The sequence below is a fragment of the Stenotrophomonas sp. TWI273 genome, assembly GCF_039674765.1.
Taxonomy (GTDB): domain Bacteria; phylum Pseudomonadota; class Gammaproteobacteria; order Xanthomonadales; family Xanthomonadaceae; genus Stenotrophomonas.
The window spans coordinates 171,415-229,085 of the sequence record NZ_JBDJOA010000001.1 but is presented as its reverse complement, the minus strand read 5'-3'; the positions used below and the strand labels follow the sequence as shown (position 1 = coordinate 229,085).

The window sequence follows — 57,671 nt, the reverse complement described above, 5'->3', positions numbered from 1 at the left end:
CCTGGTAGACATCCGAGACCATGCGCGAGTACGGATCGATGCCGGGCTCGCTGCCGAACATCCGCGCAAACCGCGAGGTGCGGCGCGTGCCCAGACTGGTGCCGACGCTGGGCTGCAGGATGCCGTAGCCCTCCACCACGCGTTGCAGCGCCGGATCGAAGCGCGGGCGGTTGAGCGGGTGCGCCAACGTGGCGACGAAGGCGCGTGCGGCATCCCGCGGAAGCTGCGTGTCCGAATCCAGGGTGATGACGTAGCGGACGCCGACCAAGGCGGCCGTGTCACCGACGGTGCGCATGAATGCGGCTGCATCGCCCTGGCGGAGCAGGGCGTTGAGCGCTGCCAGCTTGCCGCGCTTGCGCTCGTGCCCCATCCACACCCCTTCGCCCGGGTTCCATTGCCTGGGGCGGTGCAGCAGGTAGAAGCGATCGCCGCGCTCGGCCGCGTAGCGACTGTTCAGTTCCTCGATGCGCTCCACGGCGTGCGCAAGCAGGGTGTCGTCCGTCGGCGTCTCGGCGGCCGCGGCGTCGAGGAAGTCCGTCAGCAGCACGAAGCGCAGCTGGGGATCGCGGTTGGCCAGGAAGCGGACCTCCAGCGCCTCGGTCAGCACATCGATGCCTTCGATACTGGACAGCATCGAGGGGACCGCGACCACGGTGGAGCAGGCGGCGGGGATACCTTCGCTGAAATCGAGCTTGGGCAGCGGCCTGGGCGTGACCAGTACCGTCGCCGTCCAGTTCACCAGGACGATGCCCAGCTCGCTGAACACCAGAAGCCCGAGCAGCGCGGCCAGCCAGATGGGCACCGCGCCACTGCCCGATGCCAGCAGGCCGCCGGTAGCCACCACCGCCAGCAGGGCAATCGGCAGCAGGTACAGGGCAAGGGGCACGCGGTGCGCCAGTCGCCGGGCCTTGCGGTGCCGTGGCGCTGCCTCGGCCACTGCGTCGACGGTGGCCGAGGCGCCTTCGCCCACGAGCCAATAGCCCACGTGCGTACGTGGCCCATCGTGCGGCGCAGCCGCGCGTGCCAGATCCAGCGCGATGGTCGCAACGCGTTCTTCCGCAACGCGGCTACCGCGCGCGATCTTCTCTACAACGTGGCGATAGGCGTCGCGGGTGCCGAAATCCATCTGCGGATAGACGGCCATCGGGTCTTCCCGCAGCCGCTGCTCGACCACACTCATGTCTTCGACAAAGGTGCGCCAATCCATGGTGGAGAGGAAGCGCAGGCTGCCGATGCTGTTGCCGATGGAGACCTGGTCGGCCGCCTGCTGCTGGCCCTCGGCGGCGACCAGTTCGTCGATGCGCTGCCCGGCCGCGGCGGCCCACTGTTCCAGCCAGGCGATGGGCATGGCCCACGCGCCGCCGCGCCCCTGCAGCGAGCGGGTCAGCTCGGCGATGAAGGCACCGGTCAAGGGCGGCTCGGAGCGTGCCATGTCCGCCACCACGAGCACGACATCGGTCGGGGTGTCGGACGCTGCGCGATTGAGGCTGTCCGCCCATTGGGCAGCCAGGCCACGGTCCGTCCCATCGCGCATCACCCGCGCAGCCATGCGCCGCAGATTCTCCAGCAGGGCCAGGCGCAGCATGATCGGAACGGCCCACAGTTCGCCCAGGCTCAGCGGCGCGAGCGACTGGTACGAGGCGATGAAACGGCCCAGCGTATCGCCGTCAATGCGGCCATCGCCATGCGCGATGGCCTGCATCGACAGCTCATACACCCGCGGCAACCCGGCCGAGGGGCCGGCGACAAGGGAAGGCAACTGCCGGCTGTAGCCGCGCGGCAGGTGGCGTCGCGCGGTCTGGATCTGTTCTTCGATCAGGTAGTAGTTGTCGAGCAGCCATTCCCCGGCCGGGGTCACCGGCCGCTGTTCGCGCACTACGTTGCTCAGCAGCGTGTTGGCATCTTCCAGGACACGCTCGTTGGCCTGCAGGCGATCGAGCAGGCGCTCTGCGCCAGGACGCATCCGCACCCGGTGTTGGCGCGCGAGTGCGCGGCCGTACACCTCCATCTGTTCAACGCTGTACAGCGCGGCACGCAGGGGGACCTCGGTGGCTTCGATGGCCGGGACCGAGGCCTGGCGCTCACGCCAGCGCCAACGGACAAGACGACGCAGGCGGAGCCAACGACCAAAAAGACGGCGAAAGTGGGGCATAGGTTACCGAGGGGGGCAGGTCGCGTCCTTGCATAGTTGCATTCGGGGTGGCGTGGTAACTGTGAAGGCCGCGAGCGCGAGCGGCCCGGATGGTCGCAGCGCAACCTCAGGCGGTCGGCACCGTGCCGCCATCGATCGTGTACTCGGCCCCGGAGATGGACGCCGCCCGCGGCGAGACCAGGAATGCAATCAGATCGGCTACCTCGGCGGGCTTGGCCGGGCGCCCCAGCGGAATGCCGCCCAGCCCCTGCATGACCTGCTGTTTGGCACCCTCATATCTGTGCCTGCTGCAGGCGTGCCTCAGCCGCACGCCACTGAGGGGTAGTCGGGCGGCGTATGGGTATCGAACGGTCCGGCTGCGAGTACTATCGTGAGACGGCACCCGTAGACAGGCTGACCACAAGCCTCCCAAGTCCCATTGAATCCCATCTCGAGGCCGCCCCATGGCGCTTGAAGCAGACACGCCGGATCATCATCGGCAGCGTTCGGAGTACATCAAGGGCATCATTCATCGCCAGCCACCCAAGCCTTCGCCTGTTTCGCAGGTGGACGGCACGCCTAGGACTATCGTTCAGTTCTGGCACGATTTCCAGAACCTGCCGCCCGACGTACTTCACTGCATTGAATCTTGGATTTATTGGCAAAAAGCAGGTTATGCCCACCGACTGTTCGATGCGGCTGGAGCTGCTGCTTACATTGAAGAGCATCTCAGTCCCTTGCACCTTTCAGCTTACAGGCGCTGTTACCATCCCGCGATGCAGGCCGATTATTTCCGATTGTGCTTCCTGCACGTTGAGGGAGGGCTTTACGTGGACGCAGACGATGTCTGCATAGCCGGGGACATTAGCCCATTGTTTGAAGGTCACGGGCTTAAAGTTCAGCCGCTTTGCTATGACATCGATTCGGACACAATGGTCCAACCCTGTGACTTCATGTCGCCGTCAGCGAAGGCGGGCAACTGGATTTTTTATCTGAATAATAATCCGTTGTCAGCTCAATCGGGCGACCTGGTTATCGAGGGCGCACTTGAAAGGGCCACTCAATGCCTCGTGGAAGCTGTGCAGGGCGAACTGCCGGAGATCCAGGCGACCACCGGTCCAGGTAATTTGTCCAGGATAGTCTTCCAGATGGGCGTCGCGGGTGAGTTAGAAAACGCGATCGTAGTTCTCAAAGACTGGAGCGAATTTGCTGTATCGAAGTGGCCGCTAAGCTACCGCAATGATGATCGCAATTGGCGCAACTCCAACCAACGGGTCTTCGAGACGCCTGGAGATGAAAACGTATGAACCTATTTCCGCGGCTGGGCGGCCTCCGAAGAGTATTGAACACCCTCCGCATGCGAGCTCGGGTCCTGCTTCCTCGTCAATCGTGTCGAGCCTTCAGCCGAGGCGGGAAGTCTGACTGCCTGGCGATCAGCCAGATCTATGTCATCAATCTAGATCGCCAGCCAGAGCGACTGGTGGCCGTTCGGCAAGAGCTGCGTCGTATCTTGGACGCGTCAGGTAGCCCCTTGCTCGATCTTCTCGTCCGGCATTCGGCTTGCGACGCCATGGCCTACACTGCCAGCAGCCTTCAAACACCCGACGTGGATATCCATTACACCTTGGCCGACCAGCTTTTCGTAGAGCCACAGCCTTTGACGCTACCGGCCGCGTTTAAGCTGGATGAGCCGATCCGAATGAGCGACGCCGAGATCGGGGTCGCAAGATCGCATATCGCTGTATGGAAGAAGATCGCGGCATCTGCCGGTGGATATGCGCTTGTGTTAGAGGATGATGTCCTATTCGACAGGGGCTTTGGTACGCTCGTCGAGCGTGCTTGGGCAGAGTTACATGCCAGCAGTAGTTCGGAGCCTGCATTTGATGTTCTGTATCTCTCTTATAAGGAGGTCCGATACGGCGCCCCCAAGGCTCCGATTTCACCAAACGTCTTCCGGCCCGAGCGTGGTCTTTGGTATCTATCAGGGTACGTTCTATCCGCGCGCGGAGCACAACGCCTTCTCGATCTCGGGCCTTGCCGAGGCCCGGTAGATCTTTGGATCAACCAGAAGTTTGGTGAGATGGATGTTCGCGCCGTTCGGCGATCGGTCATTAGCCAGCGCTGTGATCTCGAATCGACCAACTCCTACTCGATCCTTCCTGCATTGGGCCGAATTGGCGTTCTGAATGACACGACTCCTGGCGTGTTTCATCGCCGCCCCACTGAAACACCAGTGTTTGCCTTCGGCTCTCCTGGATCCGGCCTGTCATCACTCGCGATGGCTCTGTCCATGCTCGGCTATCGCTGCTGTAGCGACTTGGAGGACTTGCCTGCAGCGGAAATGTCCGCGCTTCTTGCTGGGCGCCGTGACGCCGTGTTCAATGCGTATGTAAATATTGCCTCGCTTTCAGGCCATGCCGACCTGCTCAGACGAATCTACCCGAGCGCCAGAATTATTGTCATGGGAGATATCGAGACACGCGAGCATTCGCTGTTAGCCCAACTCGTGTCAGAGGGCGCCCTGCATCTGTCAGATGCAGGGAATTGGCTCGCGATCTGCCAGTACCTGCGTTTAGCGCCGCCGCCGGATGCGTATCCCCGATTTCCTGAAGTCGGACAACGGGCGCTGGCTGATGTTGATCCTTGCAAACCCTGCGCCACTTTCAGCCGGAAACAGCTGATGCACGATCAGTCACCATGGATCGTCCCTCGGGATGTGATGTCAATCGGAATGGGTATTAAGCCCTGTCTGCCCAGTGGGCTAGCTCACATTACCAAGTCGCGTTTTGTTGATCAACTTCAAGATATTGATCCAGCGCGATGGGTGCTGCGGGAAGATACGTTCCCAGGCAATTTAGGCCTATTTAGGCCCGCGAATGTCACGACCAGTTCAGGGCATGGAGCAGTCCTTACGGTGCGAAGAGAGGCACTCGGCGTGCGCGATCTGAGCGCCGCAGCCATATCAACCCGAAGTCGGTTCCTGTTCGGCCGCTTCGAAGCTACGTTGCAAGCTGCGAATGTTCCGGGGTTAGTTACGGGCTTCTTCCTCCATCGTGACTCCCCTCGCCAAGAGATTGACATTGAGATCACTGGTGACCGCCCCGATCGCTTGCTGGTTAACGTATTTTATAACCCCGGCGCTGAGGGGGCGAAATACGACTACGGATATCGCGGGACGCCGGTAAGTATCGACCTTGGATTCGATGCATCGCAAAGCGCCCATAGCTTTGCCATCGAGTGGGAGCCAGACGAGATTCGCTGGTTCGTAGATGGGCGACTGGTCTACCGGCGAGTGCTGTGGGATCCCACGCCAATTCCACATCTGCCGATGACTCTACATGTGAACGTGTGGCCCACTCGCTCAACCGAACTCGCCGGCCAACTCCAATTGCTCAGGCTGCCCGCAATAGCGCGGATTGAAGGCATCTCTGTGGATGCCATTAGAGCCAGTCAAGACTGCTGTGGCGACTTGCGGCCGTCAAGGCCATCCACGCTTGAGGAGATCGCGCCTGCTTAAGTTTTACGGATGTCGCGGCCGGATGCCGCACTTAACGCCACCACGGACTCAACGGGGCAGGGCGCCCGCACAGGGGATAGTTCAATGGCTCGCGGCATCACGGAACTAGAGGTGCACGGCGCCGCTGAAGCGCTTGTCGCAGGGGGGCGAGCGAGCGTGCTCGGGCACACCCAGGTACGGGCTCCCCGAACACGGTAACCCGCTTGCTGGAGACTTGGTGGCCAAGCATAGGAAGTCGGTTGCCCCCTGAGAGTCCGGGCGGGAAAGACATTCCGGCAGTCTGGCGGAAGCTCTCCGGGCAATGGTGGGCGCTGCAATCTACGGCAGGCTCCAGGAGACTGAGGAATCGGTGAGCTCTGAGGGCAAGAGCTCGCCTGAGTGCACGTCAGATCTGTCGAGGCCAGGTGACTGCTGGTCCCTGGAAGACAAGCCCCAAGCAGCGGGCTAAGAAAATCTCATCCAAGAGCACGAATTAGGAGCACTGACTGGGCTAGAGCCCATCCAAGGGCATCAATTAGAAACAACCACAGTAGTAGCCCACCAGTCTGGACGCTTCGTAACATAATATACATTATGCGAAATGCCATAATGGCCCGGCTGGCCCGGTTCGTTGGCTCCGGCTTGCGCTGGCTCAAACTCTGGATCGGCTCTTGCTTCCCCTCTCGGACACCCAACAAGGACGAGATCGCAGCTGCAGCGATAGAAACCACCCGCACGCTGTCGCCGATCGCTGGCAGGAACAGGAAGGCCACGTGTGTCGCACCGAAGAAGTCCAGGTTTCGCAGCAACGCTTCTCGGCGCCAAGGTGCATCGGAGCGCTCAATGCCCAGCGCTTGGTAGTACGCGCGTCCTTGATCCTTGCGGTATGCACTATCCACGGCTGCGTGTTGCGGTTTGAAGGCGCATGGCGCCGATCAAATGCTCACGAGAAGTGCTGGTCCATGTACGAAGCCAGACGCTTCAGGTCATTGTCCACATCAGCAGCACTGACCACGTCGTAGCACGCAAACACAGGAAGGATCTCGGCACCGCAGAACCGGTAGTTGGCTGTGTTCGATGCGAATACTTCATCCAGCGACAACCCCCTATGCAGGTGTTGGCGATCGTCGTCGAATGCGGCCTTCGGCGAGTTCATCGTCAGCGAAAGCATGTAGCGCTTCCCCTGCATCTTGCCGCCGGACCCATACTGGCGTGACGGATCCGATCGCGATCGCCCGTCACCCGATAGGAAGCTCTGCTGCATCATCCCCGCAGTGAATACCTCATCGATGTATCTCTTGTAGATCCAGGGATTTCCGAACCAGAACACCGGCGACTGCGTGACGATGACATTGGCCCACAGGTGCTTTTCAACCTCCGCCTGGATGTCGTAGCCGGATGCAATTTCCGTGACTTGGACTTCATAGCCCTTACTCTCCAGCCGCTTTCGGATCACCCTGCTCAGGGTCTGGTTCAAACGACCCTCGCTGATACCGGGATAGTGTTGGTGTGCGTTGATGACAAGGGCTCTGCGTGTGCGCCCTGCCCCACCCGCCCCCCGTTGGCTTGCGGCCGAAGCAGCAGTAGCAAGCCCGCCGCCAAAAGTTGCCAGAGCTACCGCTGATGCAAATCCAACGCCTGTCTTCAGGAATTCGCGGCGCTCTGGTACGTGCGCGTCCATAGCCTCATCTCCTGCGGTGGCTTCGTCGATCATTTCACTCTCCCGCGCCCTGCGTGGTGATCACTCGGTGTGGCAGTGCAAGTCGCATGGATGAGCCCGCCCGGCGCGCGCTCTACGAAGCCGGGCGTTCCCATACTGATCATCTCGAATCGTCAACGAACGTCATCTGCATCGCGTTCATTCGGCCGCCGTGGACCTGCAATGCCGCGAAGGCACGTTCCAGGCTCTGCAGTTCGTTGCCCTCCAAGAGGATGTCGGCCGCACCGAGATTCTCGTCCAGGTGTGCCACCTTGCGTGTCCCCGGGATCGGCACGATGAAGGGCTTGCGGGCCAACAACCACGCCAGGGCGTACTGCACCGTCGTGATATTCCGCGCCTCGGCGTATTGCCTGAGCAGTTCAACAATGGGCCGGTTGGCCTCCATGCTCTCCGGCAGGAAGCGGTCGAAATCGTGCCGCAGGTCGTCCTTGGGGCTCAGCGTAGTGAATCGGTCCATATAGCCCGGAAGGTAGCCCATGCCGATGGGACCCCAAGGGACGAACCCGATGCCCAGCTCCTCGCAGGCGGCGAGCACACCATTTTTCTCTACGCTCCGCTCCATGAAGGAGTACTCCGTCTGCACAGCAGAGACGGCCTGCACGGCATGCGCCCGGCGGATTGTCTTTGCACTGGCTTCGGAAAGACCGAAGTGGATTACCTTGCCTTCGGCGATAAGGTCTTTGACGGCACCAGCAACGTCTTCGATGGGCACCGTCGGATCCACGCGGTGTTGGTAGTACAGATCAATCCGGTCGGTGCGAAGGCGTCTCAGCGACTCTTCGACAACCTTCTTGATTTGCCGTGGATGGCTGGTCACGCCGCCCTCTTTGACGTTGAATCCAAACTTGGTGGCAATGACCACGTTGTCGCGGATCGGCTGCAGCGCTTCGCCAACCAGTTCTTCGTTCGTATACGGACCGTAGACTTCGGCCGTGTCGAAGAAGGTTACGCCGCGATCATGAGTTCGCCGGATGAGGGCGATGCCCTGGCTCTTTTCTGCAGGTGGGCCGTAGTTCGCGCTGATGCTCATGCAACCAGCGCCAATCTTGGAAACCTCCAGCTGTCCCAACCTGCGGGTACTGATCCCGCCTCCTGAGTCAGGGCCTCGCGCGGCTGGAGCGGCGGCAGATGTCGTGGATACCAGGCCCATCGGTGCTGCCGCGATACCGGCAGTCAGTACCGCAGCGTTGGTAAGCAGGCTTCGCCGGCTGAGGTTGGCGGCACCCAACGGCGTGGAGTTCAATTCTTCATTCATTGTCTGGTTCCTGCTCAAGTGACCTGATCGGTCGGCATGATGAAAAGTTCTGCGATCGAGGCGTGTCGCGGCCGGGTCACCATGAATGCGATTCCGTCGGCGATGTCGTCGGTATGCAGCACCTGGTGTTGCGCGTTGAAGGGATCAAGCAGCTCGCCCTGTACACGATCGTTGTTGTGCGAGCCCAGTTCGGTCGCTACCGCGCCGGGCTCCAGCACCCCGACACGTACATGGCGCCGGGTGACTTCCTGCCGAAGCGATTCGGTAAACCCATTCACACCGAACTTGGTCAGGTTGTAGACGCCAAACAATGCGGAAGCCCGTCGACCAGCCACCGAGCTGATGTTCACTATGTCGGCGACATTGCGTAGGCCATCGGCTGCAGCGCTCAACAGGTGTGGCAACGCGGCGTGGGTGATGTACAGCAGACCACGAACGTTGATGGCCAGCATCCGCTCCCATTCCTCCACGTTCGCCCCGACCACCGGTCCGAGCAGCATCAGGCCGGCGTTGTTGACCAGAATGTCGATTCGGCCCAATCGTTCGACGACCGACTCGACGGCAGCATTCGCCTGCGTGCGGTCACTGATGTCTGCGGCTACCGCGACTGCGCTGCCGCCATTGCTCTGGATCTCGGCGACCAGCGCGCCCAATCGATCACCGCGCCGTGCCACCAACGCTACGGACGATCCGGCAGCCGCGAGTCTGTGTGCGGTTGCGGCTCCGATGCCGCTGCTTGCGCCGGTGATCAGGGCAACGGTTCCTGAAAGTCTAGAGGTCATGCTTGAGCCTTCATCTGTGCAGAGGATTTCGGGTGTCATGCCCCTGGATCGAAGGACAGCGATCCAGACAGGTCTCGCTGGGCGTCGATCTGGGCTTGAACGGTCTTCAGCTTGGCCTCTGTCATTTCCATGGCGTCCGCGCCGGCTACGAAGCGTTGCGGCAGCTCGGTGGAATTCGACAGCTGCAGCAGCGCCGCGGCGAGCTTTGCCGGATCACCGCCCTGCTGGCCATTCATCCCTTTCCACGCTGCGATCGTCTGGGCAGTGCGTCCGGCGTAGTCGCTTATCGCCAGTTCCGGCCAGATCGTCGAAGATCCCTCGACCAGCAATTCCGTGCGGAAGAAGCCCGGCTCGACGGCCATGACATCGATTCCGTAAGGCTTCACATCGAAATGCAGGGACTCCAGCCAGCCCTCCAATGCGAATTTGGACGCCGCATAGGCGGCGCAGAACTCCATGCCGATCAACGCCGCAGTGGAGGTGACGGTGATGATCTGCCCGCTGCGCTGTCTGCGCATGACCGGCAGGATGGCGCGCGTCACGTTCAATGGCCCGAAGAAGTTGGTCTCCATCTGTGCGCGGAACTGTCCATCGCTGATCTCTTCGAAGTAGCCGGCGTAGAAGTTGCCGGCGTTGTTGACGAGCACATCGATGCGGCCAAAGCGGGCAACGGCTGCCTGCGCCGCAGCGCTCGCCGCGGCTGGATCGGTGATGTCGAGCGCCAAGGGCAGAAGATTTTCATGTGCTCCCACGGCTGCCCGAACGCGGTCGGCGTCGCGCCCCGTAGCGACCACCGAATGCCCAGCGTCCAGTGCAGCGCGGGCCACTTCGGTGCCCAGCCCCCGGGTCGTGCCCGTGATGAACCAAACCTGCTTGTCTGCCATGAGTCCAGCCTCGCTTCAGCGTGCGTGAGAGTTGTCGAGGGCCAGAGTAGCCCTGCACCACTACGCTGATTAGCCGGTACAATTTGCATGGACTTAGAAGGGGTATTGCTGAATGCGCCGCGACAACGTCAACGATTACCTGGCCTTCATCGCCGTTGCCCGCGAGCGGAGCTTTACCAAGGCGGCGGCGCAGCTGGGGGTTTCCCAGTCTGCGCTCAGCTACACCGTTCGCACGCTTGAGGCCAGGTTGGGACTTCGCCTTCTGACCAGGACGACGCGAAGCGTGTCAGTGACCGAGGCTGGCGAGCGCCTGCTCAACAGCATCGGGCCACACTTCGATCAGATTGAAACCGAGATCGCGGCACTCAGCAGCCTGCGGGACAAGCCAGCAGGTACCGTACGTATTACGACTGTCGAACATGCTGCAGAGACAATCCTGTGGCCGAAGCTGGCCCCGGTGCTGCACGATAATCCTGATGTCAACATCGAGATCATCAGCGAGTACACGGTCAAGGACATCGTGGCGGAGCGATTCGACGCCGGGGTCCGGCTGGGTCAAGAGGTGGACAAGGACATGATTTCGGTCCCCATCAGCCGGGACTTTCGCTTTGCCGTTGTAGGGGCACCCAGCTACTTTGCTGATCGCAAACGCCCGACCGTGCCCGGCGAGCTGACCGAGCACAGTTGCATGAGGCTGCATCTGCCGACCCATGGTGGCTTCTATGTGTGGGAGTTCTTCAAGGGGGGGCGGGAGATGAAGGTCCGGATCGACGGCAGAGCTGCGTTCAGCACCTTGAGGCTGATGCATCAGGCAGCGTTGGATGGACTGGGTTTGGCCTATCTGCCCCAGGACCAGGTAGATGCGGACCTGCAGGAAGGCAGGCTGGTGCAGGTGCTCAGCGACTGGTCACCGCCGCGGCCGGCATATCACCTCTACTACCCGAGCCGACGGCAGCAGTCGCCTGCATTCGCACTGGTGCTTGAGGCACTTCGTTATCGCAGCCCCTGACAGCCTGACCCGATCGACTTGGCGCGGCGGCGCATTAATAAATTAGATTTCTAGGCCTGTTCGAAATAAGGCCTCTAGTCGATTAATCCTTCGCAACCTATCGTCGCTGGGTGAGAAGCCCGGCGACTACGCGCCAGGGCGAACCCCCAACCACCATAGGTATGCGTCGTGAGCGATAAGACAGGTGGCTTGTGCCGCCGTAGTTTCTTCCAGATCCGTTCGATGTTGCCCGCCCTGCTGCTGATCACCGGCAGCGCCTCTGCGGCGCTTGCACCTACACCGCGGATGGCGGGCGACGTCACCCACGTTGGCGCCGTGACCGTTCAAGGGGTGGAGTTCAAGAACAACGACATCATGCTCTCCGGTAACGTCTATCTGCCCAACGGCTTCAGCAGCGATCAGAAGTACGCCACGATTGTGGTAGTGCACCCGGGTGGTGGCGTCAAGGAACAGACTGCCGGGCTCTACGCCCTGAAACTGGCTGAGCAAGGGTTCGTGACGCTTGCCTTCGATGCCGGCCATCAAGGTGCCAGCGGTGGGGTGCCACGTTTCATCGACGATCCGATGAAGCGCGTTGTGGACGTCTACAGTGCAGTGGATTACCTGACGACGCTGCCGTACGTGGATGCCACGCGCATTGGCGCGCTAGGCGTCTGCGCAGGTAGCGGGATCACCGTGAAAGCATCCATGACGGAGCGCCGGATCAAAGCGCTGGCGACGGTAAGCGCCGTCGATGTCGGCGCTGCTACCCGTCAAGGCTGGGATGGCAAAACCCCGGAGTCCGCCCTGATCCCGACGCTGGAAGCGGTCGCCAGGCAGCGCTCTGCCGAAGCCGCCGGGGCCGCTCCTGTGCATGTTCCTTACGTTCCCGCCATCGGCGACAGGTCCGCCCCGCGCGACCTTCAAGAGGCGGCGGACTACTACCTGACCGAGCGCGGACAGTATCCGACCTCAACCAACCAGATGCTTATGACCAGCGTCAGCACCCTCGCCTCCTTTACGGGATTCGAAGGGGCCGAAGAGTATCTCACGCAACCTCTGCTGATGGTCGCCGGCAGTGAGGCAGGCTCGCTCTGGCACAGCCAGGCGCTCATTGCGAAGGCCGCCTCGGCGCAAAAGGAGCTTGTCCTCATTCCAGGCGCTACGCACATGGATCTCTACGATGGCGACGGTGCGTCGATAGCTGCCGCCAAGCTCGTTCCGTTCTTCACTGCCGCCCTTGCGCAGGACTGAGCACACCTCACTCCCCGTCCGGCGTCGCACCCAGAAAACATTCGAATTGGATGGAAATCTCCCGATGAAAACATCACCACTGCTTGAGCCATTCTCCCTGGGTCAGGGGCTTCGGCTGCGCAACCGCATTGTCATGGCCCCGATGACGACCTGGTCTGGCAATGAGGACGGAACCGTTTCCGAGGACGAAGAGAACTACTACCGATTGCGCGTCAAGGACGTCGGATTGGTCATTACCGGCTGTACCCATGTCCAGAAGAATGGCATTGGATTCACCGACGAGTTCGCGTCATACGACGATGCATTCATCCCCAGCCTCGCGCGGCTTTCGAAGGCTGCCAAAAGCGGAGGCGCGCCGGCCATCCTGCAGATATTCCATGCGGGTGTGAAGACACAGCCGGAGCTCGTGACGGATATCGTGGCTGCCAGCGCCATCGCAGGTGACGCTGGCCCATCTGTGATCCCACGCGCCCTTTCGGCCGCAGAGGTCGAAGAGGTGGTGCGCGCCTTCGCGCTAGCGACCCGCCGCGCCATAGAGGCGGGCTTCGACGGCGTAGAGCTGCATGGTGCAGGTGCTGGCCTACTTGGCGCAGTACGAACAGAAATATGCGCTGCCGATCATTCGCCCCATCGGCGTGCAACGAATCACCCGCGTCGGCGAACGGCTGCGGGTGGAGGCCAGCGACGGTCGGCAATGGTTGGCGCGGGCGGTGATCAGCGCCACCGGAACATGGGGAGAACCCTACACGCCCGAGTACGAGGGGCTGGACTCCTTTGCCGGGATCCAGCTGCACTCTGCCCACTACAGTACCGCTACGCCTTTTGCCGGAATGCGGGTGGCCATCATGGGCGGTGGCAATTCCGGTGCGCAGATTCTGGCTGAAGTATCGATGGTGGCTGAAACCACCTGGATCACCCAGCACGAACCGGCTTTCTTGGCCGATGACGTCGATGGCCGCGTGCTGTTCGAACGCGCCACCGAGCGATGGAAGGCGCAGCAAGAAGGCAGGGAGCCCGAGCTGCCGCCAGGTGGTTTCGGCGACATCGTGATGGTGCCGCCGGTGCTCGACGCGCGGGCGCGACGGGTACTCGCCGCGGTCCCACCGCCTGCCCGCTTCTCCCCCGCCGGCATGCAATGGGCCGATGGCACCGAACGGCCGTTCGATGCGGTGATCTGGTGCACCGGCTTCCGCCCGGCGTTGTCGCACCTGAAGGGTTTGGACCTTGTAACCCCGAAGGGCCGGGTGGAGGTCGACGGCAGCGGCCTGCGCGCGGTGGCGATGCCCTCAGTCTGGTTGTTGGGATACGGGGATTGGAATGGTATGGCCTCTGCCACGCTGATTGGGGTCACGCGTTACGCACGCGAGGCCGTCAGGCAGGTCACTGACTATTGCGTACCCAAGGACATCTAGCGAAGACCCGTGTCGACAGTAGCCCCGGCGCTGCTTGCCCGTTTCAGCGAACAGGGGGAGCAGTTGATCCCTGCCGTGTCCCACTGATGTCTGACCACCATCGACGCCCTAGCCATCCTTGGCCATGCGCCTGTGCTGAAATCAAGCCGATGCTTTCGCGGCAATCTTGATCGACTTGACGTTCACAAACTCCTTCAGACCTTCCGGACCGTGCTCGCGACCATAGCCCGACGCCTTCACACCACCAAACGGAAGCGCTGGCGATGCCACGTCGAAGGTGTTGATGAAGATCATGCCGGTGTCGAAGTACTTGGTGGCCAGCTCCCGGGCACGCTGCACGTCGCGGCTGAAGATGCCGCCGCCCAGGCCATAGCGGCTGTCGTTGGCGATGCGCATCGCATCCTCATCGTTCTCGGCGCGGATGATGGCCGCAGCAGGGCCGAACAGCTCATCTTCGTAGGCCACCTGCCCCGGCGCCACATCCGCCAGCACCGTGGCCGGGTAGAACCAGCCGGTGCGGTCTGGTACTTCGCCGCCAACCACCAGACGTGACCCCTGGGAGACACTCTTGGTCACCTGTTCGTGCAGCTTGTCGCGCTGCGCCTTGGAGACCATGGGGCCGAGCTGGGTGTCGTCGGCATTCGGATCGCCCATGCGGATCGCTTCGAACGCCTTTGCATAGCCGCTGACGAAGGCGTCGTAGTTCTTCTTTGTCACGATGAAGCGCTTGGCATTGACGCAGGTCTGCCCGTTGTTGAACAGGCGGCCTTTCACACAGGTCGCCACCGCCAGATCCAGGTCGGCATCGTCCAGCACCAGATAGGCGTCGTTGGAGCCCAGCTCAAGCACGGTCTTCTTGAGGGCCGCGCCGGCCTTGGCAGCCACGGTGCGCCCCGCCGCCTCGCTGCCGGTCAGGGTCACCGCGCGCACCAGATCGTTTTCCACGATGTCATTGGATTTGTCGTGGCTGATCAACAGCACCCCGAACAGCCCCTTGGGCAGCCCGGCGCTTTCGTAAATATCGCGGAGCAGCAGCCCACTGCCGGTGCAGCTCTCGGCATGCTTGAGCAATACGCCATTGCCGGCCATCAGGCTGGCGATGGAATAGCGGATCGCCTGGTAGGCAGGGAAGTTCCATGGCTGAATACCGTACACAACGCCGATGGGCGCGTGGGTCACGATGCCTGTGGCACCGTCCACGTCGCGCTCATCATCGGCCAGAGCGACCGGACCCTGCTTGGCGGTGTAGTCACAGATAGCGGCACACAGCTCGATTTCGGTGCGGCTGTCTTCAATGAGCTTGCCGACCTCGTCGGTCATCAGCTGCGCAAATTCTTCCTTGCGCTCACGAAGCGCCTTGGCGATGTTCGCAATCACCTTTGCGCGCTCATCCAGGCTGCGCAGACGCCATTGCAAAAAAGCTTCATGGCTTGCCTTCACGACGGCGGCGGCTTCGGCGTCAGACATGTAGGAATAGGTGGCGAGCACTTCTTCGGTCAGCGGATTGATCGTGGTGAGTTGCTTGTTGGGCATGGAAAGAGACTCTTCACTTCAAAAGGCGGTCCGTAAAGGGTCGCTTTCGTGCAGTTCCTCTGCCGTGAATTCTTCAGCGACGCGCATCACTGGAAGTTCACTGGCTCGCATTGCTTCAGTGTGCGTTCGGGACGGGAGCATCAGGTGTGTTTCGCATCGCTGCCTGGCATCTCAGTAAAAATACTGACCGCAGGACAGTGGATACGCGCTTGTCGCGGTGCGGCATGCAGACGACAGTGGTCATGGAACCTTATGAGCCCATTGCCATGCGCCTGATGCCTTGCGTGTCCTCGCTTTCGCTGATGTCGATCCTGCTGCTTCCCGCCTGCCAGCGCCAGGAGAACCCGCCTGCCCGGTCGGAAGCCGCGCCAGCGCCGTCACCGGAGTCCCGCCCCGCCACAGCTGACGACCAGGATCAGGCAGAGGCGCGCGCGATTGCGAAGGAGGCCTACATCTATGCGTTTGCGATGCTCGAGAATTACAACACGCTCTACAAGCAGGTGGCCTCGCCCGAGGCCCCGGAGTACGTCGGCGGCTTCGGCAGGTTCCGGCACTATTCCGAGCTGTACACGCCGGACAACCACGACGTGGTGACGCCCAACAACGATACGCCCTACTCCTGGGCCTGGCTGGATCTGCGCGCGGAACCCTGGGTCGTGACCGTGCCCAAGGTGCCCGAGGGGCGTTACTACGTGCAGCAGTGGGTGGACCTGTTCACCTACAACTTCGCCTATATCGGTTCGCGCGCGACCGGCAACGGGGCGGGCAGCTATCTGATTGCCGGGCCGGGCTGGAAAGGCGACAAGCCGGCGGGCATCAAGGAGGTGTTTCCATCCGAAACATCGCTGGTCCTCACGCTCACGCGCACCGCGTTGAACAGCCCTGGGGACATCGCCAACGTCAAGAAGATCCAGGAAGGGATGAAGCTGCAGCCTTTGAGCAGTTACCTGAAGACCCCGGCGCCTCCGGCGGCGCCGCAGATCGAGTTCCCCCCGTATGACGCTGAAAAGGCGCATTCGCACGACTTCATCCGCTATCTGAATTTCCTGCTGCAGTTCACCCAGCCGACGAATCCGGACGAAGCTGGGCTGATGGCGCGTTTCGCCAAGATCGGTATCGGTCCCGGGCAGCCCTTCGATGCCGCTGCGCTGAGCCCGGCCCGTCTGGCCGCCATCGATGCCGGCGTCGCCGACGCGAGGGCGGCGATGGCCGAGAAGGCCAAGGCGACGCTCTCGTCCAATGGCCTGTTCGGCTCGCGCGCGTTCCTGAAGAACGACTACCTCACCCGTGCCATCGGGGCCGAGAAGGGGTTGTATGGAAACTCGATCGAGGAGGCGTGGTATGGCGGGTATGTCGGCGACGGCAACGCGCTGTCGATGATCCACTTCAGCAAGGATGCCCTGCCCCCGGCGAAGTTCTTCTGGTCGGTCACGCTGTACGCGCTTCCGGACCGTTTCCTGTATGCCAACGACCTGAAACGCTACTCCATCGGCGACCGTACCCCCGGGCTCAAGTACGACGCCGACGGCGGGCTGACGCTGTATATCGGCCACGCCTCCCCCGGGAAGGAGAAGGAGAGCAACTGGTTGCCGGCGCCGGCCGGCCCCTACAGCGCTGTCGGGCGTGTTTACGGCCCGAGCCGCACCGCCATCGAAGGCAAGTGGAACCTGCCTCCCCTGCAGCCGGTGCCGAACCCGACCCCCTGATTCAAGGAGAGATGCATGTACCATCATCGAATTCGATCGGCTACGGGAATCGGGATGCTGCTTGCCCTGGCCAGCGGCATGATGCTCAGCGCCTGCGGCGAGCGATCGTCCGACAATGAGAAGGACCGCGACGCCGCGGCAGGTCACGCCCCCGCCGCATCCCCTGCTGCTTCCGCCGTAGCGGCAGACACTGCCGCGCTGGAAGAAGCCAGGACGATCGCGCGCGACGCCTACGTCTACGGTGTCCCGATGGTGGACACGTACAAGACCGTCTATGCGTTCAACGTCGACACCTCCAACCCGCAGTACAAGGGGCCGTTCAACGCCATCCTGAATATCGCCCGGGTGTTCACCCCGGACGACACTGCATTCGTGACGCCGAATTCGGACACGCCCTACTCCTTTGCCATGCTGGATCTGCGGGCAGAGCCGGTGGTGATCACCGTGCCCAGGATGGCGAAGGAGCGTTACTTCGTCTTCCAGTTGATGGATCTGTACACCTTTAATTTCGACTACATCGGCAGCCGCACGACCGGCAATGACGGCGGCAGCTTCCTGATCGCCGGGCCGGGCTGGAAGGGTGAAGCGCCCAAGGGCATCACCAAGGTGATCCGCTCGGAGACCGACCTGGTCAGCGTGGTTGGCCGCACCCAGCTCTTCAATGCGGCAGACCTGGAGAACGTGAAAAAGATCCAGGCCGGCTACAAGGTACAGCCGTTGTCAGCGTTCGCCGGGACGCCCGCACCGCCGCCGGCGCCCGCCATCGCATGGATCACGCCCACGCCGCCTGCGCAGGATCGGACATCGCTGGAGTTCTTCAACCAGCTGGCGTTCCTGCTGCAGTTCGCGCAGCCGCCGCACCTGAGTGAGGCTGCCCTGCGCGAACGCTTCGCCACGCTGGGTATCGAGCCGGGCAAGCCCTTTGATGCGAACCGCCTGCCGCCGCCGATGCAGGCCGCGCTCAAGGAGGGCATGGCGGAAGGGCAGAAGCAGATCGATGACAAGCGCGCATCGCTTGGCGGCAAGACCGATGCCCTGTTCGGCAGTCGGGACTTCCTGAAGAACGACTACGTCGCCCGTGCCACCGGGACCCAGGTGGGCATCGGTGCGAACTCCCGCGAAGAGGCGATGTACCCCATCCTAGACAAGGATTCCGAAGGCCAGCCCCTGGACGGCAGCAAAGGCGCCTATACCCTGCGCTTTGCCAAGGACCAGCTGCCGCCCGTGGACGCCTTCTGGTCGGTCACCATGTACGGGCTGCCGCAGCAGCTGCTGGTCAAGAATCCGATCAACCGCTACCTGATCAATTCGCCGATGCTGGCTGGATTGAAGAAGGATCCCGACGGTGGTCTGACGATCTACATCCAGGCCGATTCGCCCGGCAAGGAGCGGCAGGCCAATTGGTTGCCCGCTCCCAAGGGACCGTTCGTGATGTTCATGCGCTACTACCGCCCGCAGCCGGCGCTGCTGGAGGGCCGCTGGACCACACCCGCCGTGATCAGAACGACCGACGGCGGAGCAGCAGCGAAACAAGCCGATCAGTGACCCGGCTACCGATCCCCGGGCGCCCGATCATCGCCGGTGTCGATCTGCCATGTCAGCTCGAACGTCAGCGCCAGCCGCTGACCTGGCTGGAGGTGGTTCGGTGCCAGCGTGAACCCATCGGGCGGGCCGGTCTGTGGCTCCACGCAGGTGGCGTGCGCGGCGCCGTCGTAGACCACCCAGTGTTCGGTGTCCGCTCGCATGCGCAGCCGCTGGCCGGCTGAGACGAGTACCACGTCGACGGGGCTTACAAAGCAGTCATCCCATGGCCCGGGCGCCGGACGCACGCAGGGCAAGGTAGCGATGCCCTCCCCGTCCCGGGGGTACATCGCCTTGGGAGCGAACAGCAGTCGGTCCGGTTTGCGGAACCAGGGATGCCAGCCGAGTACGGATGGCATGGGCTGGTCGCCAGCCTGCACGGCCAGATGCAGATCGAGGCCGTCGGAACGCATCTGGATGGCCTGTGTCGCTGTGCCCCCGAACGGCCAGTAGCGATCCTCAGGAAGCTCCAGCGACAACATGGCGCTATCCGCCCCGAGACTGTCGACCTGCCACGGCCGTGAAAAACCCACCCCGTGGATCGCATGCCCGCCGAAGTTCGTCGGCAGCGCATATCGGTTTCCATCAAACACAAAGCGCCCGCGCCGCAGGCGCCCCGCCCACGGCACCATCGGATAGCACCCCCATCCGATCGCAGCTGCCCCACCCTCCTGCTCGCCCACCAGCCAGTCCACACCGTCGTACCGCATCTGGGCAACGCGTCCACCGGCGTCCGGTGCAAGCGCGACCTCCAGCCTTCCTGCCCGCAACCAGTACAGGCGCCCAGCAGGCAACGGCGCCTGCGCATCGTCTTTCGGTGATGCGGTTTCAAGCGCCATACGGATCGATCGTCCGGATGCTGCCGTCCGCCTCCATCTGCAGCGGCGTGCACTTGACCGAGCGCAGGTGGGTCACGCCGCCGGACAACAAGGCGTCGTGATAGAAGAGGTACCACTGCGCCCCAAACGCGCAGATGGAGTGATGCGTGGTCCAGCCCACCACGGGTTTGAGGATCACGCCGGTATAGGTGAACGGTCCATATGGGCTGTCACTGATGGCGTAGCACAGCAGATGCGTATCGCCGGTCGAATACGAAAGGTAGTACCGCCCCTGGTATTTGTGCAGCCACGGCCCTTCGAAGAACCGACGCGCATGGTCGTCAGCCCGCAGCGGCTGTCCGTGCTCGTCCAGGATGACGATCTCGCGCGTGGGCTCCGCCAGCCGTGTCATGCCCGCGTCCAACCGGCCGACTCGCGGGCCGAGTGCCGGCGCGTCGCCGGTGGGCTCCTCATGCGCCACATCAAAGCGGTTGTCCCGGTACTTCTGCAGTTGGCCGCCCCATATGCCGCCGAAGTAGAGGTAATGGGTGCCGTCATCATCCTCGTACACGGCCGGGTCGATCGAGTACGTGCCCTCCATCGGCTCGGGCTCCGCAGTGAACGGGCCCTCTGGGTGATCTGCCACCGCGACGCCGATGCGGAACATGCCCTGCGCGTCCTTGGCCGGGAAGTACAGGTAGTAACGGCCGTCGCGATGCGCCGCATCCGGTGCCCACATCTGCTGCGCGGCCCAGGGCACGTCGCGCACATGCAGCGCCACGCCGCAATCGGTGGCCTCGCCCTCGGGGGAGTCCATCCGCAGCACGTGGTAATCCTCCATGCGGAAGTGGCCACCCTCGTCGTCGAAGGGCGCGCCGCCGTCGATATCGTGCGACGGATAGATGTACAGGCGCCCTTCGAATACATGGGCCGAGGGGTCGGCCGTGTAGATGTGGGTCACCAGCGGCGGGGAGATGGCATGCGCCTTGAGCTGATCAAGAGTGGGTCCCTGCCGACGCAGGTGCAGGTCCTGCTCGATGCGCGTCTCCATGCGCTTGTCGATCTTGTAGAAGAAGAGCAGCGCGACCGCGACCAGGAACGGCAGGGAGCAGTAGATGCTTACGGTCAGGCGGATGCCGTCCACCACGGCCTGGGGCTGTTGTTCCGCGCCGGCCTGATAGCCGTGGTGCGCAAGAATGCCGGCAACCAGCGCACCGCCGATGCTGAGCCCGATCTTCAGCCCGCACAGCATCGCGGAGAAGATGATTGCCGTGGCGCGGCGATGGTTCTTCCATTCGGAGTAATCGGCCACATCGGCGATCATCGCCCAGAGCAGCGGGATGGTGATGCCGTAGCAGAACCCGTGCAGCATGAAGGCGCCAAAGGCCACCCCCACCGCTGTAGGCGGAAACAGGTAGAACACCAGCAGGAACAAGGTCGAGACCAGCAGCGCGCCACCGAACACATCACGCTTGCCGAAGCGGTCGGCCAGGCGCCGGGAGACCCCAATGCCCAGGATCATGCAAAGGATGCCGCAGGCGTTGAACAGGCTGAAGGCCGAGGTCGCCGGATCCTCCGGCCAGGTGAAGCCGGACAGGCCCCATCCGTTGAGGGCCGCGTTCAATCCGCCGATGAAACGGTTGAAACCGGAAGCATCGAGAAAGCCCGCCAGCGCGGCCTCGCTCATGTAGTACTGGAAGTAGTAGATGTAGGTGCCGCCCTTCAGGGCCAGGTTGATGAAGACCAGCACCGTCAGGGCCAGCATCACCTTCCACGGCCGGTTGTGCAGCAGGTCGGACAGGTCCTGTAGCACCCCGCCGGTCTGTTCCTTCGCCGGCACGATGCGCTCACGGGTGGTGGCGAAGGTGATCAGGAAGAACAGCGTGCCCACCACCGCGAACACGGTCATCACCCGTTCGAACCCCTGCACGCGATCCCCGTCGCCCAGGATCAGCACCAGCGGCAACAGCAGGACCTGGATGATGAACTGCGCGATCATCACCGCCACGAAGCGGTAGGCCGAGAGGCTGTTGCGCTGGGCCATGCTGCCGGTCAGCACGCCGCTGAGCGCGGAGTACGGCAGGTTGTTGGCCGCGTACACGAACATCAGCAGGCCATAGGTCACCACTGCATAGAGGACCTTGCCCTGTGCGCCCAGGTCCGGCGTGCTGAAGGCGAGCAGTGACAGCACGCCGAACGGGATCGCCGTCCACAGGATCCAGGGCCGGAACTTTCCCCAGCGGCTGGCGGTGCGGTCGGCGGCAATGCCGATCAGCGGGGTGAACACGAAGGCACCCAGCAGGCCGATCACGAAGATGATGGTGGCCGCCGTGGCGGGCGGCAACCGGTACACATCGGTATAGAAGAACGCCAGGTAGGTAATCAGCGTCTGGAAGATCAGGTTGGCCGCGAGGTCGCCCAAGCTGTAGCCCAGCTTCTCCCGGACGGACAGCGTGTGCTCGGGGGTCTCCCCGTGGCGGGTATCAGTCACGATTCGCCTCCACGGTGAAGCGGCTCCGCACGCGGGCATCGGCGCTTGAGCCGCCTATCCGTACCTCATACGCCCCGGGCGGCACGGCATAGGTGCCGCGCGCGTCGTCGTACTCGCGCAGCGCCTGCTGCGCCTCGAGATCGAACGCCACGGTGCGCCGCTCGCCCGGCGCCAGATGAACGCGCTGGAAGCCGCGCAGCGTCTGTTGCGCATCGCCTGCGCCGGCCGCCAACCGCCGGACGTACAGCTGCACCACTTCATCGCCCGCACGCTCGCCGGTGTTGGCCACCTCCACCTGCACCTTGAGCGCGCCCTTGTCGGCGATGCGCGGCGCATCAAGGCTCAGTTTGCCGTAGTCGAAACGGGTATAGGACAGCCCGTAGCCGAAGGGATACAGCGGCGTGCCGCGGAAGTAGCGGTAGGTGCGGCCCTCCATCGCGTAATCATCAAATGCGGACATCACCTGGTCTGCGCTGTAGAACGTTACCGGTAGCCGGCCGCCCGGGTTGACGTCGCCGAACAGCGCTTCGCCCACGGCGGTGCCGCCGCGTTGCCCGGGATACCAGCTCATCAGGATCGCGGACAGGTTCGCCTGGGCCCACTCCACCGCCAGCGCCGATCCTCCCGTCAGCACCATCACCACCGGCGTGCCCGTGGCGTGCAGCGCGTCCAGCAGGGCGCGCTGGGTGGCGGGCAGGCGCAGGTCGGTGCGATCGCCGCCGGCGAAGCCCGGATAGTTGACCGTCATCTCTTCGCCTTCCACGTCGCCGGTCAGGCCGCCGACGAACACCACCACATCCGCGCTGCGGGCGGCATCGACGGCTTCTTCGAACGGCGGCTTCGCCCCGGGCATGCGCCAACCCAGCCGCACGCCGGCGTCGCGCTCGGCATCGTAGTACTCCAGCGTCAGTTCATAGGCACGGCCCGCCCGCAGGTCCAGGTCCACCCCGTCGCTGCGCAGGCGATCGCTGTTGGCCCAATGGTCCAGCACCCGCTTGCCATCCACGTAGAGACGGAAGCCGTCATCGGCGGCCGCCTCGATCCGGTAACGGCCCGAGACCGGCGGCAGCAGCTGGCCACGCCAGCGGATGCTGAAGCCATCGTTGGGAATGCCCTGCCCCGGCGCCGCTTCACCGCGGGCCAGCAGGTTGTCGGTCGGCGAGCCGCGGTCCCAGCGGAAGCCGATCTGCGCATCGGTGCGGACGAGCGCCGGTGTCCCGGACAGATCGGGCGTACGGAAGTACTCGCCTCGCAGGCCGCGTTCCGGGGAGTCGGCCGAGGGTCGCAGATACGCCGCCTCGATCAGCGGCGTCGCGCTGGGATCATCGCGTCCTTCGACCAGATCCACGCCGCGTGCATAGCGCACCTCGATGCCCTTCGCCGCGTCGCGGATGCCCTGCAGGATCGTCACCGGTGCCGCCGGTGTGCCGAAGTAGTTGCCGAGCAGTGCCATGGTGTCATCGGCAGTCGGGCCGACCACGGCAATGCGCTTGAGGGTGCGTGACAGCGGCAGCACGCCATCGTTCTTCAGCAGCACCAGCGATGCCTGGGCGGCCTTCAACGCCAGCGCATCGTGTGCCGGGGCCTGGTTCACCGACGCGGGAATCCGCGCCCAGCGGACGCGCTCGGGTGGATCGAACATGCCCAGCCGCATCCGCGCGGTGAACAGGCGCGTCACCGCGTCGTCGATCTCCGCCTCGCTGATCAGGCCCTGGCGTACGGCTGCGGGCAGCGTGGCGTACTCCTGGCCGCACTCCAGCTCGGTGCCATTCTTGACCGCCAGCGCCGCGGCGGCCTCGCGGGTCGGCACGATTTTGTGATGCTTCCAGATATCGACGATGGCCCAGCAGTCGGACACCACGTAGCCCTTGAAGCCCCAGTCCCGGCGCAGCACGTCGCGCAGCAGGAACTTGCTGGCGCTGGCGGACTCGCCGTACACCCGGTTGTAGGCGCCCATCACCGCGTCGACCTGGCCTTCCTTGACCAGTGCCTCGAAGGCCGGGAGGTAGGTGTCGTACAGGTCGCGCTTGCTGGGCCGTGCGTCGAAGTGGTGGCGATCCGCTTCGGGACCACTGTGCACCGCCAGGTGCTTGGCCGTGGCGTCGAGCTTGCGGTACACCGGGTCGTCGCCCTGCAGGCCGTGCACGAAGGCGACGCCCATGCGCGCGGTGAGGTACGGGTCTTCGCCGTAGGTTTCCTGGCCCCGGCCCCACCGCGGATCGCGGAAGATGTTGATGTTCGGCGACCAGTAGGTCAGGCCCTGGTAGCGGCCATGCGAGCCCTCGCGCACGAACTGGTGATGCTTGGCGCGTGCCTCGTCGCTGATGGTGGTGGCCACCTGCCCCATCAACGGCACATCGAACGTGGCGGCCAGCCCGATGGCCTGCGGGAACACCGTGGCCTGTCCTGCCCGCGCCACACCGTGCAGGCCCTCGTTCCACCAGTCGTAGGCCGGAACGCCCAGGCGCTCGATGGCCGGCGCGGCGTTCTGCATCTGGGCGGCCTTTTCCTCCAGGGTCATCTGCCCCACCAGCGCGGCGGCGCGGGTTTCAAAGCTGGCCGAGGTGTCCAGCCACGGCTGGGTTTCCGCGGCATGACCGGCGGTCGCCGCTGCCATGGCAGCGCACAGCACCAGGGTGCGGAAGGTGGGGCCACGACGGCCACTGCAGAGGTAAGGCGCACGCGTCATCATTTGCTCCTCAAGGCGCGCTCGTCGCGCGCGAATGGTCCCAGCAGCGCGCCGACAAAGCCGCCTGCGCGATCCGTACTCAACACCGTTCCGTCCACGTCGTCGGCGAGCGTCTGCCAGCCCTGCCCATCATCCGTGTCGAATGCGAACGCATAGCTGCCCCCGTCACCGGCGATCTTCAGGCGCAGCGACGTGGACGCCGTCGCGGTGCGCGTGGCCAGGGTGCGGGTCACGCCGCTGCCATCGCGCCCTTCCAGGAAGATCGCCACGCGATCCCCGCCGAGGCTGCGCACGCCCAGGAAGTACCAGTAACGCTCGCTCTGGAACGCAGCAAGGCCCGCCGCCACACCCGTCGCCGGCCGCGTCATGTCGGTGCTGGCCTCGAAGCGCAGATGCTGCTGACGGCGGCCAAGGAAGGCGGGGTTGCGCAGCGTATCCAGGTTCTCCGGCAACGGATGCACGGCCAAGCTACCCGGACGCAGGCCCAGGTCTGCCCACGCCTGTTTGGGGACGCGTACCCGCAACCATCCCATGCCGAGCGTCGGTGCATCGAAGCCGTCGCGATCGACGAAGTTGCCGGTTGATGGGGCCTGCGAGGCATCGCCCTGCATCCACGACGGCGCCTTGACCACGTACGGAATGGCCTGGTTGGCCGGCAGGATCACCGGCCAGCCATCCCGCCATTGCACGGGCAGCAGATACGTCTCCCGCCCCGTGTTGTAGTGGCGCGTCTGGTAATTGCGACTGGCCAGGAACACCGCCCACCAGGCGCCGTCCGGACCTTCCACCAGATCGGCATGGCCGGCGTTGGTGATCGGCAGCGGCCGGTCGTCCGGCAGGTCGCGCTGGGTAAGAATCGGATTGCCCGCATACGGGAGGTAGGGCCCCCAGACCTCGCGGCTGCGCAGGACCACCTGGGAATGCTGCGGCCCGGTGCCACCCTCGGCATCGGAAAGGTAGTACCAGCCATCGCGCTTGAAGACATGCGGACCCTCGATCCAGATCGGGTTCTTCGCCGGCTCCACCCCGCCGTCGATGAGCACCCTGCGCGGCCCCACCGGCTTGAACGCGGCCAGATCGATCTGCTGCATCCAGATGGCGCGGTGGCCTTCGTAGCGCTGCGGACCGGGTGGCACATCGTTGTTGACCAGGTAGACGGCGCCGTCTTCGTCGAAGAACAGCGACGGGTCGATGCCCTCCACGCTGGGCAGCCAGTGCGGGTCGGACCAGGGGCCGGCAGGGTCGCGCGCGGTCGCGATGAAGTTGCCGCCACTGTCGACGGCCGTGGTGACCACATAGAACATGCCGTCGTGGTACTCGATCGCCGGCGCGAAGATGCCGCGCGATACGTTCAATCCATCGAAGTCCAGCTGCGTCGGGCGGTCGATCACGTTGCCGATCTGTTTCCAGTGCACCAGATCGATGCTCTCGAATACCGGAATGCCCGGGAAGAACGTGAAGCTCGAATTGACCAGATAGAAGCGGTCGTTGGCGCGGACGATGCTGGGATCCGCATGGAAGCCGGCCAGGATCGGGTTGCGGTAGTGACCGGCGGGCAGCGGTGCTTCAAAGGCCGCGTCGTGACCCGAATAATCGAACCAGTCGAAATAAACCGGCGGCGCAGGCGCAGGCGCAGCGCCCAGTGGCGACACTGTCGCCGACAACAGCAGAACGACCGTGGCCATCAGCAGGCGCATCAGCGAACCTCCGCAGCGTTAAGGGAAAGCTCGAAGGGCCCGGCCGGCGCACCGCTGCTGTCGCGCAGCGTGCAGACCGGACCGTCCGCCCAGCAATAGCGCACATGCAACGCGCCGCTCCGGTCGTGCCGGCCGCTGGCCGGCTCCACGCAATCCATGCAATCCAACACAACCTCCCGCCCCTCCAGCACCGCGTCGGCATAGCGGCAGTGCCGTGCATCGGCGTCACAGAGCTCGAATCCTATGGGGCCGTTCGCACCGGTCGTGACCAGGGTGCCGGTGACATTGTCGAACGCAATCCTTGCTTCGCCCTGCCCGCGCGACACGGTGCGAACCGTCGGGCCGGAAGGTGCCAGCGCCCGTTCGCCGTAGGCCACGTGACGTGCCACCCGGGCCAGGCGCCGGCCCAGCTCCTGTTTGTTGGGCGGGTGGATGTCGTACGCATCGCCGATGTCGATGGCCACCGCGAGCCCGGTAAGCGGGTCTTCCGCCGCGACGCGACGCTGCGCCTCGCGCACCTGCGCCCAGCCACTCTCCACCGGCGCCTGGGGCGGCTGCCCATAGCCGGCCAACTGCACCACCAGCAACGGCAACCGCGCACCGAACCGGCTGCGCCAGTCATCGCGCAGGCTGCGCAGCTGGTTGGCATAAGCGGCACCGTCCGCCGTGTTCGACTCGCCTTGGTACCAGAGCATCCCACGCAGGCCATAGCCGCCGAGCGGTGCGATCATGCCGTTGTACAGCGTCGACAGACCGGTGGCGGCATGCCAGGGCGCCAGCGGCGGTGGTTGTGTGCCGGGCGCCACCCGGTAGTGCCACGGTGCGTCCAGGACGATGCGCGTGCCGTCGTCCAGCTGCACGGCGTGAGCGTCGGCCGGTCCCGACAGCCCGCCCTCGCCGTAGGTATCCAGTACGTTGATCACCACCGTGTTCTCACCGGCGTTCAAAAGCCCGGCCGGAAGTGTGTAACGCCGCGGCTCCCCGGCACCGTACTGGCTGCCCACCGCCACGCCGTTGACCCAGGTCATGTCCGTCTCATCGACGGCGCCCAGCGCAAGCCGTGCACCCTGCGCCGCCTGCGCGGCGGTCAGCGTGACCTGGGTGCGGTACCAGACCATGCCGTTGTACGCGGCAAGGTCCGGCACGCCCCAACGCTCCCATGCCCCCAGCGCGGCGGGGGCCGTGTGCCATGCCGTGTTGTCTGCGCCTGGCTGCCAGGGAGTGTCGCCTTGCCGGGTTCCGTCGCGCGTCGACCACCACTGCTGCCATACCTCGCCCCAGCCCGCGGTTGCCGCCGCAGGGTTGCTTGCGTAGAGCGCGAGCAGGTCAAGCGCGGGGTCCATGCCGCCCTGCGTATGCAGCGCGTCGGCGCTGGTCCACGCCTCGATCCGCGAGCCGCCCCACGCCGCCTGGATCAGCCCCATCGGGACGTTGACGGTCTTCTGCAGCTCACGCGCAAAGTAGTAACAGGCGGCGGAAAAGTCGCGCACCGCGGCTGGCGACGCCGGCCTCCACGCCGTCGGCGCCGGGAACGTGCTCTGCGGCGTAACGGCTGCGGCCTTGGGCACGGTGAGCAGGCGAATCGTCGGGTGCGTGGCGGAGGCGATCTCACTGTCTGCATCAAGCGCGCGCCAGACCGGCAGGTCCATGTTCGACTGCCCGGAACACAACCAGACATCGCCCATCTGCACGTCATGCACGTTCCGGGTGGCCTGCCCTGCGCGGACGGTCATGTCGTGGGGGCCGCCAGCGGGGATGGGCTGCAGCGTTGCACACCACTGGCCGCCGGCATCCGCGCGCGTGGTGACGGTTTGGCGTGCGAACGCCACGGAAACCGGGGTGCCCGGCGCAGCATGGCCCCAGACCGGAATCGGCTGGTCGCGCTGCAGCACGGCGTGGTCCTGGAACAGCGGATGCAGCAGCGGTGTTGCCGGTTCCTGTGCCACCGCCGGCATGGCAGCGCATGTCACGGCGGTCGCCAGCATCCAGAGGATCGCCCGTGGCCGACTCATCGCCCATCTCCCGGCGCGGAAGGAAACTGCAGATGCTGGTACCAGGTCAGCGCGTGTGGCGGCGCGGTTTCGCCCGCAGGCAAGGGCCTGCCGCTGATCGACTGGAAGTACGCCACACTGGCATCGCGCCACCACTGCGCTTCGCGCCGCTGGATGCTGAGGTAGGCGGCGACCTGCGCATGCCGCTGCGCATCCACCCTGCCCTGCAGGCCTGCCCAGGTGGCCTGCATTCCTTCCACCTGACGCACACCCAGGGAGTAACGCCCCACCAGTTCGTCCCACAACGGTCGTCCCGAGGCCATGCGGTGATTCCACGGGACATGGTGGAACCACAACAGGAGCGGCTCCGGCACCCGCGCCAGGTCGCCGTACACGGTGGCCACCTCGGGGGCGTACTGGGCCACCGCGTTGCTGCCGCTCGCGGTGCGATCGAAGCCGATGCCATCGCGGTCGGCGCGGTGGTAGTACACGGCGGTCCAGTCCGCGCGCGGACCGCCGTCCACCCAGGGGCCGGGCCCGTAATGGTGCCCGCGCGCCATCAGGTGGTGCAGACCCAGCGGCGTCATGTAGTTCACCGCGGCCTCGCGCGAGACCATCATCATCTCGACGATGGGCACGACCACCTCGGGATCCGGCGCGAACGTCATCGCGGCCCAGTCCGCCGCGATGTCGCGGGCGGACTGGGCCGGATTCCAGGCGAGACGGCCGAAGGCGTACCAGTTGGCCTGGTCGAAGTGCGACCCACTCCAGGTGCGATCGCTGCCGATGTTGGCGACGCCGGCGATCCCGGTCAGAAACTGCGCGACCGTGGCGCCCGCACCGCGTGCGTGGGTGTCGGACTGCAGCACCTCCTCGTACAGCGGCCCCAGGTAGACCAGATGCGTGGCGAAGCCGAGATACTCCTTGGTGATCTGGACCTCCATCATCAGCGGCGTGTGTGGCATGGCCCCGAACAGGGGATGGAACGGCTCCCGCGGCTGGAAGTCGATGGGCCCGTTCTTCACCTGCACGATCACGTTCGGGCGGAAGTCACCGTCGAGCCCGGCAAATTCGGTGTAGGCCTGCGTGGCGCGGTCCTCGGGCAGTTCATGCGCGTAGACGAAGGCGCGCCACATCACCACGCCGCCATGCGGTGCCAGCGCGTCCGCCAGCAGATTGGCCCCGTCCGCATGCGAACGGCCATAGTCCTGCGGTCCGGGCTGTCCTTCCGAATTGGCCTTGACCAGGAAGCCACCGAAATCCGGAATGCGCGCGTAGATCTCGTCAGCCTTGTCGCGCCACCAGCGCTGCACGTCCGGGTCGAGTGGATCGGCGTTTTTCAGCCCGCCCAGCTCGATGGGCGCGCTGAAGCGCGCGCTCAGGTATACGCGGATGCCGTACGGGCGGAACCTGTCTGCCAGCGCGGCGGCTTTGATGAGATATGCCGGCGCAAGGCTCTGCGCGCTCGCGTTTACATTGTTCAGCACGGTGCCGTTGATGCCGAGCGAGGCGTTGGCACGCGCATAGTCCGTATAGCGTGGGTCCCGCCACTCCGGCAGGGTCTGCCAGTCCCACAGCGAGCGGCCCGCATAGCCGCGCTCCACATAGCCGTCCAGGTTGTCCCAGTGGTCGAGCACGCGCAGTCGGAGGCGGGGTGATTCGCGAACCTCGAGGGCATCAAGTGACGCGCCGGTCTGCAGCAGTCGCAGCAGATGGAACACGCCATACAGGACGCCGATATCCCGGCGCGCGGCTACCAGCAGCACCTCGCGCCCGCCGATGTGCGCACGCCTGAGCAGGTAGCCATCGTCGCCGAGTGAGCCAATCTCCTGGCGGAGGGGCGCGATCACGGCCGACGAATCCGGGGTGCCCAGCACCACGGTGCGGTCTGCGCTTGACGCGATCTGCATCCGCGGCGCGCGACCCAGCAGGCCGGTGAGGCCACGCACAAGTTCCTCGCGCGCGGCGCGTTGCGTCGGGGTCTGATCGGGAGCCACGACCCCGCCCAGCCGTGCCCGGTCGTCCGCCGCGAGCGCAGGTTCCAGCGGTGCGTAGCGCAGCCATAGGGCGTAACCGTCTTCTGCCCGCACGCTGCCTGCGCAGGCGAAAAGCGCCACGGCGACACCCAGCATCCAGTGACACCGCTCGACATTCCGGCGCAGCAGCAGCGTCGCCAGCAAACCTTGTAAGCTGGGGATGTGCCCGCCTCGCGGCAGCGTCACAAAGAAGAAAGGCAACACGCATTGGACAAGCCGAAGAAATCGGTCCGCCGCAAAACCAGTGGCGTGACGATCGACGAGGTGGCTGCCCTGGCCGGGGTATCGCCGATGACCGTGTCGCGCGCGATCAACCAAGGCAAGGTGCGCGATGTCACGCGCGAACGGGTGATGCGCGCGGTGCGCGAACTGGGCTACACGCCCAACCTGGCCGCGAGTTCGCTGGCCGCGGCGCAGCACACGCGGATCGCGCTGATCTACACCAATCCCAGTGGCGCCTACCTGCGGGAGCTGCTGGTGGGCCTGCTGCGTGTCGCGTCCAACGCGGCCATCCAGCTGGTCATCCATTACTGGGACAACTTCGACCCCGAGGCCGAGCGCAACGCTGCACGCGCCTTGGCCGGACGTGTGGATGGCGTCATCCTGCCGCCGCCGCTGTGCGAGTCGCAGGCGGCCGTCACCGAACTGGTCAGCGCCGGCATCCCGGTGGTCGCGATCGCATCGGGGCACCTGAGAGACGATCTTTCCTGCGTCCGCATCGACGACTTCCACGCGGGCAAGGAGATGGCCGAACACCTGATCCAGCACGGGCACCGACGGATCGGCTTCATCTGCGGCCGCAGCGACCTCAGTGCGAGCGCGCGTCGCTACGATGGGTTTGTCACCGCCCTGCAGGAGGCAGGGCTGCAGGTCGAACCCGGCCTCGTCGAACAGGGGGATTACACCTACCGTTCGGGGCTTGCCGCGACCGAGAAGCTGCTGTCCCAGCGTCGGCCGCCCACGGCCATCTTCGCCAGCAACGATGACATGGCCGCGGCGGCCATCTCCGTTGCACACCGACGCGGCCTCGAGGTGCCCCGCGATCTGTCGGTCGTGGGCTTTGATGACACCTCGGCGGCAACGACCGTCTGGCCCGAGCTCACCACCCTCCATCAACCCATCGCCGCGATGGCCGACGCCGCCATCGATATCCTGCTGCGTACCATCCGCCGCAAGGGCGACGACACGCGCGTGCTGACCGATCACGTCATGCCGCACCGGCTGGTGGTGCGCGACTCGGTCGCGCGCCCGCCCAAGCGCTGAGGGCGCAGGCCGCATCGTCACGCGCCGGGGCATGCGATGGTGGCCTCCGCTTCATTCAAGGCGCCCAGGGCAACGCGTGACACCGAGAGCGTCATCGCGCCTGCCGTCCCGATCGACCAGGGGCGATCCAACTTGCCGACCTCCGCGCCGGCCGCCGCCAGACACTTCAAGGGCACGCCCACGCGGGTCCATTGGCCCACGGGCAGCGTTGCCAGCGCCGGTCCGAGCGCGACGCGTGCCGAACAACCCGTGCCGCAGCCCACGGACAACCACGCCTCGCCCTGGGGTGCGGCGTCGACGCGCATCGTCGTCAACAGCATCAGGTCGCCGTTGCTCTCGCGCTGCAGGTCCAGCGGCGTGTGCGACTGCAGCGCGACGATCGCCTCACCCTTGCCCGACCACGCCAGACGGCGACCATCTTCCTGTGCCAGGTGATCCACGCCGGTGACCTTCAGCAGGTCGCCCTCGAGGGATTCCGGCACCTGCGTGACGGTTACCCCCTGCCCGGCGCTGCCCTCCAGCCGCAGGGCCATGCCGGAGCCGGCATCCCCGCGCGCGAAGAACACCCCGGCGGCCCCTTCGTTGCCCGTCACGCCCGAGGCTTCCGGCAGCGCGGCCAGATCGCCGTTGTCGGCATAGGTCAGGCCGAAGCCGAAGGCGAACAGGGGGTTGTAGTCCTTCTGCCCGACATTGTTGGCGTACTGCGTCGCGGTGCGCGGCCAGCTGAAGCTCAGCTTGCCCTTGAAGTCGTGCTGCACGCTGCCATCCGGCCTGCGCAGCAGCACATCGGCAATGCCGGCACCTTCCGAACCGGGCAGCCAGGCCGCCACGAAGGCATCGGCGGCGTTGATCTCACGATTCACCCAGAGCGGGCGTCCGCTGAGGAACACCGCGATCACGGGGATGCCGTCGGCCTTGAGCCGCTTGATCAACGCCAGATCCGCGTCGTCCCCCGGCTTGTAGGCAAGGGTCGCCAGATCGCCCTGGAACTCCGCATAGGGGTTCTCGCCGAACACCACCACGGCCACATCCGGTTTCGTGGTGTAAGCGCCATCCACCGCCAACTGCGCTTCGCCGCCAGCGGCCGTGGCCTGCTGCGCAATGCCCTCGTAGATCGTGTCCGCGTTCGGGAAGTCTTTGCGGGTGGTGCCGGTGCCCTGCCAGTTCAGCGTCCAGCCGCCCGCCTGCTTGCCCACGTCGTTGGCACCGTCACCGGCCACCAGGATGCGTTGCTTCGGCGACAGCGGCAGCACGCCGCCCTGGTTCTTCAGCAGCACCAGCGATTCGCGCACCGCCTGGCGTGCAACCTGACGATGCTCCGGCGCACCGACCAGTGCGAACTGCCCACCGACCGCGCGCGACGATGGCTTGCCCGCCTCGAACAGGCCCAGCCGCATCTTGACCCGCAGAATCCGGCGCACTGCGTCGTCCAGGCGTTGCTGGGGAAGGGAGCCGTCCTTCACCGCGGCTAGCGTGGTCTCGTAGAAACCCTTCCAGCTGTCCGACGCCATGGCCATGTCCAGGCCGGCATTGATCGTGGCCGGACAATCGGTGGTGGTGCAGCCCTTGACCTGCCCGTGGCCGTTCCAGTCGCCCACCACGAAACCACCGAAGTGCATGCGCCCCTTCAGCGCATCGGTCAGGTACGGCTTGTTGCCGTGCATTTTTTCGCCGTTGACGCTGTTGAAGGAGGCCATCACCGTCTGCGCGCCCGCCGCGATGGCGGGCGGATACCCGGCCGCGTGGATGCGCACCAGCTCGGCCTCGCTGATCCGGGTATCGCCCTGGTCCTTGCCGTCGGTGGTGCCGCCATCACCGAGGAAGTGCTTGACCGACGCGATGACATGGCGACCGTCAAGGAAGCCTGGCGAGCCCACCTTGCCCTGCAGGCCCTCGACCATCGCGCCGGCATAGCTGGCCACCACCTCGGGCGACTCGGCGTACCCCTCGTAGGTACGCCCCCAGCGGTCGTCCTGCGGTACCGCCACGGTCGGCGCGAACGCCCACTCCATGCCCGTCGCACGGGTTTCCAGCGCGGTGATCTCACCGATACGGCGCAGCAGCTCCGGGTTACGGGTCGCGCCCAGGCCGATGTTGTGCGGGAACAGGGTCGCGCCGATGATATTGCTCTGCCCGTGGACGGCGTCGATGCCGAACAGCACTGGAATCGCCTTGCCGCCCTGCGAGGTGTCCATCGAGGCTGCGTAGAACGCATCGGCCAGCGCCAGCCATTCGGCAGGCGAGGCATCATAGCGGCCGCCGGGATCGGAGTTGCCGCCCGCGAGGATCGAGCCGAGCCGGTAGGTGCGGAGGTCCTCCGGCGTGATGCTGGTAATGTCACCCTGCACCAGCTGACCCACCTTTTCCTCCACCGTCATGGTGTCCATCAGGTCGGTGATCCGCTTCTCCAGCGCGGCATCCTGGGGCAGCGGCCAGGTCACCTGCGGCCACGGATCCGCATCGGCCGCCGCCGGTGCAACGGCCTTGTCATCGTTCCCGCAGGCAGCCAACACCCCCATCAGCGCGGCCAGCAGCACGCCACGGCGGGCGTGGGCAAGGCGTCGATTCGTCATCGTGTTCATCCTTCCATCTGCTCCAGTTCCTTGCCCTTGGTTTCGCGCACGTACCTGAGCACGAAGAAGACCGAGATGATGGCCGAGGCCAGGTAGAGGCTGTAGGTCGCCGCGAGCCCGATGGCGGCCAACAGGATGGGGAACGTCACCGTGACCGCGAAGTTCGCGGTCCATTGCGCCGCACCCGCCACGGCCAGTGCCGAGCCGCGGATCTGGTTGGGGAACATCTCGCCCAGCATCACCCACATCACCGGCCCCCAGGAAAGATTGAAGAACACCACGTAGGCATTGGCCGCCACCAGCGCCAGCGTGCCCATGCTCCCGGGCAGCTGCAGGCGCCCATCGACCAGCGAGCCACTCGCGAAGGCGACCACCAGGAGCGCCAACGACACCGACATGCCGGCCGAGCCGATCCATAGCAGCGGCTTGCGCCCGATGCGGTCGATCAGCAGCACGGTGACGACGCAGGCGCCAATGCTGAGCGCACCAGACAGCACGTTGATCAGCAGTGCGTCGTTCTCGGAAAAACCGACCGCTTGCCAGAGCACGGCGCCGTAATAGAACACCACGTTGATGCCGACCAGTTGCTGGAAGATGGCCAGGCCGATGCCGACCCAGACAATCGGCCGCATCCTCCCGGTGACCTTGCTGCGCAGGTCCGACAGCCGCGGGCGATGGTGGTCCGTCGACAGCGAGGCGTCGATCTCGGCCAGCTTGGCCTGTGCCTCCGCACCGCCGAACAGCCGCGTCAGCACGTGCAGCGCCTCGTCCTTGCGGCGTTTCACCACGAGGTAGCGTGGGCTCTCCGGAATGGTCAACAGAAGCGCCAGGAACAACAGCGATGGCACCGCCTGCATCCAGAACATCCAGCGCCACGCCGCGTACCCGCCCCACAGCGCCTCGGTCGAGGCACCGGCGGTGGCCGCCAACAGATAGTTGGAGAGGAACGCGACGGTGAGGCCGCTGATGATGGCGATCTGCTGGACCGTCGCGAGGCGGCCACGGTAACGCGCCGGCGCAACTTCGGCGATGTACGCCGGCGAGATCACACTGGCTGCGCCGACCGCAAAGCCCCCCAACACCCGCGCGATGATGAACAGGGTCGAGGACGCCGCCGCGCCTGCCCCGATCGCCGACAGCAGGAACAACACCGCCGAGACGATCAACACGTTGCGGCGTCCCAGGCGGTCGGACAGCCGCCCGGCGCTGAACGCACCGATGGCGCAGCCCAACAGCATCGAGGCGATCTCGAACCCCTGCATCCACTCGCCTGACCGGAACGTCTGGTGCAGGCCGTCCTGGGTGCCGTTGATCACGCCGCTGTCGAAGCCGAACAGGAATCCGCCAATCGTCGCCACCACGCTGATCAATACGATCAGCCGCGTGTTCTCCCCACCGCTCACTGCCTGGTTCATTGCCCTGCCCCTCCCCGGTTCGGTGTCATCGCTGCGAACTGCCGCGCTCAGCGCAGCAGGTACTGGTTGAGCAGGTTCTCGTAGCGTTCCTGCTTGCCGCTGGTCTGGTTGGGCTCACCGCCCTTGGCACCCAGTGCGGCCAGGTCCGTGAGGCTGAGCGCGCCTTGCGCGAACTCCTTGCCGGCACCAGTGTCGAAGCTGGCGTAGCGCGCCGTGCGCCACTGTTCCAGCGGGGAGTCGTTGAGCAGCGCGTGGGCCACTTCCAGCCCGCGTGCGAACGCGTCCATGCCGCCGATGTGGGCGATGAACAGGTCTTCCATGTCGGTGGATTCGCGACGCAGCTTGGCGTCGAAGTTCAGGCCGCCCTCCAGGCCGCCCTGCCGCAGGACGACCAGCATCGCGCCCACGGTGTCGTAGAGGTCGGTCGGGAACTGATCCGTATCCCAGCCGTTCTGCGCGTTGCCGCGGTTGGCGTCGATGCTGCCCAACAGGCCGTGGTCCGAGGCGACCTGCAGATCGTGCTCGAAGGTGTGGCCGGAGAGCGTGGCGTGGTTCGCCTCGATGTTGAGCTTGAAGTCCTTGTGCAGGCCATGCTCCTTCAGGAAGCCCGCCACGGTCGCGCTGTCGAAGTCGTACTGGTGCTTCATCGGCTCCATCGGCTTGGGTTCGATCAGGAAGTTGCCCTTCAGGCCGATGCTGCGGCCATAGTCGCGCGCCATCGTGAGGAACCGCGCGAAGTGATCGACCTCGCGCTTCATCTGCGTGTTCGCCAGCGAGGCATAGCCTTCGCGGCCGCCCCAGAACACATAGTGTTCGCCGCCCAGTTCAACCGTCGCCTCCAGGGCGGCCTTCACCTGCACGGCGGCGCGCGCCACCACGGCGAAATCCGGATTGGTGGACGCACCGTTCATGTAGCGCGGGTGCGAGAACAGGTTGGCTGTGCCCCACAGCAGTTTCATGCCGGTCGCATCCTGCCGCGCCTTGGCCAGGCCCACCATGTGCTTCAGATTCTTCTCGTACTGGTCGACGTCGTCCGCATCCGGCGCCAGGTCGATATCGTGGAAGCACCAGTACGGCACCCCGAGCTTGGTGAAAAATTCGAACGCCGCGTCCACCTTCGCCTCGGCGGTCGCCATCGGCGAGCCGGTCTCCCACGGGAAATTGCGGGTGCCCGGACCGAACGGATCATGCCCGGCGTTGCAGAACGTGTGCCAGTAGCAGGCCGCGAAACGCAGATGCTCCTGCATGGTCTTGCCACCGATGACCTTGTTCGCGTCATAGACCTTGAACGCGAGCGGGTTGTCCGAGCCGCGGCCTTCGAAGGGGATGCGGCCGATGCCGGGGAAGTATTCCTTGGCGCCGATGAAGGGTTGATTGCTCATGGTGCGTCTTCCTGTCGTTGTGCGAGGTGGTGCGTAGAGGGATCAGCCGCGATACAGCGGCGTGAGAGCGTCGAGATGTCGCAGGAAACGTGCATAGGCCGCGGCATAGGCGTGCGTACGCATCGGATCCGGGTGAGCGGACTGCAGCGGGTCGACCGCAACGTGCCGGTCCGCGATGTCGGCGATGGAGGCAGCGTCACCGCGTGCGTGACCCAGCGCCCACAGGGCCTGCAATGCCGCGCCGAACGCCGCCCCCTCGGACTGGGTCGGTACGTCCACCGGCAGGCCGAAGACATCGGCCACCATCTGCCGCCACTGCGCGCTGTTGCTGCCGCCACCGGTCAGCACGATGCGGTCGAACCGCATGCCCGCGCGGACAAAGGCGTCGTACCCATACTTCAGGCTGTACGTGGCGCCTTCCATGGCCGCGCGGTAGAGGTGCGCCGGGGTCATGTTCGTCGTGTCCAGACCCGCCAGGACGCCCTTGCCCAGCGGCAGGTCCGGCGTGCGTTCGCCATTGAGGAACGGCAGCATCACCAGGCCGTCGGCGCCGGGCGAGGTCGCCCGCAGGTGTCCATCGCCATAGCGGGTGCTGAAACCGAAGGCGTCGGCGACCTGTTCGGTCACGACGGTGCAGTTCATCGTGCAGATCAACGGCAGCCAGCCACCGGTGGACGAGCAGAACGCGGCCCAGGCGCCGTCCGGATCGACCACGGGCGTGTCCGAGTAGGCGAACAAGGTGCCCGAGGTGCCGAGGCTCATCGCCAGGCGGCCGGGCACGACGCAGCCGGTACCGATGGCGGCCATCATGTTGTCGCCCCCGCCGACCGCAACCTTCACCGTCCCGGGAAGCCCCAGTACGCCCGCCGTGGCCGGATCGATAGCGAACAGCTCGTCGGGTGCGGCGATGCGCGGCAGGCACAGGGCCAGGTCGCGCGCCGGATCGGTCGCGCGCAGCAGCGCGGCCGACCAGGTCCGGGTGCGCACGTCCAGCCAGCCCGTGCCCGACGCATCGCCGTACTCGCAGAAGCGCTGGCCGGTCAGCACGAAGTTGAGGTAGTCGTGCGGCAGCAGGATCGTTGCGAGCCGGGCGTAGGCGTCGGGCCGATGCGTCTTCGTCCAGGGCAGTTTGGACGCGGTGTAACCGGTCAGGATGGGGTTGCCGGCCAGCGCAATCGTGCGCGCGGGTCCGCCGAGTGCGTCCATGATCTGCACGCACTCGGCCGAGGTGCTGGTGTCGCACCACAGCTTGGCCGGTGCCAGGACCTCCCCCGCGGCATCGACCGGTACGAAGCCGTGCTGTTGCCCTGAGACCGCCAGCGCGGAGATGCGGGAACGCACCTTGGAATCGATCGCACGGAAGCAGGCCTGAAGGGCGGCGACCCACGCGGCCGGCTGCTGCTCACGGCTGCCATCGGCGGCGGACGCCAGCTCCAGAGGTGAGCTCGCGCTGGCGATGAGATGCCGCCCGGCAGGGTCGTACACCACGACTTTCAGACTCTGCGTACCTGCATCGATTCCTGCAACCAGATCCATCTATCTCTTCCCGTGGGTGTATGGAGGTAGCGCTACCATTTCTGTGCAACAGCGTGCTGCCCCGTCATGCCAGGGCTGAGACCCGTGGCCAGACGTCCTGCGCCGCCCTGCAGTAGCGTTCGATGAACGCTGCCTGCGACGGCATCGTCGCGACCGCCTGCTCCACTGGCTGGCGGATCCGCATCAACAGCGTGCGCAGGTCCGCGTCGCTGATGGCAGCGGCGAGCGGATGCGGAGGTCCCGGCTGGATCCCCTGCCCCATCAGCACGCTCGTCCAGGAGTCGACCCGGAACAGCTCGCCGGGGTCCTGCCAGGCATGCGCACGTTCGCGCCAGGCCCGCAGCCGGACCGCGAGCGATTCGGGCAGGTCCATGTCACGACAGGCCTTCCACATCGGCTCGTCGCGCTGGTTGGCGTGGTAGTGCAGGATGATGAAGTCGCGCACGTGCTCCATCTCCTGCCGGCTGACCTCGTTGTACAGGTCCACCAGCGCCGGGCTGATGCCGTCGGACGGGAACAGCTGGATCAGGCGCACCACCGCGCTGATGGTCAGGTGGATGCTGGTCGATTCCAGCGGCTCGATGAAGCCACTGGCAAGCCCCAGTGCCACCACGTTCTTGTTCCATGCCTTCAACCGGCGTCCGCTGCGGAACGGCACCAGCCAGGGGTCCCGCAGGGGCGGGCCATCAACGTCGCGCAGCAGCTTGGCGTGCGCCTCGTCATCGGACATGTGGCGGCTGGAGAACACCAGCCCGCAGCCGACCCGGTGTTGAAGCGCGATATGCCACCGCCATCCGGCTTCGTGCGCGATGGCGCGGGTATACGGAACCGGCGGCGCGACCGATGCGGTCTGCACCGCAACGGCACGATCACTGGGCAACCATTCGTGCCAGTCCTCATAGCCGGTATGCAGGGTCTGCTCGGTCAACAGGCCGCGGAAGCCCGTGCAGTCGATGAACAGGTCGCCCTCGATGACCTGCCCGTCTTCCAGCACGAGGCAGGCAATGGAGCCGTCGTGGGCATCTTGGCGGACCTCGCGGATCTTGCCTTCCACCCGTCGCAGCCCGTGGCCTTCGGCTTTGCGGCGCAGGAATTTCGCGTAGAGCCCGGCGTCGAAGTGATAGGCGTAGTTGACCTGGGGCTGGGTCTCCAGCGTAAACCGGTCATGCCACGAGGCCGCGCTTTCCAGGCAGAAATCGCCCAGGTCCGATGGCATGCCGCGGCGCAGGCTGTCCAGCCAGAAATGGTGGAACGGTATGGCCCAGGTGCCCTGCCCGATCGTGCCGAACGGATGGATGAAACGTTCCCCGGGGCGACGCCAGTTCTCGAACGAGATCGAGAGCTTGAACGTGCCGGCGACGGCCTGCAGGAACTCCTGCTCATCGATCTGCAGAAAACGGTGAAACGTGCGGATGGGGGGCACGGTCGACTCGCCGACACCCACCGTGCCGATCTGCTCGGACTCCACCAAGGTGATATCCAACTGATCGCGGAACTGGTGCGCCAGCGCACACCCGGCCAGCCAGCCGGCCGTGCCGCCACCGGCGATGACGACCTTGCGGATGCGCCCTTGCGTTGTGTTCGCCACGTTCAATGCGGTGCTCCCATCAGCGGTTGAGTCGAGCCAGCAGCTGGGCGCGCATGCGGCGCGCCTGCGGCTCGTCGAACGGTGCCAGGTCGCCCCGGGCGGCGTCGGGCAGGTGGTGTCCTGCACGCTCACCCGGGCCGAAGACGTAGTACTCGAAGATCGTTGCCCAGGCCTGCTTCTCGCGCGCCGGCAGGTCGCGCACGGCCCACATCGCGTGGTGGAGTGCCGGTAGCGGCGAGGACAGGAAGGCCGGCGAGCTGCGCCACCAGTAGTTCACCAGCACATTGAAAGGCGCGAGGCTGCGCACGTGGTGCCACCATAGGCTGGGAATGAAGATCGCATCGCCGGGTTCCAGCTCGGCGGTCTGTGCGCTTGCCAATGCATCACGGAATCGCGGGTGGCGCGAGAAGTCCGGGCGGTCGAAATCCACCACGCTCACTACCTGTCCGCCCGGGGTGGGTTCCAGCGGCCCCGGATACAGGTTGTCGATCTGCTCCGGCGGAAACAGCGTGAACCGGCGCCGACCTACGGCGCAGCACGCCAGGTTGTCGGGCGTGTCGAAATGGCAGGAGGCGGTCACGCGGTTGCCGATCCAGATGCTTGCCGAAGCGTCGATGCCCTGCCCGGCCAGGCCGGCATCGTTGTGCTGCGCGAACCCGGGCAGCGCTCGATCGATCAGCAAGGACGCGACATAGTAGGTGGGCGGCCGCGGTGCCTCGAGGGTGACTTCAATCTCGTCCAGCACCTGCGTCAACAATCCGCGCCGGACCTCGACGTTCAACCGGGTGAAATCCTTGTTATAGAACGGGCGCCCCTCGATTTCAGGCCCGCCGAAGGAGTACGGGACCGGCACACCTGCCTCGAAGCCGCGCAGATAGCCCAGTGCCGCCTGCGTGGAGCGTAACCCGGCCTGCACCAGCGCCCAGTCGCGCGCGATGCCGCGCAGTATCACCGGCTCGCCAGCGGCCACCAGTGCCTCCAGCGGAAGCGCGCCAGGCGCCAGGCCTTCCAGTGTCCGCATGGCAATGCCGTCCAGCACCGGTCAGTTCCTGCCCGCCGCAGCGGCGGCATCCTGCAGACGCAGACGTTTCTGTTTCTCTGCGATCAGGCGACGCATGTTGTGCAGCGACGCCAGCATCAGGTACGCCCCTTCCAGGTAGCCGGCGCGATTGAGTTCGGCCAGCGCCGGACCGTCCAGCTGGGCAAGCCGGTCACGGTCGATGGCGTGCAGGCCGTTGACACCGACCCGATGCTCCTGGGCAACCTGCACGTCGAGCGTGATCGGGTGAATGAGGCCTTTAGCATCCAGCTCGGCAAACATCGCCGCCCCGAAGGCGTGTCCCTCGTGGATACCGCGCAGCACGCCTGCGATGTGGTCCAGATAAGGTGTGTTTCCCCCCTGCGGCAGGAATACCGGCTCGCCCTGCATCGCCGTCACGCGCGGGTGATCCAGATCCACGTGCAGCACCGCTTCCTGGGTGAGCGTGCCATCGATCCGGTTTTCCTGGAAGCCGATCAGGAACGGCCCCTTGGCCGCCGCCCCGGGCAGGTAGGACGCATTCCAGCGGCCGTCCTGCAGGTAAAGATTCTCGTGCTGCTCAAACCCAAGCAGGACCACGGACTGCCACTCACCCGTGGCGGCGTCCCTGCGAAGGAAAATGGGGTATTCGCGCTGCAGTTCGGCGAACTCGCTCGGGTAGGCCGGCACCATGCCGACCGCATCGCCAAACGCGGACCCGAAATCGGTGGCCACGCGCAGATCGCGGTGGGCGATGTTGTTGAGCATTTCGTAACGCGGCATGGTGTTCTTCCAACCCCATCAGGACCCTTGAACGGGTGCCGCTGCCAGGGCAGCGGCACCCCCACACGTCAGAACCTGTAACGAACGCCGAGCATGTAACGCGGGCTCTGGTCAGCCAGCTTCACGATCATCTGCGAGGTGCGCGAGCGCCAACGGACGTCCTCACCGGTCAGGTTGATCGCCTCAAGACCGAACGACCAGTGATCATCCAGGGTGTAGTTCACACTGAGATCCCACTGTTCGTACGCTTCCACGTAGTACGGATTGCGACTGGTCCCCTGGTTGGCGAGGATCAGGTACTGGTCGCGCCAGTTCCACGCCAAACGCACCGACCAACCATATTTTTCGTACATTAGCACGGCGTTTGCGGTGTCACTGAGGCCGGTCAACGAGAACTGGTCGATGCCCGGGTCGCCCCCGTTGTTGTAGCCGACATCGCCATCCACCAGGGTGTAGTTGGCGAGGACGCCAAAGCCGGTATCGCCGAAGAAGTACTGACCCCCGAGCTCCCAACCGTGCAGTTTTGCCTGGTTCTGGTTGATGGGACGGTTGACGCTGAACTGGTAGAGCGGATCATCGCCCTCCCCGTACAGGTCATAGGCCGCTTCGGTGGCCAGGACCTGCGCGTCGGTACCGTTGTAGGCGCCCAGTCCGGCCGGATTGTTGCGCAGCAAGGCCAGCGCGGTGAACAGGGCCGTATCGTTGGCCGAGCAGGCCGCCGCATTGGCCGCGCCGACCTGGGTGATACAGGCGCCGCTGTTGAGGAACGCCAACGCGGCCTGCGCATCCGGGCCGGCGGTAGGATCCCTCAGCCCATACAGGTTCTCCTGCACGATGGTGTTGCCGATGAAGTTGTTGACGGACTTGTTCCAGTACGTCAACGACACGTAGCTCGCATCGGCGAAGTACCACTCCAGTGCCAGGTCGAGGTTGTCCGACTCCAGCGGCTTCAGCTGCGGGTTCTGTGCGGTGCCGCTGGCCCGCGAAGACGGATCGATCAGCACCGAGCCAAACGGTTGCTGTGCGGTCGGGCCTGCGTAGAGGTTGCCGATCGGCGCGCGCGCGATACTCTTGCCGAACGAGACGCGTGCCTTCAGATCGTCCATGAGGTCGATGCTGAAATCGAGGTTGGGCAGGATGTAGCTGTAGCTGTTCTTCTCGGTGAACGGCTGCTGCTCATCGGACAACACCACGCGGAAGTCGTTGTTGGACTGCCATTCGATGGCTTCCGGGATGGCGATGACCGACGTCGACACCACATCGGTGGTCTCATAGCGCACGCCCAGGCGGGTATTGGTGCGCAGGCCGCCCAGCTCGCCGTCCAGCTCGACCTGGAAATAGGCCGATTTGGTCTTCTCTTCCACCAGGTTGTCGGCGGCGCGCTGCGGGCTCACGCCAAGACTGGCGCCATAGTTGTCCGCGGCCCATTGCGCCAGGCGGCCCGCATCGCCGCGCCAGGCGGTGAAGCTGTTGGCATTGAAGTCGTTGAACAACCCGACGATGTTGACCGGCTGCAGCAGGTCCATCAGCCCGTTGGCCACATCCCCGTCAACGTTGGCCACGCCCCAGTCGCCCAGGGTGTTGTAATTCTCCGCGGCCTGGATCCGGTGGGTGGTCTGCTTGCTGGAGTCCACGCCAAACTGGAAGCGCCCCCGGTCGAAGCTCCATTCACCGTCGACGCGTCCCTGCTTGATCTCGCTGACCTGGGTCTGCGAATTGATGCGCAGCACCTGCGAACCAATTTCGCCCGGCACGAAGCCCGGGTTGACCACGCCGTTGGTCTTGGCGATGGCATCGGCCGTGCTCGGGTACCAGACCTGGGTGCCCACGGGCAAGCCGTTGTTGAAGTTCATCTCCTGTACCCACGACCCACCGCAATGCGGCCCGGTAGTGCAGTTGTTGGTGCCGGCGATGCTGCTGAAGATGGAACCGCCGCCGGTGAGCGGGTCGTTGGGTCGGCTTTCGTTCTTTGAATTATGCGCGTCGAAGGTCAGCTTGAAGCGGTCGGTGACGTTCCACAGTGCATTGAAGCCGAGGGACCCCAGCTTGTACTTCTGCATGCTGCGCTGCTGCTCAAGCCCGAAATCCTTGGTGCCCGCGATTTCACGGATATAGACCGGCGTCGCAACCGCACCGCTGGTGTCGAACGTGACATCGGTGTAGTTGCTGTTCTGCAACCACATGCCCTGTTCGCCACGATTCTCGGTGATCTCGTTCGTCGAATAGGTGTAGTCCAGGGTCAGGGTCACCGCGTCGGTCGGCGCAAACTGCAGCACCGCCTGACCATTGATGCGCTCACGCTCGAACTCGGAGAACGCATAGCGAAGGTCGTTCGGACGACCGTACAGCGCGCCCACCGCCGGTGCATTGACCACGGTCGGGTTGCCGGGCATCGTGCCCGTCCACGGCTGGATGTTCCAGTAGTTGTTGGTGGCCTGCACCGAGCCACCCTTGCGCTTCTGGTAGCTCGCACTCACGCCAACGCCGAAGGTCTTGTCCGGGTTGCTGTAACTGAAGATGCCGGACAGTTCGGGCGTCAGGTCGCTGTCGAATGGCTGGCTCTGGTCGGAGACGACCTTGGCACCGGCGCTGGCGACGGTGCCGTCATGATCGAACGGGCGTCCGGTCAGGATGTTGATGGTGGCGCCGATACCGCCGCTGGGGACATTGGCCTGGCTGGTCTTGTAGACCTCGATGCCATTGATGGATTCGGCGGCCAGCTGGGCGAAGTTGAAGGCACGGGTACCCCCGTCGACGCCGCCGATGGCGACCTGCCCAGAGGCACCGAACGCATCTGCGCCCGGCATCTGCCGTCCGTTGAGCGTGACCATGTTGAACTGGGGGCCAAAGCCGCGTGCCGTGACCTGCGCGCCTTCACCATCACGACGTTCGATGGAGATGCCGGTGATGCGTTGCAGCGATTCGGCCAGGTTGGTGTCCGGAAACTTGCCGATATCCTCGGCACTGATGGCATCCACCACGCCGGCCGAGTCACGTTTGATGTCCATCGCCTGGCTGAGGCTGTTGCGGATGCCGGTGACCTGCACGGTATCCAGCTGTGTCGGGCTGGGCTGGGCCTGCGGCTGGGCGACGGGCGCGGGCGTTGGCGCGTCCTGTGCAAACGCGGGATTGATGACCAGGACGCCACCGACAAACGTAAACATGGCCCTGGAGGTGAACTTCGCCAGCGTGCGGCTCATGAACGAGCCCCCCGGCATTGGGTACGACGGAACGTAGAAGCGCTCATGACTCTCCCCTCTGACATAACGATCGAATGGATGCACCGCCCCTCCTGGGGGCACGTACGGGCGATGCCCGTCTTCCACACCGAACATCGCAGCGCGCTGTGCGCGTGCTGCGACTTACACTCGCTTTCAGGCTTGCCAGAACAGCCGCGTGGTAAAGGGGGGGTACCCGTTGGCCCTTACCCCGGCCAAGTGGTAGCGCTACCATCACGTCACGGCCGAAGACTAATCATCCGGGGTCGCGCTTGTCATCATGCAGCGCAACAAAGGAGCGCGTGTCCTGAAAAACAGCCCGAAAGCCGTGCGTCGGAAAGCCAGCGCCATCACCATCGACGACGTCGCGGCGCACGCCGGCGTGTCCGCCATGACGGTGTCGCGCGTCATCAACGGCCATGCGGGGGTGCGTGACGGCAACCGGGAGCGTGTCATGCGCAGCGTGCTCGCACTGGATTACCGCCCCAACCTTGCGGCGAGCGCACTGGCCGCGGCGCAGCACACCTGCATCGCGTTGATCTACACCAATCCGAGCTCCAGCTACCTGCGCGAACTGCTGGTGGGCGCGCTGCGTGGCTCCACCCGGGCAGCGGCACAGCTGGTGATCGCCACCTGGGATGAACTGGGCAGCCAGCAACGTCGCGAGGCAGCACGGCAATTGTCCAACAGCGTGGCGGGCGTGATTCTTCCGCCGCCCCTGTGCGAATCACAGGACATCGTCGACACCTTCGTGACCGCCGGCATTCCCGTCGTCTCCATCGCATCCAGCCATTTCAGCGACCGGCTGTCGTGCGTGCGCATTGATGACCGCCAGGCAAGCCACGACATGGTGTCGCATCTGATCGCTTACGGGCATGCCCGCATCGGCTACATCACCGGCGATCCAAATCAGACCGCCAGCGCGCACCGCTGGCAAGGCTACCGGGATGCCTTGGCTGACGCCGGCATCGGCTACGACGACACGCTCGTCCAGCCGGGATATTTCACGTACCGCTCCGGGCTGGAGGCGGCCGAACGGTTGTTGACGCTGCCCCAGCCGCCCAGCGCGATCTTCGCCAGCAACGATGACATGGCGTCGGCCGTGGTTTCCGTCGCCCATCGCCGCGGGTTGGAGGTGCCAGGGGATCTTTCGGTGGTGGGCTTCGACGACACCTCCGCGGCAACGATGGTGTGGCCGGAACTGACGACCATCCATCAGCCGGTGGCCGCGATGGCGGACACCGCCATCGATATCCTGCTACGCGCGATCCGGCATCCCGCGTCCTCGGCGCGCGCCACCGTGAACCATGTGCTGCCCTACCAGTTGATCACGCGGGCGTCTGTTTCGAGGCCTTTGCTGGCCCTTTAGCCGACGACTGCTTCACAAACGGCGGTCAAGAACCTGACCCGGCCAACCGTCTATGTTGAAGGTCGACAACCGTTCGTAACCGCACGATTCGTAGAAACGCACCAGGTCGCCACTGCCCCCGGCATAGCAATCCACGCGCACGTAAGCGACACCCGCGGCACGTGCCTGCTCGTCGGCGAACGCCATCAGCCGGCGGCCGATACCGCGCACGCGCGGATCGCGCGAAGCAATCAGCACACGCACGTAGAGCTCTGGCTCGACCGCTGCCGGCACGTAAGGCATGGCGTCTCCCAACGCCAGGAACGCACGCACCTCGCCCTGTGCGGTCTCAGCTACCCACGCACCCGGCAGCGCGCAGGCGTCGGTCACCTGGGTGATACGGCGTGGAATCGATGACCACGCTTCGCTACCCCACTGCTGTGGGTTGCCGATGGCCACGAACCAGGCAATCACCTCGTCGAACAACCGCAGTACAGCGGGCGCATCGGCCACGCTGGCGCGGCGCATCGTCAGTGTTTGTTTTGCTGCATCAGTCACGCATACCTCTCCTGCCTGGTGGCGCTACGCCACAACCAGCAGCAGTGTGCCGCCATCGGTGGCAGACACCAAGCCTCTCGCGAGATCGATGTTGGCATCGCAGAGACGGGGCGTGTAACGCCACGTGGCCTCAGCCGGCCGCTTCCAGCGCCGAGCGCGGCATGGCAAGCCGCGAGGCGCGCAGGTATCGCAGGTACTTTCCGATGAAGACGCCGGTGAACCCGCCCGACAACAACAGATAGGCGGCGCGGAAGCCGACATCGAGGTTGAGCGAAGGGGAGACGGAAAGCGCTACCTCGAAGCCGTACTTCACCACAAACGTGAGCAGCAGCAGCGGCAGCAGGCTGTAGTCCGCACTGCGCCACAACCTCCCCGTGGATATGTTGACGGTGAGCGTTGCCCGTCGCAGCAGCATCCACCCAAGGCCCATGCCCGCACCGATGCCGACCACCCATTCCCCCCACGCCTCCCAGGAACTGCCGAAACGGTGGCCGAGCGACCAGGCCCCCCAGGCGGTGAAGAGAGCCGGCACGATGGCCAGTTTCGTGAGCGAGGTTTCACCGGGTCTCATGGCAGCGATGCCGCGGCTGACCAGGAAGACCAGGAGCGCCCAGACCCACACAGGGGTGTTCGAGATGAGGTGCTGCAGCATGATCACGGGGAGTCCTTGATGTGGGCGGGTGCCGGCGATGCACGCCGCGCGGGAATGGCTCCATTCTCGCTTTGCACCGACCCATCACAAGTGACAGGTGTCAGGCATCAGTAAGTACGACCATCATTTCCCTGGCGTCGAGCCATGGCGCGTGTAGAGGGTCAGGTCCGCTGCAACTCATAGTTGGCCACCATCCTGTCCAGAAGGTCCAGTTCGTTGGGAGGAACTGGCGAGGCGGTATCACACACAATCGACGAGGCCAGATAGTACTCGGTGTCATTGCGGAGGCGGCCACGCCGCAGGAGGGCCTTGTAGTGACGAGAGCGGCGCTGCCAGAGCTGACTCATCGTCGGTGCACCAGCCCCGGCTAGAGAGGCATCTGCTGCAGCGATCTGCTGTGGCGAGAAATCCCCGAAGTCCTCCAGGATGTCATTGACCGCTTGTTTCAGGCCTGGCAGGACACGTGAAACACCCAGCTGGCGCTCGTAGACCGCAAGCACATTGATTGGATTGTGCGGGTGCTCGAGCCCCAACACCCGTTGCGGCGTGAGATGTGTCTCCCAGTGAACAAAGAAGCGCTTCAGTTCGTCGTACTCACGCTGCTTTTCTGCAGATACCGACCTGACCATATGAGGTTCAACTCCGCCGCATCAGAATCATCTTCTCCTGCGACATGTCCCGCATCGTGTACGGAATCCCGCCCGTGCCGTAGCCCGATTCGCGGCGGCCGGCGAAAGGCATCCAGTCCGTGCGGAACGCAGTCGGATCATTGATCATCACGGCCGAGGCATCCAGCCGGTTGGCGGCGCGCATGGCGATGTCGATATCCTGCGCGAACACGCTGGCCTGGAAGGCGGTGGGCAGGGCGTTGGCGCGCGCGATCGCCTCGTCGAGGTCGGTGTAGCGATAAACGGCCACCACCGGGCCGAAGACTTCCTGCGTGGTCACCCGCGCGTCGCTGGCCGGATCGAGCAGCACGGTGGGCTGCAGTGTGGTCTCGGAAAGTCGCTTGCCGCCGGTGGCAAGCTGCGCACCGCCGCTCACCGCTTCGTCAATCCACTCGGCCACGCGGTCGGCCTCGCGCGGCTGGATCAGCGGGCCCACCTCGGTGTCCTTCAGGGTCGGGTCGCCGGTACGCAGCCGTTCAACCCGGGCGACGAGGGCCTGGGTGAAGGCGTCTGCAATGTCGTTGTGGACGAAGATGCGCTGTGTGGACACGCACACCTGGCCGGCATGGTAGTAGCCGCCCTTGACGATCGGCTCGATGATCCTGGCCAGGTCAGCACTGCGGTCGACGAGGGCGGGCGCAACCCCGCCGTGCTCCAGCGCCGAACGTGCGCCGTGTGCCAGCTTGGCGTGCAGCGACCACCCTACCCTCGCCGAACCGATGAAGCTCAGAAAGGCAATGCGCCTGTCGGTGGCCAGCGCCTCGGCCAGGTCGTTGCCTTCGGGGAGGAAACTCTGGCACCACGGTTCGGGCAGCCCGGCCTCATGCACCATCGCCACGAATTCCAGGCAGGACAGTGGCGTTGCCGAGGCCGGCTTGATGATGACCGGGCACCCCACGGCGATGGCCGGCGCGACCTGATGGACGATCAGGTTGAGCGGGTGATTGAACGCCGAGATGGCCGCCACGATGCCGATGGGCTCCCGGGTCGTGAATGCCCAGCGGCCTTCGGACGCTGCGGAAAGACCCATCGGGATTTCGCGGCCGGCAAAGTTGCGCAGCTCGTCGGCCGCATTGTGGACGCCATCGATCGCACGTGTGGTCTCGATGATCGCATCCGGGAGCGGTTTGCCGCCCTCGCGTGCAATCTGCAGGGCGAGGTGGTCGCGTTTGGCATCCATCAGGGCGGCAAGCTTGCGCAGGATGGCGATACGCTGGTGCGGGGCGAGCCAGCCGTCGCGGTTCTTGAAAACCCGCTCGGCGGCACTGAGCTTGCGCTCCAGCGCGGCGGCGGTATCCATTCCGATCTCAGCGATAGGGGCGCGGTCAAAAGCCTGTACGACGGTCAACATCTTGAGCTCCTTGCGGAAGGGTCAGCGAGGGCGATCACGCGCAGCCCACGTCCGGCGTGCGGTTGCGCAGCTCGTCCACCAGCACGCGGGTGTTCTCGGCATAGTCGATCGGCACATCCAGCACGTGGACACCGCCGCCTGCGAAGGCGGCTTCGATCATGGGCACCAGGTCGCCTACTGCGGTCACCCGGCTCCCCTTGGCGCCGTAGGCCTCGGCATACTTCACGAAATCCGGATTGCCAAAGCGCATCCCGAAATCCTCGAAGCCATCCACCGCCTGTTTCCAGCGGATCATGCCGTAGGCGCTGTCGTTGAGGATCACCACCACCAGGTTGAGTCCGAGGCGCACGGCGGTTTCCATCTCCTGCGAGTTCATCATGAAGCCGCCGTCACCGCATACGGCCAGGACGCGCCGCTTCGGGTACAGCATCGCGGCCATCATGGCGGACGGCAGGCCGGCCCCCATCGTGGCCAGCGCATTGTCGACCAGCAACGTGTTGGCGACATGCGTGCGGTAGTTGCGCGCGAACCAGATCTTGTACATACCGTTGTCAAGGCAGACGATGCCGTCGTCCGGCATGGACTGGCGCACGTCATGTACCAGCCGTTGCGGCGTGACCGGGAAGCGGTCCTCCTCGGCACGGTCGTTGAGACGGGCCAGGATCTTCTGGCGCAGCTCGATCATGCCTTCGTCAGTCGCCAAGCGGCCTTCCAGCCGCCCGGCCAGGGCATCCACCGAAGCCCCGATGTCGCCCAGCACCTCGATATCGGGGTGATACACCTGCTCCACCGTGGCGGACTGGAAGCTGATATGGACGACCTTGGGGCCGCCGCCGCTCTTCATCAGGAAGGGCGGCTTTTCGACCGTGTCATGGCCAATGGCGATGATCAGATCAGCACGGGCAACGGCTTCGTGGACATAGTCGCCCTCGGAGAGCGCGGCCGTTCCCATGTACAGGTTGGAACCGCCGGTGACGGCGCCCTTGCCCATCTGCGTGTTGAAAAACGGCAGGCGGGTCCGCGTGACGAACGCGGAAAGCGCCTCGGCGAGCCACGGGCGGCTTCCCGCCGCACCGATCATCACCAGCGGCCGTTTGGCGGCCAGGATGGCCGCTTCTGCGCGGTCGAGCGCGGCAGACGGTGCGATCGGACGCTCCAGCGGATGAACCGGGATGACGGGGATATCCTCCACCTCCTCGCCGGCGACATCCTCCGGGAGCTCCAGATGCACCGGCCCTGGGCGCTCTTCCATGGCCACGCGGAAGGCATCGCGCACCGTGGCCGGAATCGCGGCCGGGCTGACGATCTGACGCGTCATTTTCGTGAGCGGCTTCATCGAGGCCACGATATCCACGATCTGGAACCGTGCCTGCTTGGCGCTCATCACCGGCTTCTGCCCCGTGATCAGAATCATCGGCCACGCGCCGAGGTGGGCATAGGCCGCGCCGGTGGAGAAATTCAGCGCGCCCGGGCCGAGCGTGGCGAGGCATACACCTGGCCTGCCGGTGAGCCGGCCGTGGGTGGCGGCCATGAACGCGGCCGCCTGCTCGTGGCGTGTGAGCACCAGCTCGATGTGCGAGGTCCGGAGCGACTCAAGGAAGTCCAGATTCTCCTCGCCCGGGACACCAAAGATGCGGTCGACGCCTTCGTTCTCCAGCGCCTTGACCAGTAGATCCGATCCCTTCTGCATAGCTTCGATCCTTACGGTGAAGTCAGGATCACTATACCCGGGCCGATGTCAGCGCTGCGTCGGATGTCTGCGGGAGGCTGTGCGCCCCGGGTGCCGGTAGTTTTACTGACCTCACCCCGCACGTATTGCGGTTGAGCACGTGGAGCGCTGTGGCCAGACTCGAGTCACACCCGGTGCCCGCCATGCGTGGCGACTTCGTGCATGTAGATCAACACAGCACATCATGGATAAAACGTGGAGACTTCCCGATCTGGTCGCCGAGCAGCCTCCGGCGTGACGTGTGCGGGTACGTTCGTGTCACCGCAATCGATCCGCGGCAGCCTGCTCGTGGTCGGGCTGGCTGCGTCGGCGCCCTGGTGCGCATTGGCGCAGAGCGTGGACGCGGCCAGCTGTATCACGGTACCGGCAAGCGTACCCGCCCAGCAGGTCCGCGCGAACGGCACGGTCCTGACGGTCGCAAGCGGCACCTACGCGCCGACCACCGTCGGTGCACCGGCCTTCTATGCCGCCAATGCCGGCGTGATCAACGCTACCGGCGCGGTGGCGTTGATCACCAGTGCCGCCAACACGGCCACGGTCTGCTCGACCAACGCGGGCGCGGTCAACTTCCTGGCGGCCGGCTCCACCGTCAGCCGGCTGGGCGCCGGGGGGCCTGCTGCCCGCGTGGAGGCAGGCACCACGCTGACCTCCAACGGCACGCGTTTCTACACGTCCCTGGCCAACAGTGAAGGCATCCAGGTCGCAGGCGGCCGCTTCACCGGCAGCGGCGATGTCATTGCCACCGGGATATTGCTGGGGACGCAACCCGGCAATCCCGCCACCTACGGTCTGCCGGTGGACGCCAGCGGCAATCTCGTCACCGATCCCGATGCCTACGTGGGCAAGGCCGCAACGGCGGCCCACGGCATCAGTGCCATTGACGGCACCGTCCGGTTGAATGTGGACAGCGCCGGCGTTCCCACGGGTGGCACCACATCGATCCATATCCTCGGCACCGGCGCCGGTGCAACCAATGGCAGCCACGGGTTGCTCGGCGCCAGCGGCGCGCAGTTCGACGTGCATGCGGTGAACATCCTCACCCGCGGCAACAACAACAGTGGTGGACGCTTTGCCACCGGTTCGCGCCTCCAGGCATCCCAGCTTTCCATCGATACCACCGGCACCGGCGCGACCGGCCTGGTGTTCGCTGATGCGCAAGGCACCTTGTCCGGGCTGACCATCAACGCCACCGGCATCACCGCGCACGGGCTGTCGGCCACCGGCACCTCCCAGGTGCAGGTTGATGGGCTGGACATCCGCGTGGCCGGGCAGAATGCGCACGGCGTGCTGGCCGGGAGCGGCAGCACGGTCACACTGGCAGGAGCGCCGGGTGTCGTCATCGCTGCAGGACAGACCGGCAATGCGCTGCGCGCCGAAGGCGGTGGCAGCGCGCTTACGGCAAACGGGCTGCGCCTCTCAACGCTGCTCAACGGTGCCATCGCTGGCCATGCGCTGACATCAGGCACGCTCACGCTGAGCGGCAGTGCGATCTACACCTCCGGCATTGCCGGCGGCAACGCGGCGGTTGGCCTGCAGGCCGCCAGCGGCGGTACCGTGGTCAGCCAAGGCAATGCCCTGCTGACCGGCGTACAGCTCGGCACGGATCCTGCCGCCGCCAGCTATGGCCTGCCGGTGGATGCCGGCGGCAATGCCACCACGGATCCTGCCGCGTATGTGGCCACCGGCACCACCGGGGCGAACGGCGCGCAGGTGTCCTCCACGGGTGGCACGCTGCGGCTGGACGTGGCGGCCGATGGCTCAGCGTTGGGCACCACGACCCGTATCGAGACCTACGGCAACAACAGCACCGGCGTGCTGGTAGCCCAGGCGGCTTCCGCGACCTCGCGGCTGCAGGCAGCAGACACGGTGATCACCACGCACGGGATGAACGCCAACGCCGTGCTGGTCCAGGGCGCCGTCGGCGGGGTCGGACCACAGGCGGCGTTGCTGCGCCTGGACACGCGCACCACCGATCTCAATGCCAACGGCGTGTATGGCCAGGCTGGCGCGCAGGTCAGCGTCACCGACAGTATCCTGACCACCTCGGGAAGCGGGGGCGGTATCCGTGCCGATGGCGCGGCAACCCGCATCACCGCGCGCAATCTCTACATCGGCGGCGGTGGCGCGGGTGGCATCGGGCTGAACGCCACCGGCGGCACCATCGACAGCGCTGGAACGACCATCATCAACTCAGGCCGCCCCGGGATGACGCTCAACGCCAGCGGTGGCACCGCGGGCACGCTGATCTCCAGTGGCGACACGATCCGTACCGGCGTCCTGCTGGGAACCGACCTGGCGCTGCCGACCTTTGGCAGGCCGATCGATGCAGGCGGCAACCCGGTGACCGACCCCGCTGCCTTCATGGCGTCCGGCATCTCCGGGCACGGGGTGTATGTGGGCACGGCCGGGGGGCGGGTCTGGATGAACGTCACTCCGGTGACGGGGCAGGCCGACGGCGCACGCAGCAGTATCACTACGCTGGGCAACGCCAGCGAAGGCTTCAACATCCAGGGCGTGGATGCGATCGCGACCCTGGCCAATGTGAGTGTCTCCACGCGCGGCACCGATTCCATCGGTGCACGCGCGGCGGGGGCTGGGCAGATCCGTACGAGCGGCATGACCGTCACCACCAGCGGGTTGCATGGCTACGGGCTGGCCGCGTATGCCGACAGCCTGCTGACTGCGACGGCAAGCAGCATCGCCACCACAGGCGTGCAGGCGCACGGGCTGATTGCCTGGGCCGACAACGGGCACCTGCTGCTGGGCGGCGGCAGCCATGTCACTACCCGCGGTGCGCTGGCCCACGCAACGGTGGCATGGAACGGCGGTCGGGTGGACGTGGCGGATACCACGCTGGCCACGACCGGTCCCGGCGCGGCGGCGTTGCTGGTCCGTGGCGACCCCGCCCCAGCCTCGGCGTTCGTTACGCAGTCCACGCTATCCGCTGCGGACGGCCCCGGCGTGGGCGCCATCGGTGCAGCGCAGATCGACCTGACCGGCACCACGGTGCAAGGCCGCGACCTGTGGCTCAAGGTCGGTGCCATTGCCGATTTCGACGGGCTCGACGCCGCTGTCCCGCTCCTTCCCCCGGACCTTCCGCCCGATGATCCGCCAGTGCCCCTGCCGATGGCCTTACCGGCGCCGCAGGGTGTGTTGCCGGCCGCCGACACCCCGACCCTTGCCAGCATCACCGCGACCGGCAGCGTGCTCACCGGCGCCACGATCACCCTGCCCGGCAGCCTCTCCAATGTGGCGCTGCATGACACGCTGTGGAACCTGACCGGCAGCTCCACGCTCACCACGCTGCTCAATGATCGCAGCCGGATCGCGTTCGCGGTGCCTGGCGGAGATCCCGTCCAATTGGCCAGCTACAGAACCCTGACCGTGTCGCGCTACAGCGGTAATGGCACGCTCGCGCTGAACACCTGGCTGGGCGACGATGCCTCGCCCTCGGACCAGCTGGTCGTGGTGGATGGCAGCAGCAGTGGCCCGGGCGTGCTGGAGATACACAACACCGGCGGACGTGGCGACCGGACGCTGGCCGATGGCATCCGCGTGGTGCAGGCACGCAACGCCACCAGCACGCCCGACAACTTCGCGCTGGCGGCACCGGTGGTGGCGGGTCCGTACGAGTACTTCCTGTTCCGCGGTGGCGCGGCCACGGTCTCCGGCGCGGATGTGGAGAACAGCTGGTACCTGCGCTCGGTGATCGACTGCGCCAGCCCGGGCGCGCCGGTACCGCCCTGCCCCGCCCCTCCTCTCCCGCCGCCACCGGATCCTGCTCCGCCGGATCCCGTGCCCCCTGAACCGCCCAGCCCCTCGCCGCCCCCGGCCTATCGCCAGGAGGTGTCGCTGATCGCGGCCGTACCGGCGATGGCCCAGGTGTACGGCCGCACCCTGATCGATACCCTGCACGAACGGGTCGGCGATGAGCAGCTGCTGCATCAGCGCGGCGACCTGGATACCGAACGTAGCGGATTCAATGGCGCCTGGATGCGCTATCTCGGCCACGACGGCGAACATGATGGTGGCCGGCGCGGCATCTATGGCGATCGCGGGCCCGACTTCGACTACCGTTTCGATGCGTTGCAGATCGGTACCGACCTCTACCGGCGCGTGGATGCCGATGACCTGCGCCGCCGTCACGCCGGTGTCTACCTCGCGTATGGCAAAGGCAAGGGCGAGGTGCGGCACAACCTCCTGGATTACCGCTTCCATGCTGGCACTGACCGGTTCAAGGCCGGCTCGGTCGGCGGCTACTGGACAGCGTTCTCCGCCAAAGGCGCCTATATCGACGCCGTGGCCCAGTACACCTGGTATGACATGCGCCTGCAGTCCCCGCGCACGTCCGACAGTTTTGTCGATGCCGATGGGCTGGCGCTGTCGCTGGAAGGCGGCTGGCCGTTCATCCTCAACGAGGGCGACGGGTCCTCCGGCGAGGACGGGCGTTGGCGTCTGGAGCCGCAGGCGCAGGTGATCTGGCAGCAGATCGACGTCGACGACCTCGATGATCACACCGCGCAGGTGCACTTCAGCGACGGTGACTCGCTGGTCGGGCGCATCGGCGCGCGATTGAATCGCACCGGCCAGCACGAGACCGCGCAGGGTGAGGCCCGCAGCAGCAATGCCTGGCTGCGCGCCAACGTGTGGCACGAGTTCCGCGGCACGCCCCGCGCCGCGTTCGCCACCAACAGCGGCTACGTGCCGTTCGCCGTGGATATGGGCGGCTCATGGGGCGAAGTGGGCATCGGCGGAACCTGGCAGGTCACCCAGACCGGCTACCTGTTTGCCGATCTCGATTACAGCTGGAGCTTCAATGGCGACGAGAACGCGTGGAACGGCAAGCTGGGCATGCGCTGGAACTGGTAGACGCTGTGATTCCAGGGGATGGTGACAGCCGATAGTGCCTGTGAAATCATGCGCGGTTGTCCGCCCGGCGAGCTTGCATGTTTCAACGACTGTTCAGGAAGAGCCGCACGACTGTGGCAGCGACCGCTGCGCTCGACGTCCGCAGTCAACGCCCTTCAGCGGGCGAGATCCGGGTTGAAGGCGCGACCGAGACGCTGTTCCTGTCTCCCTTGCCGGTGTACACCGGGCAGGTGCAATCCTCCCGTCGCCATTTTTCGGACATCAATGATGTGTTCCTGGACCTGGGAGGGAGCAACTGGGGAACCGTAGAGGGCGGCAAAATGCTTGCCGGCGGAATCGTCGGCCTGCTCGTGCTCGCGTTCATCGTGCCCGCGCTCATCATGCTCTACCTGGTGCTCGCCTACCCGGAGAACTTCCCGACGCCATGGGCGGATTTGAAGATGTTCATTCAAGTGTTTTCTGCCGGCGCGCTTCTCGGCATCCTCCCCTTGGGGGCATTCGCCTACGGGATGTTCTCGGATGAGTTCAAACGCGCAAAGCCCTATCCGGTGCGCTTCAACCGTCAGCGTCGCGAGGTGTGCTACATCGACCGCGAGAGCGGCCGTGCCCTGATCGTGCCCTGGGAGAGCATCGTTGCCTGGGTGTCCAATTCACAAGGCATCACCCCGTATGGCACAACGCGCCAGTACACCTTCGGCATGGGCCTGGAGGATAAAGAGCGCGACACCGTGCAGTTTGTCCTGCTGCCACAACCCAGTGATTCGCACTCACTGGGCCTGTGGGCGTCGATCCGGAACTACATGGAGGACGGGCAGTTGTTCAATGCACCCAACCCATGGTTCCAGGCATTGGGGTTGGTCCCGACCAAGGATCGACTGAAGCCGTATGAGGGCATGCACACCTTTGAGATCGAGCGTGAGGATGCTCGCGCGATGGGTTCGCTCGACGATGGCGGTGATGATCTGACGCTGGAACAACGGGAGAAGTATGGCTACGACAAACGCTCCTACTGGCCGCTCCGTCGCTGGTACGCGTGGCGTGTCCTTACCTTCTGGAAGCTGCCCTACCTGCTCGCCGAATGGGTCCATCGCCGCGGCCGTCCTTCGCTGCCGGCCGTGGTGGAAGCCTGGTCCCAGGCATTGCCGGAAGCGCAATGGGCCACCCCCAGCGGGGCGCTTGTGAACGCCAGCAAGCGCGTGAGAACGGCCATGGATAAACAAGGCGCGACGTTCGTCGATGCCTGCAAGGCAGCCGGC

Annotated in this window: 37 protein-coding genes and 2 pseudogenes (2 of these 39 only partly in view); 12 read left to right on the top strand and 27 right to left on the bottom strand. The window is 65.2% G+C overall.

Going from position 1 to position 57,671, the window contains the following annotated elements:
* Both ABE571_RS00885 and ABE571_RS00880 read right to left on the bottom strand, forming a co-directional pair.
* Nucleotides 1–2,152: the 5' portion of a glucoamylase family protein gene (locus tag ABE571_RS00885; protein ID WP_346493018.1), read on the bottom strand. The gene continues 6,560 nt to the left of window position 1, outside the view; 2,152 of the gene's 8,712 nt are visible here — the first part of the coding sequence; its start codon is at nucleotides 2,150–2,152; its stop codon lies off the left edge, out of view.
* 106 nt (nucleotides 2,153–2,258) lie between these two features.
* Nucleotides 2,259–2,429 (bottom strand): annotated as a pseudogene (locus ABE571_RS00880) (SDR family oxidoreductase); the annotation flags it as partial.
* A 166-nt stretch (nucleotides 2,430–2,595) separates the two neighbouring features.
* On the opposite strand from ABE571_RS00880, the gene ABE571_RS00875 reads away from it, so the two are divergent.
* The 3 genes from ABE571_RS00875 (at nucleotide 2,596) to ABE571_RS00865 (ending at nucleotide 6,001) form a co-directional block, all read left to right on the top strand.
* Nucleotides 2,596–3,438 carry a glycosyltransferase gene (locus ABE571_RS00875; RefSeq protein WP_346493017.1) on the top strand — a complete coding sequence of 281 codons (843 nt, stop codon included), beginning with the start codon at nucleotides 2,596–2,598 and terminating at the stop codon, nucleotides 3,436–3,438.
* Nucleotides 3,435–5,648 (top strand): family 16 glycosylhydrolase, encoded by a 2,214-nt coding sequence (locus ABE571_RS00870; protein ID WP_346493016.1) that lies wholly within the window; start codon nucleotides 3,435–3,437, stop codon nucleotides 5,646–5,648. Before ABE571_RS00875 ends, ABE571_RS00870 begins: the two co-directional genes overlap by 4 nt.
* A gap of 203 nt (nucleotides 5,649–5,851) precedes the next feature.
* Nucleotides 5,852–6,001: a hypothetical protein gene (locus ABE571_RS00865; RefSeq protein WP_346493015.1), complete on the top strand. Its 150-nt coding sequence runs from the start codon at nucleotides 5,852–5,854 to the stop codon at nucleotides 5,999–6,001.
* A gap of 569 nt (nucleotides 6,002–6,570) precedes the next feature.
* Here ABE571_RS00865 and ABE571_RS00860 read toward each other — a convergent pair.
* From ABE571_RS00860 to ABE571_RS00845, 4 genes are all read right to left on the bottom strand, one after another.
* Nucleotides 6,571–7,341, bottom strand: coding sequence for an NAD(P)H-dependent oxidoreductase (locus tag ABE571_RS00860; RefSeq protein WP_346493014.1), 771 nt, complete (start codon nucleotides 7,339–7,341; stop codon nucleotides 6,571–6,573).
* A 106-nt stretch (nucleotides 7,342–7,447) separates the two neighbouring features.
* Complete coding sequence (locus ABE571_RS00855) at nucleotides 7,448–8,602, bottom strand: aldo/keto reductase (RefSeq protein ID WP_346493013.1); 1,155 nt, start codon at nucleotides 8,600–8,602, stop codon at nucleotides 7,448–7,450.
* A 14-nt stretch (nucleotides 8,603–8,616) separates the two neighbouring features.
* Nucleotides 8,617–9,384 (bottom strand): SDR family NAD(P)-dependent oxidoreductase, encoded by a 768-nt coding sequence (locus ABE571_RS00850; RefSeq protein ID WP_346493012.1) that lies wholly within the window; start codon nucleotides 9,382–9,384, stop codon nucleotides 8,617–8,619.
* Between the two features lie 35 nt (nucleotides 9,385–9,419).
* Nucleotides 9,420–10,268: an SDR family NAD(P)-dependent oxidoreductase gene (locus ABE571_RS00845; protein WP_346493011.1), complete on the bottom strand. Its 849-nt coding sequence runs from the start codon at nucleotides 10,266–10,268 to the stop codon at nucleotides 9,420–9,422.
* 112 nt (nucleotides 10,269–10,380) lie between these two features.
* Between ABE571_RS00845 and ABE571_RS00840 the strand changes: the two genes are divergently transcribed.
* The 3 genes from ABE571_RS00840 to ABE571_RS00830 all read left to right on the top strand — a co-directional run bounded on the left by ABE571_RS00840 (nucleotide 10,381) and on the right by ABE571_RS00830 (nucleotide 13,922).
* Nucleotides 10,381–11,277 carry a LysR family transcriptional regulator gene (locus ABE571_RS00840; RefSeq protein WP_346493010.1) on the top strand — a complete coding sequence of 299 codons (897 nt, stop codon included), beginning with the start codon at nucleotides 10,381–10,383 and terminating at the stop codon, nucleotides 11,275–11,277.
* 168 nt (nucleotides 11,278–11,445) lie between these two features.
* Nucleotides 11,446–12,510, top strand: coding sequence for an alpha/beta hydrolase (locus ABE571_RS00835; RefSeq protein ID WP_346493009.1), 1,065 nt, complete (start codon nucleotides 11,446–11,448; stop codon nucleotides 12,508–12,510).
* Between the two features lie 563 nt (nucleotides 12,511–13,073).
* Nucleotides 13,074–13,922: an NAD(P)-binding domain-containing protein gene (locus tag ABE571_RS00830; protein ID WP_346493008.1), complete on the top strand. Its 849-nt coding sequence runs from the start codon at nucleotides 13,074–13,076 to the stop codon at nucleotides 13,920–13,922.
* 141 nt (nucleotides 13,923–14,063) lie between these two features.
* On the opposite strand, the gene ABE571_RS00825 is transcribed toward ABE571_RS00830, so the two are convergent.
* Nucleotides 14,064–15,455 (bottom strand): aldehyde dehydrogenase family protein, encoded by a 1,392-nt coding sequence (locus ABE571_RS00825; RefSeq protein WP_346493007.1) that lies wholly within the window; start codon nucleotides 15,453–15,455, stop codon nucleotides 14,064–14,066.
* A 146-nt stretch (nucleotides 15,456–15,601) separates the two neighbouring features.
* On the opposite strand from ABE571_RS00825, the gene ABE571_RS00820 reads away from it, so the two are divergent.
* Both ABE571_RS00820 and ABE571_RS00815 read left to right on the top strand, forming a co-directional pair.
* Nucleotides 15,602–17,161 carry a DUF1254 domain-containing protein gene (locus tag ABE571_RS00820; RefSeq protein WP_346493006.1) on the top strand — a complete coding sequence of 520 codons (1,560 nt, stop codon included), beginning with the start codon at nucleotides 15,602–15,604 and terminating at the stop codon, nucleotides 17,159–17,161.
* 54 nt (nucleotides 17,162–17,215) lie between these two features.
* Nucleotides 17,216–18,706 (top strand): DUF1254 domain-containing protein, encoded by a 1,491-nt coding sequence (locus ABE571_RS00815; protein ID WP_346480988.1) that lies wholly within the window; start codon nucleotides 17,216–17,218, stop codon nucleotides 18,704–18,706.
* Between the two features lie 5 nt (nucleotides 18,707–18,711).
* On the opposite strand, the gene ABE571_RS00810 is transcribed toward ABE571_RS00815, so the two are convergent.
* From ABE571_RS00810 to ABE571_RS00780, 7 genes and pseudogenes are all read right to left on the bottom strand, one after another.
* Nucleotides 18,712–19,581, bottom strand: coding sequence for an aldose epimerase (locus ABE571_RS00810; RefSeq protein ID WP_346480987.1), 870 nt, complete (start codon nucleotides 19,579–19,581; stop codon nucleotides 18,712–18,714).
* A complete protein-coding gene (locus tag ABE571_RS00805; RefSeq protein ID WP_346462696.1) occupies nucleotides 19,571–20,521 on the bottom strand; it encodes a glycoside hydrolase family 43 protein in 951 nt (316 codons plus the stop codon). The genes ABE571_RS00810 and ABE571_RS00805 overlap by 11 nt, the downstream gene beginning before the upstream one ends.
* Nucleotides 20,522–20,569: 48 nt before the next feature.
* Nucleotides 20,570–22,051 (bottom strand): annotated as a pseudogene (locus ABE571_RS00800) (MFS transporter); the annotation flags it as partial.
* Complete coding sequence (locus ABE571_RS00795; RefSeq protein WP_346493117.1) at nucleotides 22,044–24,668, bottom strand: glycoside hydrolase family 3 C-terminal domain-containing protein; 2,625 nt, start codon at nucleotides 24,666–24,668, stop codon at nucleotides 22,044–22,046. The gene ABE571_RS00795 and the pseudogene ABE571_RS00800, both read right to left, overlap by 8 nt.
* A gap of 71 nt (nucleotides 24,669–24,739) precedes the next feature.
* Nucleotides 24,740–26,437 carry a glycoside hydrolase family 43 protein gene (locus tag ABE571_RS00790; protein WP_346493005.1) on the bottom strand — a complete coding sequence of 566 codons (1,698 nt, stop codon included), beginning with the start codon at nucleotides 26,435–26,437 and terminating at the stop codon, nucleotides 24,740–24,742.
* On the bottom strand, nucleotides 26,437–28,422 hold the full coding sequence (locus ABE571_RS00785; RefSeq protein ID WP_346493004.1) for a sialate O-acetylesterase: 1,986 nt from the start codon (nucleotides 28,420–28,422) through the stop codon (nucleotides 26,437–26,439). The genes ABE571_RS00790 and ABE571_RS00785 overlap by 1 nt, the downstream gene beginning before the upstream one ends.
* A gap of 23 nt (nucleotides 28,423–28,445) precedes the next feature.
* Entirely contained in the window at nucleotides 28,446–30,560 is a 2,115-nt protein-coding gene (locus ABE571_RS00780) for an alpha-glucuronidase family glycosyl hydrolase (RefSeq protein ID WP_346493116.1), read from the bottom strand.
* Nucleotides 30,561–30,671: 111 nt separating this feature from the next.
* Between ABE571_RS00780 and ABE571_RS00775 the strand changes: the two genes are divergently transcribed.
* Nucleotides 30,672–31,727, top strand: coding sequence for a LacI family DNA-binding transcriptional regulator (locus tag ABE571_RS00775; RefSeq protein ID WP_346462363.1), 1,056 nt, complete (start codon nucleotides 30,672–30,674; stop codon nucleotides 31,725–31,727).
* Between the two features lie 17 nt (nucleotides 31,728–31,744).
* Here ABE571_RS00775 and ABE571_RS00770 read toward each other — a convergent pair whose 3' ends face one another.
* From ABE571_RS00770 to ABE571_RS00735, 8 genes are all read right to left on the bottom strand, one after another.
* Nucleotides 31,745–34,309 carry an exo 1,3/1,4-beta-D-glucan glucohydrolase gene (locus ABE571_RS00770; protein ID WP_346493003.1) on the bottom strand — a complete coding sequence of 855 codons (2,565 nt, stop codon included), beginning with the start codon at nucleotides 34,307–34,309 and terminating at the stop codon, nucleotides 31,745–31,747.
* Nucleotides 34,306–35,715 (bottom strand): sugar porter family MFS transporter, encoded by a 1,410-nt coding sequence (locus ABE571_RS00765; RefSeq protein WP_346466456.1) that lies wholly within the window; start codon nucleotides 35,713–35,715, stop codon nucleotides 34,306–34,308. The genes ABE571_RS00770 and ABE571_RS00765 overlap by 4 nt, the downstream gene beginning before the upstream one ends.
* A 47-nt stretch (nucleotides 35,716–35,762) precedes the next feature.
* Entirely contained in the window at nucleotides 35,763–37,097 is a 1,335-nt protein-coding gene (gene xylA / locus ABE571_RS00760; RefSeq protein WP_346493002.1) for a xylose isomerase, read from the bottom strand.
* A 42-nt stretch (nucleotides 37,098–37,139) separates the two neighbouring features.
* Nucleotides 37,140–38,633 (bottom strand): xylulokinase, encoded by a 1,494-nt coding sequence (xylB, locus tag ABE571_RS00755; RefSeq protein WP_346462367.1) that lies wholly within the window; start codon nucleotides 38,631–38,633, stop codon nucleotides 37,140–37,142.
* A gap of 64 nt (nucleotides 38,634–38,697) precedes the next feature.
* Nucleotides 38,698–40,227, bottom strand: a complete 1,530-nt coding sequence (locus tag ABE571_RS00750; RefSeq protein ID WP_346493115.1) for a tryptophan halogenase family protein — start codon at nucleotides 40,225–40,227, stop codon at nucleotides 38,698–38,700.
* Between the two features lie 13 nt (nucleotides 40,228–40,240).
* Nucleotides 40,241–41,260 (bottom strand): cupin-like domain-containing protein, encoded by a 1,020-nt coding sequence (locus ABE571_RS00745; RefSeq protein WP_346493001.1) that lies wholly within the window; start codon nucleotides 41,258–41,260, stop codon nucleotides 40,241–40,243.
* 3 nt (nucleotides 41,261–41,263) lie between these two features.
* Nucleotides 41,264–42,022, bottom strand: a complete 759-nt coding sequence (locus tag ABE571_RS00740) for a SapC family protein (RefSeq protein WP_313209774.1) — start codon at nucleotides 42,020–42,022, stop codon at nucleotides 41,264–41,266.
* A 68-nt stretch (nucleotides 42,023–42,090) separates the two neighbouring features.
* On the bottom strand, nucleotides 42,091–45,222 hold the full coding sequence (locus ABE571_RS00735) for a TonB-dependent receptor (RefSeq protein ID WP_313209776.1): 3,132 nt from the start codon (nucleotides 45,220–45,222) through the stop codon (nucleotides 42,091–42,093).
* 298 nt (nucleotides 45,223–45,520) lie between these two features.
* Here ABE571_RS00735 and ABE571_RS00730 point away from each other — a divergent pair, with 298 nt between their 5' ends.
* Nucleotides 45,521–46,609 carry a LacI family DNA-binding transcriptional regulator gene (locus tag ABE571_RS00730; RefSeq protein WP_346462373.1) on the top strand — a complete coding sequence of 363 codons (1,089 nt, stop codon included), beginning with the start codon at nucleotides 45,521–45,523 and terminating at the stop codon, nucleotides 46,607–46,609.
* A 12-nt stretch (nucleotides 46,610–46,621) separates the two neighbouring features.
* Here the strand turns inward: ABE571_RS00730 and ABE571_RS00725 are convergent, their stop codons facing one another.
* The 5 genes from ABE571_RS00725 to ABE571_RS00705 form a co-directional block, all read right to left on the bottom strand.
* Entirely contained in the window at nucleotides 46,622–47,146 is a 525-nt protein-coding gene (locus ABE571_RS00725; protein ID WP_313218412.1) for a GNAT family N-acetyltransferase, read from the bottom strand.
* Between the two features lie 130 nt (nucleotides 47,147–47,276).
* Nucleotides 47,277–47,804 (bottom strand): DUF6622 family protein, encoded by a 528-nt coding sequence (locus ABE571_RS00720; RefSeq protein ID WP_313209782.1) that lies wholly within the window; start codon nucleotides 47,802–47,804, stop codon nucleotides 47,277–47,279.
* Nucleotides 47,805–47,959: 155 nt separating this feature from the next.
* On the bottom strand, nucleotides 47,960–48,427 hold the full coding sequence (locus ABE571_RS00715; RefSeq protein ID WP_313209785.1) for a hypothetical protein: 468 nt from the start codon (nucleotides 48,425–48,427) through the stop codon (nucleotides 47,960–47,962).
* Nucleotides 48,428–48,434: 7 nt separating this feature from the next.
* Entirely contained in the window at nucleotides 48,435–49,817 is a 1,383-nt protein-coding gene (locus tag ABE571_RS00710; protein ID WP_346493000.1) for an aldehyde dehydrogenase family protein, read from the bottom strand.
* A 34-nt stretch (nucleotides 49,818–49,851) separates the two neighbouring features.
* A complete protein-coding gene (locus ABE571_RS00705) occupies nucleotides 49,852–51,507 on the bottom strand; it encodes an acetolactate synthase large subunit (protein WP_313209789.1) in 1,656 nt (551 codons plus the stop codon).
* 294 nt (nucleotides 51,508–51,801) lie between these two features.
* Between ABE571_RS00705 and ABE571_RS00700 the strand changes: the two genes are divergently transcribed.
* Together ABE571_RS00700 and ABE571_RS00695 are read left to right on the top strand one after the other, a co-directional pair.
* On the top strand, nucleotides 51,802–56,415 hold the full coding sequence (locus ABE571_RS00700; RefSeq protein WP_346492999.1) for an autotransporter outer membrane beta-barrel domain-containing protein: 4,614 nt from the start codon (nucleotides 51,802–51,804) through the stop codon (nucleotides 56,413–56,415).
* 77 nt (nucleotides 56,416–56,492) lie between these two features.
* Nucleotides 56,493–57,671: the 5' portion of a hypothetical protein gene (locus tag ABE571_RS00695; RefSeq protein WP_346492998.1), read on the top strand. Its footprint extends 9 nt past the window's final position; only the first 1,179 of its 1,188 coding nucleotides appear in the window; the start codon lies at nucleotides 56,493–56,495; its stop codon lies beyond the right edge, outside the window.

Bases quoted from the DNA above. Each gene is read 5' to 3' on its own strand.
- ABE571_RS00705 (WP_313209789.1), bottom strand. From the start codon at position 51,507: ATGCAGAAGGGATCGGATCTACTGGTCAAGGCGCTGGAGAACGAAGGC.
- ABE571_RS00870 (WP_346493016.1), top strand. From the start codon at position 3,435: ATGAACCTATTTCCGCGGCTGGGCGGCCTCCGAAGAGTATTGAACACC.
- ABE571_RS00795 (WP_346493117.1), bottom strand. From the start codon at position 24,668: ATGGCAGCGGCGACCGCCGGTCATGCCGCGGAAACCCAGCCGTGGCTG.
- ABE571_RS00845 (WP_346493011.1), bottom strand. From the start codon at position 10,268: ATGGCAGACAAGCAGGTTTGGTTCATCACGGGCACGACCCGGGGGCTG.
- ABE571_RS00710 (WP_346493000.1), bottom strand. From the start codon at position 49,817: ATGTTGACCGTCGTACAGGCTTTTGACCGCGCCCCTATCGCTGAGATC.
- ABE571_RS00855 (WP_346493013.1), bottom strand. From the start codon at position 8,602: ATGAATGAAGAATTGAACTCCACGCCGTTGGGTGCCGCCAACCTCAGC.
- ABE571_RS00715 (WP_313209785.1), bottom strand. From the start codon at position 48,427: ATGGTCAGGTCGGTATCTGCAGAAAAGCAGCGTGAGTACGACGAACTG.
- xylB (WP_346462367.1), bottom strand. From the start codon at position 38,633: ATGGATCTGGTTGCAGGAATCGATGCAGGTACGCAGAGTCTGAAAGTC.
- ABE571_RS00825 (WP_346493007.1), bottom strand. From the start codon at position 15,455: ATGCCCAACAAGCAACTCACCACGATCAATCCGCTGACCGAAGAAGTG.
- ABE571_RS00790 (WP_346493005.1), bottom strand. From the start codon at position 26,437: ATGCGCCTGCTGATGGCCACGGTCGTTCTGCTGTTGTCGGCGACAGTG.
- ABE571_RS00730 (WP_346462373.1), top strand. From the start codon at position 45,521: ATGCAGCGCAACAAAGGAGCGCGTGTCCTGAAAAACAGCCCGAAAGCC.
- ABE571_RS00840 (WP_346493010.1), top strand. From the start codon at position 10,381: ATGCGCCGCGACAACGTCAACGATTACCTGGCCTTCATCGCCGTTGCC.
- ABE571_RS00860 (WP_346493014.1), bottom strand. From the start codon at position 7,341: ATGATCGACGAAGCCACCGCAGGAGATGAGGCTATGGACGCGCACGTA.
- ABE571_RS00770 (WP_346493003.1), bottom strand. From the start codon at position 34,309: ATGAACACGATGACGAATCGACGCCTTGCCCACGCCCGCCGTGGCGTG.
- xylA (WP_346493002.1), bottom strand. From the start codon at position 37,097: ATGAGCAATCAACCCTTCATCGGCGCCAAGGAATACTTCCCCGGCATC.
- ABE571_RS00830 (WP_346493008.1), top strand. From the start codon at position 13,074: ATGGTGCAGGTGCTGGCCTACTTGGCGCAGTACGAACAGAAATATGCG.
- ABE571_RS00850 (WP_346493012.1), bottom strand. From the start codon at position 9,384: ATGACCTCTAGACTTTCAGGAACCGTTGCCCTGATCACCGGCGCAAGC.
- ABE571_RS00785 (WP_346493004.1), bottom strand. From the start codon at position 28,422: ATGCTGGCGACCGCCGTGACATGCGCTGCCATGCCGGCGGTGGCACAG.
- ABE571_RS00740 (WP_313209774.1), bottom strand. From the start codon at position 42,022: ATGCCGCGTTACGAAATGCTCAACAACATCGCCCACCGCGATCTGCGC.
- ABE571_RS00735 (WP_313209776.1), bottom strand. From the start codon at position 45,222: ATGAGCCGCACGCTGGCGAAGTTCACCTCCAGGGCCATGTTTACGTTT.
- ABE571_RS00780 (WP_346493116.1), bottom strand. From the start codon at position 30,560: ATGCTGGGTGTCGCCGTGGCGCTTTTCGCCTGCGCAGGCAGCGTGCGG.
- ABE571_RS00765 (WP_346466456.1), bottom strand. From the start codon at position 35,715: ATGAACCAGGCAGTGAGCGGTGGGGAGAACACGCGGCTGATCGTATTG.
- ABE571_RS00815 (WP_346480988.1), top strand. From the start codon at position 17,216: ATGCTGCTTGCCCTGGCCAGCGGCATGATGCTCAGCGCCTGCGGCGAG.
- ABE571_RS00875 (WP_346493017.1), top strand. From the start codon at position 2,596: ATGGCGCTTGAAGCAGACACGCCGGATCATCATCGGCAGCGTTCGGAG.
- ABE571_RS00810 (WP_346480987.1), bottom strand. From the start codon at position 19,581: ATGGCGCTTGAAACCGCATCACCGAAAGACGATGCGCAGGCGCCGTTG.